Source organism: Agromyces sp. NPDC055520, from assembly GCF_053619715.1.
On the sequence record NZ_JBSHJY010000019.1, the window covers coordinates 1 to 57,026 of the forward strand.

52 protein-coding genes, 1 tRNA gene, 1 other RNA gene and 1 pseudogene (1 of these 55 running past the window's edge) are annotated in these 57,026 nt (G+C 68.9%); 32 read left to right on the plus strand and 23 right to left on the minus strand.

Going from position 1 to position 57,026, the window contains the following annotated elements; translation table 11 throughout:
• Positions 1-1,031, plus strand: a 1,031-nt coding sequence (sucB, locus tag ACWGST_RS09655; protein WP_452046444.1) for a 2-oxoglutarate dehydrogenase, E2 component, dihydrolipoamide succinyltransferase, incomplete at its 5' end; no start/stop codon positions are given.
• Here sucB and ACWGST_RS09660 read toward each other — a convergent pair.
• A complete protein-coding gene (locus ACWGST_RS09660; protein ID WP_452046445.1) occupies positions 1,028-2,596 on the minus strand; it encodes a hypothetical protein in 1,569 nt (522 codons plus the stop codon). The two genes, sucB and ACWGST_RS09660, sit on opposite strands and share 4 nt — an antisense overlap.
• A gap of 154 nt (positions 2,597-2,750) precedes the next feature.
• Between ACWGST_RS09660 and lipB the strand changes: the two genes are divergently transcribed.
• The 3 genes from lipB to ACWGST_RS09675 all read left to right on the plus strand — a co-directional run bounded on the left by lipB (position 2,751) and on the right by ACWGST_RS09675 (position 5,158).
• Positions 2,751-3,386, plus strand: a complete 636-nt coding sequence (lipB, locus tag ACWGST_RS09665) for a lipoyl(octanoyl) transferase LipB (protein WP_452046446.1) — start codon at positions 2,751-2,753, stop codon at positions 3,384-3,386.
• A complete protein-coding gene (gene lipA, locus ACWGST_RS09670; RefSeq protein ID WP_452046447.1) occupies positions 3,383-4,372 on the plus strand; it encodes a lipoyl synthase in 990 nt (329 codons plus the stop codon). Before lipB ends, lipA begins: the two co-directional genes overlap by 4 nt.
• Before the next feature lie 72 nt (positions 4,373-4,444).
• Entirely contained in the window at positions 4,445-5,158 is a 714-nt protein-coding gene (locus ACWGST_RS09675) for a DUF4191 domain-containing protein (protein ID WP_452046448.1), read from the plus strand.
• Positions 5,159-5,186: 28 nt separating this feature from the next.
• On the opposite strand, the gene ACWGST_RS09680 is transcribed toward ACWGST_RS09675, so the two are convergent.
• Positions 5,187-5,621 carry an RDD family protein gene (locus tag ACWGST_RS09680; RefSeq protein ID WP_452046449.1) on the minus strand — a complete coding sequence of 145 codons (435 nt, stop codon included), beginning with the start codon at positions 5,619-5,621 and terminating at the stop codon, positions 5,187-5,189.
• 139 nt (positions 5,622-5,760) lie between these two features.
• Here ACWGST_RS09680 and glnA point away from each other — a divergent pair, with 139 nt between their 5' ends.
• The gene (glnA, locus tag ACWGST_RS09685; protein ID WP_452046450.1) at positions 5,761-7,185 is read left to right on the plus strand and encodes a type I glutamate--ammonia ligase; all 1,425 of its coding nucleotides are present in this window, start codon (positions 5,761-5,763) and stop codon (positions 7,183-7,185) included.
• Positions 7,186-7,298: 113 nt separating this feature from the next.
• Here glnA and ACWGST_RS09690 read toward each other — a convergent pair whose 3' ends face one another.
• Together ACWGST_RS09690 and ACWGST_RS09695 are read right to left on the minus strand one after the other, a co-directional pair.
• Entirely contained in the window at positions 7,299-10,319 is a 3,021-nt protein-coding gene (locus ACWGST_RS09690; protein ID WP_452046451.1) for a bifunctional [glutamine synthetase] adenylyltransferase/[glutamine synthetase]-adenylyl-L-tyrosine phosphorylase, read from the minus strand.
• An 8-nt stretch (positions 10,320-10,327) separates the two neighbouring features.
• On the minus strand, positions 10,328-11,665 hold the full coding sequence (locus tag ACWGST_RS09695) for a glutamine synthetase family protein (RefSeq protein ID WP_452046452.1): 1,338 nt from the start codon (positions 11,663-11,665) through the stop codon (positions 10,328-10,330).
• Positions 11,666-11,753: 88 nt separating this feature from the next.
• On the opposite strand from ACWGST_RS09695, the gene panB reads away from it, so the two are divergent.
• Positions 11,754-12,638, plus strand: coding sequence for a 3-methyl-2-oxobutanoate hydroxymethyltransferase (gene panB, locus ACWGST_RS09700; protein WP_452046453.1), 885 nt, complete (start codon positions 11,754-11,756; stop codon positions 12,636-12,638).
• A gap of 18 nt (positions 12,639-12,656) precedes the next feature.
• Here panB and ACWGST_RS09705 read toward each other — a convergent pair whose 3' ends face one another.
• Positions 12,657-12,842 (minus strand): SPOR domain-containing protein, encoded by a 186-nt coding sequence (locus ACWGST_RS09705; protein WP_452046454.1) that lies wholly within the window; start codon positions 12,840-12,842, stop codon positions 12,657-12,659.
• A gap of 11 nt (positions 12,843-12,853) precedes the next feature.
• Here ACWGST_RS09705 and map point away from each other — a divergent pair, with 11 nt between their 5' ends.
• Together map and ppgK are read left to right on the plus strand one after the other, a co-directional pair.
• Entirely contained in the window at positions 12,854-13,720 is an 867-nt protein-coding gene (gene map, locus ACWGST_RS09710; protein ID WP_452046455.1) for a type I methionyl aminopeptidase, read from the plus strand.
• Between the two features lie 35 nt (positions 13,721-13,755).
• Positions 13,756-14,508: a polyphosphate--glucose phosphotransferase gene (gene ppgK, locus ACWGST_RS09715; RefSeq protein WP_452046456.1), complete on the plus strand. Its 753-nt coding sequence runs from the start codon at positions 13,756-13,758 to the stop codon at positions 14,506-14,508.
• On the opposite strand, the gene ACWGST_RS09720 is transcribed toward ppgK, so the two are convergent.
• The 7 genes and pseudogenes from ACWGST_RS09720 to ACWGST_RS09750 all read right to left on the minus strand — a co-directional run bounded on the left by ACWGST_RS09720 (position 14,505) and on the right by ACWGST_RS09750 (position 20,431).
• Positions 14,505-15,224, minus strand: coding sequence for a VOC family protein (locus tag ACWGST_RS09720; RefSeq protein ID WP_452046457.1), 720 nt, complete (start codon positions 15,222-15,224; stop codon positions 14,505-14,507). The genes ppgK and ACWGST_RS09720 overlap by 4 nt on opposite strands.
• Positions 15,225-15,286: 62 nt before the next feature.
• Positions 15,287-15,664, minus strand: an RNA gene (rnpB, locus tag ACWGST_RS09725) — RNase P RNA component class A.
• A 28-nt stretch (positions 15,665-15,692) separates the two neighbouring features.
• Positions 15,693-16,430: a zinc ribbon domain-containing protein gene (locus tag ACWGST_RS09730; protein WP_452046458.1), complete on the minus strand. Its 738-nt coding sequence runs from the start codon at positions 16,428-16,430 to the stop codon at positions 15,693-15,695.
• A gap of 71 nt (positions 16,431-16,501) precedes the next feature.
• Positions 16,502-17,356, minus strand: a complete 855-nt coding sequence (locus ACWGST_RS09735) for a Nif3-like dinuclear metal center hexameric protein (RefSeq protein WP_452046459.1) — start codon at positions 17,354-17,356, stop codon at positions 16,502-16,504.
• A gap of 31 nt (positions 17,357-17,387) precedes the next feature.
• Positions 17,388-17,975 (minus strand): annotated as a pseudogene (ribA, locus tag ACWGST_RS09740) (GTP cyclohydrolase II); the annotation flags it as partial.
• A 54-nt stretch (positions 17,976-18,029) separates the two neighbouring features.
• On the minus strand, positions 18,030-19,196 hold the full coding sequence (gene tal / locus ACWGST_RS09745; RefSeq protein ID WP_452046460.1) for a transaldolase: 1,167 nt from the start codon (positions 19,194-19,196) through the stop codon (positions 18,030-18,032).
• A complete protein-coding gene (locus ACWGST_RS09750; protein ID WP_452046461.1) occupies positions 19,193-20,431 on the minus strand; it encodes an NAD(P)/FAD-dependent oxidoreductase in 1,239 nt (412 codons plus the stop codon). Before ACWGST_RS09750 ends, tal begins: the two co-directional genes overlap by 4 nt.
• A 130-nt stretch (positions 20,432-20,561) precedes the next feature.
• Here ACWGST_RS09750 and ACWGST_RS09755 point away from each other — a divergent pair, with 130 nt between their 5' ends.
• Positions 20,562-21,239 (plus strand): helix-turn-helix transcriptional regulator, encoded by a 678-nt coding sequence (locus ACWGST_RS09755; RefSeq protein ID WP_452046462.1) that lies wholly within the window; start codon positions 20,562-20,564, stop codon positions 21,237-21,239.
• 12 nt (positions 21,240-21,251) lie between these two features.
• Here the strand turns inward: ACWGST_RS09755 and ACWGST_RS09760 are convergent.
• Positions 21,252-21,324 (minus strand) — tRNA-Val (locus tag ACWGST_RS09760).
• 54 nt (positions 21,325-21,378) lie between these two features.
• Here ACWGST_RS09760 and ACWGST_RS09765 point away from each other — a divergent pair.
• Positions 21,379-22,080: a hypothetical protein gene (locus tag ACWGST_RS09765; RefSeq protein ID WP_452046463.1), complete on the plus strand. Its 702-nt coding sequence runs from the start codon at positions 21,379-21,381 to the stop codon at positions 22,078-22,080.
• Positions 22,081-22,087: 7 nt separating this feature from the next.
• Here the strand turns inward: ACWGST_RS09765 and ACWGST_RS09770 are convergent, their stop codons facing one another.
• Positions 22,088-22,561 carry a peroxiredoxin gene (locus ACWGST_RS09770; RefSeq protein WP_452046464.1) on the minus strand — a complete coding sequence of 158 codons (474 nt, stop codon included), beginning with the start codon at positions 22,559-22,561 and terminating at the stop codon, positions 22,088-22,090.
• A gap of 155 nt (positions 22,562-22,716) precedes the next feature.
• On the opposite strand from ACWGST_RS09770, the gene aceE reads away from it, so the two are divergent.
• From aceE to ACWGST_RS09800, 6 genes are all read left to right on the plus strand, one after another.
• Complete coding sequence (gene aceE / locus ACWGST_RS09775) at positions 22,717-25,443, plus strand: pyruvate dehydrogenase (acetyl-transferring), homodimeric type (RefSeq protein ID WP_452046465.1); 2,727 nt, start codon at positions 22,717-22,719, stop codon at positions 25,441-25,443.
• Positions 25,444-25,453: 10 nt separating this feature from the next.
• Positions 25,454-26,668, plus strand: coding sequence for a PucR family transcriptional regulator (locus ACWGST_RS09780; protein ID WP_452046466.1), 1,215 nt, complete (start codon positions 25,454-25,456; stop codon positions 26,666-26,668).
• A 91-nt stretch (positions 26,669-26,759) separates the two neighbouring features.
• On the plus strand, positions 26,760-27,680 hold the full coding sequence (locus ACWGST_RS09785) for an ACP S-malonyltransferase (RefSeq protein ID WP_452046467.1): 921 nt from the start codon (positions 26,760-26,762) through the stop codon (positions 27,678-27,680).
• A 39-nt stretch (positions 27,681-27,719) separates the two neighbouring features.
• A complete protein-coding gene (locus ACWGST_RS09790) occupies positions 27,720-28,724 on the plus strand; it encodes a beta-ketoacyl-ACP synthase III (protein WP_452046468.1) in 1,005 nt (334 codons plus the stop codon).
• 65 nt (positions 28,725-28,789) lie between these two features.
• The gene (locus ACWGST_RS09795; RefSeq protein ID WP_056008597.1) at positions 28,790-29,038 is read left to right on the plus strand and encodes an acyl carrier protein; all 249 of its coding nucleotides are present in this window, start codon (positions 28,790-28,792) and stop codon (positions 29,036-29,038) included.
• Between the two features lie 80 nt (positions 29,039-29,118).
• On the plus strand, positions 29,119-30,354 hold the full coding sequence (locus tag ACWGST_RS09800; RefSeq protein ID WP_452046469.1) for a beta-ketoacyl-[acyl-carrier-protein] synthase family protein: 1,236 nt from the start codon (positions 29,119-29,121) through the stop codon (positions 30,352-30,354).
• A 152-nt stretch (positions 30,355-30,506) separates the two neighbouring features.
• On the opposite strand, the gene ACWGST_RS09805 is transcribed toward ACWGST_RS09800, so the two are convergent.
• Positions 30,507-31,028, minus strand: a complete 522-nt coding sequence (locus tag ACWGST_RS09805; RefSeq protein ID WP_452046470.1) for a DUF3145 domain-containing protein — start codon at positions 31,026-31,028, stop codon at positions 30,507-30,509.
• 168 nt (positions 31,029-31,196) lie between these two features.
• Here ACWGST_RS09805 and ACWGST_RS09810 point away from each other — a divergent pair, with 168 nt between their 5' ends.
• Positions 31,197-31,889, plus strand: a complete 693-nt coding sequence (locus ACWGST_RS09810; protein WP_452046471.1) for a PadR family transcriptional regulator — start codon at positions 31,197-31,199, stop codon at positions 31,887-31,889.
• Here the strand turns inward: ACWGST_RS09810 and ACWGST_RS09815 are convergent.
• Positions 31,868-33,685, minus strand: a complete 1,818-nt coding sequence (locus tag ACWGST_RS09815) for a bifunctional 3'-5' exonuclease/DNA polymerase (protein WP_452046472.1) — start codon at positions 33,683-33,685, stop codon at positions 31,868-31,870. The two genes, ACWGST_RS09810 and ACWGST_RS09815, sit on opposite strands and share 22 nt — an antisense overlap.
• 215 nt (positions 33,686-33,900) lie before the next feature.
• Here ACWGST_RS09815 and ACWGST_RS09820 point away from each other — a divergent pair, with 215 nt between their 5' ends.
• The 7 genes from ACWGST_RS09820 (at position 33,901) to ACWGST_RS09850 (ending at position 40,589) form a co-directional block, all read left to right on the plus strand.
• Positions 33,901-34,581, plus strand: coding sequence for a hypothetical protein (locus tag ACWGST_RS09820; RefSeq protein WP_452046473.1), 681 nt, complete (start codon positions 33,901-33,903; stop codon positions 34,579-34,581).
• Positions 34,582-34,636: 55 nt separating this feature from the next.
• On the plus strand, positions 34,637-35,107 hold the full coding sequence (locus ACWGST_RS09825; RefSeq protein WP_452046474.1) for an NfeD family protein: 471 nt from the start codon (positions 34,637-34,639) through the stop codon (positions 35,105-35,107).
• Positions 35,108-35,221: 114 nt separating this feature from the next.
• Complete coding sequence (locus tag ACWGST_RS09830) at positions 35,222-36,679, plus strand: flotillin family protein (RefSeq protein ID WP_452046475.1); 1,458 nt, start codon at positions 35,222-35,224, stop codon at positions 36,677-36,679.
• A gap of 55 nt (positions 36,680-36,734) precedes the next feature.
• On the plus strand, positions 36,735-38,099 hold the full coding sequence (locus tag ACWGST_RS09835) for an MFS transporter (protein WP_452046476.1): 1,365 nt from the start codon (positions 36,735-36,737) through the stop codon (positions 38,097-38,099).
• A complete protein-coding gene (locus ACWGST_RS09840) occupies positions 38,096-39,943 on the plus strand; it encodes a glycoside hydrolase family 2 protein (protein WP_452046477.1) in 1,848 nt (615 codons plus the stop codon). The genes ACWGST_RS09835 and ACWGST_RS09840 overlap by 4 nt, the downstream gene beginning before the upstream one ends.
• 95 nt (positions 39,944-40,038) lie before the next feature.
• Positions 40,039-40,356: an ArsR/SmtB family transcription factor gene (locus tag ACWGST_RS09845; protein WP_452046478.1), complete on the plus strand. Its 318-nt coding sequence runs from the start codon at positions 40,039-40,041 to the stop codon at positions 40,354-40,356.
• A gap of 2 nt (positions 40,357-40,358) precedes the next feature.
• The gene (locus ACWGST_RS09850) at positions 40,359-40,589 is read left to right on the plus strand and encodes a hypothetical protein (protein WP_452046479.1); all 231 of its coding nucleotides are present in this window, start codon (positions 40,359-40,361) and stop codon (positions 40,587-40,589) included.
• Between the two features lie 43 nt (positions 40,590-40,632).
• Here the strand turns inward: ACWGST_RS09850 and ACWGST_RS09855 are convergent, their stop codons facing one another.
• A complete protein-coding gene (locus tag ACWGST_RS09855) occupies positions 40,633-41,484 on the minus strand; it encodes an alpha/beta hydrolase (RefSeq protein WP_452046480.1) in 852 nt (283 codons plus the stop codon).
• A 378-nt stretch (positions 41,485-41,862) separates the two neighbouring features.
• Between ACWGST_RS09855 and ACWGST_RS09860 the strand changes: the two genes are divergently transcribed.
• A complete protein-coding gene (locus ACWGST_RS09860; RefSeq protein WP_452046481.1) occupies positions 41,863-42,258 on the plus strand; it encodes a hypothetical protein in 396 nt (131 codons plus the stop codon).
• Positions 42,259-42,357: 99 nt separating this feature from the next.
• Positions 42,358-42,894: a flavodoxin domain-containing protein gene (locus ACWGST_RS09865; RefSeq protein WP_452046482.1), complete on the plus strand. Its 537-nt coding sequence runs from the start codon at positions 42,358-42,360 to the stop codon at positions 42,892-42,894.
• 5 nt (positions 42,895-42,899) lie between these two features.
• Here ACWGST_RS09865 and ACWGST_RS09870 read toward each other — a convergent pair whose 3' ends face one another.
• Positions 42,900-43,496, minus strand: a complete 597-nt coding sequence (locus ACWGST_RS09870) for a hypothetical protein (RefSeq protein ID WP_452046483.1) — start codon at positions 43,494-43,496, stop codon at positions 42,900-42,902.
• 113 nt (positions 43,497-43,609) lie between these two features.
• Positions 43,610-44,620 carry a zinc-dependent alcohol dehydrogenase gene (locus tag ACWGST_RS09875; protein ID WP_452046484.1) on the minus strand — a complete coding sequence of 337 codons (1,011 nt, stop codon included), beginning with the start codon at positions 44,618-44,620 and terminating at the stop codon, positions 43,610-43,612.
• Positions 44,621-44,957: 337 nt separating this feature from the next.
• Between ACWGST_RS09875 and ACWGST_RS09880 the strand changes: the two genes are divergently transcribed.
• The gene (locus ACWGST_RS09880) at positions 44,958-45,584 is read left to right on the plus strand and encodes a hypothetical protein (protein ID WP_452046485.1); all 627 of its coding nucleotides are present in this window, start codon (positions 44,958-44,960) and stop codon (positions 45,582-45,584) included.
• A gap of 78 nt (positions 45,585-45,662) precedes the next feature.
• Here the strand turns inward: ACWGST_RS09880 and ACWGST_RS09885 are convergent, their stop codons facing one another.
• Together ACWGST_RS09885 and ACWGST_RS09890 are read right to left on the minus strand one after the other, a co-directional pair.
• Positions 45,663-46,421: a DUF4386 family protein gene (locus ACWGST_RS09885; protein WP_452046486.1), complete on the minus strand. Its 759-nt coding sequence runs from the start codon at positions 46,419-46,421 to the stop codon at positions 45,663-45,665.
• Positions 46,412-47,245, minus strand: a complete 834-nt coding sequence (locus tag ACWGST_RS09890; protein WP_452046487.1) for a universal stress protein — start codon at positions 47,243-47,245, stop codon at positions 46,412-46,414. The genes ACWGST_RS09885 and ACWGST_RS09890 overlap by 10 nt, the downstream gene beginning before the upstream one ends.
• 152 nt (positions 47,246-47,397) lie before the next feature.
• On the opposite strand from ACWGST_RS09890, the gene ACWGST_RS09895 reads away from it, so the two are divergent.
• Together ACWGST_RS09895 and ACWGST_RS09900 are read left to right on the plus strand one after the other, a co-directional pair.
• Positions 47,398-49,119, plus strand: coding sequence for a sensor histidine kinase (locus ACWGST_RS09895; protein ID WP_452046488.1), 1,722 nt, complete (start codon positions 47,398-47,400; stop codon positions 49,117-49,119).
• Positions 49,116-49,769: a response regulator gene (locus tag ACWGST_RS09900; protein WP_452046489.1), complete on the plus strand. Its 654-nt coding sequence runs from the start codon at positions 49,116-49,118 to the stop codon at positions 49,767-49,769. The genes ACWGST_RS09895 and ACWGST_RS09900 overlap by 4 nt, the downstream gene beginning before the upstream one ends.
• A gap of 67 nt (positions 49,770-49,836) precedes the next feature.
• Here ACWGST_RS09900 and ppsA read toward each other — a convergent pair whose 3' ends face one another.
• Positions 49,837-52,257, minus strand: a complete 2,421-nt coding sequence (gene ppsA, locus ACWGST_RS09905) for a phosphoenolpyruvate synthase (protein WP_452046495.1) — start codon at positions 52,255-52,257, stop codon at positions 49,837-49,839.
• A gap of 125 nt (positions 52,258-52,382) precedes the next feature.
• Here ppsA and ACWGST_RS09910 point away from each other — a divergent pair, with 125 nt between their 5' ends.
• The 3 genes from ACWGST_RS09910 (at position 52,383) to ACWGST_RS09920 (ending at position 56,637) form a co-directional block, all read left to right on the plus strand.
• Positions 52,383-52,751: a hypothetical protein gene (locus ACWGST_RS09910; RefSeq protein ID WP_452046490.1), complete on the plus strand. Its 369-nt coding sequence runs from the start codon at positions 52,383-52,385 to the stop codon at positions 52,749-52,751.
• A gap of 240 nt (positions 52,752-52,991) precedes the next feature.
• Complete coding sequence (locus tag ACWGST_RS09915) at positions 52,992-55,109, plus strand: multicopper oxidase family protein (RefSeq protein ID WP_452046491.1); 2,118 nt, start codon at positions 52,992-52,994, stop codon at positions 55,107-55,109.
• A 196-nt stretch (positions 55,110-55,305) separates the two neighbouring features.
• Positions 55,306-56,637 carry a phosphoribosyltransferase family protein gene (locus tag ACWGST_RS09920; protein ID WP_452046492.1) on the plus strand — a complete coding sequence of 444 codons (1,332 nt, stop codon included), beginning with the start codon at positions 55,306-55,308 and terminating at the stop codon, positions 56,635-56,637.
• Positions 56,638-56,685: 48 nt separating this feature from the next.
• Here the strand turns inward: ACWGST_RS09920 and ACWGST_RS09925 are convergent, their stop codons facing one another.
• A protein-coding gene (locus ACWGST_RS09925) for a universal stress protein (RefSeq protein WP_452046496.1) crosses the window boundary here: on the minus strand, positions 56,686-57,026 show its 3' end. The gene runs 688 nt beyond the window's last position; 341 of the gene's 1,029 nt are visible here — the last part of the coding sequence; its start codon lies off the right edge, out of view — the gene reads right to left on this strand; its stop codon occupies positions 56,686-56,688.

Sequence of the window (57,026 nt, forward strand, 5' to 3'; positions counted from 1 at the left end):
CCGCACCTGTCGCTCCGGCTGCTCCCGTCGCTCCCGTGGCAGAGCCCGTCGCGCAGGCACCGGTCGCCCCGGCGGCCGTGGCTCCGGCCGCCGTCGCCCCCGCCGCCCCGACGGGCGGCTCGCACGCCGGCCCCGCCGGCTACGTCACGCCGATCGTGCGCAAGCTCGCGAACGAGCAGGGCGTCGACCTCGCGAGTGTCACGGGCACCGGGGTCGGCGGTCGCATCCGCAAGCAAGACGTCATCTCGGCGAACGTCCCGCCCGCGGCATCCGCTGCCGTCGCCGCACCCGTGCGCCAGGCGCTCGAGATCTCGCCGCTACGCGGCACGACCGTGCCGATGACGCGCCTGCGCAAGGTCGTCGCCGAGCGCGCCGTCGTCTCGATGACGTCGACCGCACAGCTCACGACCGTCGTCGAGGTCGACGTGACCCGCGTGGCGCGCCTGCGCGACAAGGTCAAGGGCGAGTTCCTCGCAAAGACCGGCAACAAGCTCTCGTTCCTGCCGTTCTTCGCGATGGCGGCCGCCGAGGCGCTTCGTGCGTACCCGATCATCAACTCGACGGTCGACGGCGACAGCATCGTCTACCCGGCGCAAGAGAACATGAGCATCGCGGTCGACACGGAGCGGGGCCTCCTCACTCCTGTGATCCGCGATTCGGCCGACCTCGACCTGGCCGGTCTCGCCGCTCAGATCGCCGATCTCGCCGAGCGCACGCGCAACAACCAGCTGAAGCCCGACGAGCTCTCGGGGGGCACCTTCACCCTGACGAACACGGGTTCGCGGGGCGCGCTCTTCGACACGCCCGTCGTGTTCCTGCCCCAGTCGGCGATCCTCGGCACCGGCACGGTGGTGAAGCGCCCGGTGGTCGTCTCCACCGACGGCGCCGATGCGATCGCCGTGCGCTCGATGGTCTACCTGGCCCTCTCGTACGACCACCGCATCATCGACGGCGCCGACGCGGCCCGCTTCCTGACCGCGGTCAAGCAGCGCCTCGAAGAGGGCGCGTTCGAGACAGACCTCGGCATCTAGTCGAAGATCTCTCGCAGTCGCCAACCGGCCTCGCTTCTCATCACGAGCAGCGAGGCCGGTTCGCGTTCCGCCGCCACCCCCGCATAGGGTGCGGTCAGGAGCACCGCCGACCCCATCTCGGTGACGATGGAGACTCCGGTCGCGTCGAGTTCGGCGGGCACCTTCCCGCCGTCGCGGGCCGCGGCCATCGCCGCAGCGTCGGCCGACTCGAGCGCCGAACCCGGCTGCACCACCTCTGACAGGCACGTCAGGTCGAGCGCGTCGAAGCACTCCTGGCGCCGCTCGAGCAGCCGCTGCACCGCGGAGACGACGTCGTCATCGGCCGCGGGCCCACCGGGTGCTGCTGCCGCGTCCCCCGCTTCGGCGCCGCCTGCGGCGACGTCACCTGCCACGGCATCGCCTGCCGTGGCCTCGGGATCGGCAGCGGCGCCGCCCCGCCCGCCCGGCGAGCTCTCCCCCGACCCGGCTCCCGCCGGCCCGTCGACTCCGTCACCGCCAGCGGCGGCGGGCGGCACCATCGTCAACAGGAGCGTCAGCACTCCCCCACCGGCGAGGCCCGCGACGAGCAGGGACGAACGCCGCCGACGCACCGCGAGCCGAACACGCGCAGCGAGGCCCGTGCCGGCCGCACGATCGTGTTCACGCCGGTCTCCGCCGGCGAGGAAGGCGGGCCACTGCGCGAGTTCGAGCAGCGTGCGCCGGCCCTGGGCCCCCTGATCGTCGCGGGCGGCCCCCTGATCGTCGCGGGGACGGCCCGTCGGCGCGTCAGTCGGGTCCGGTCCGGCCGACATCACGGGGTGGAGCGGTGCGGTCATCCGGGCCGGCAGCCCGGGTCGACGCGCCGTAACGACGACACCGCCGACGGGCATCGGCGCGGCCACTGCGAACAACGCCCGCTCGAGTTCACCTTCGCACGGCGTGAACGGCCGTGCCGCGACCCGGTCGTGCAGGAGCTCGGCGACGGGCATGAGCTGCTCTGGCCGGTCGGTGCAGGCGACCACGTCGTCGATCAGCTCGGCGAGGGCGACGTGCCCGGCACGCAGCAGCGGCGTGCGCTCGTGCGGGGCCACCGGCAGGCGCGCAAGGGAGCCAAGCCCGATGAGCCGTGGGCGCCCCTCGCCGTCGAGCTGCACGTCGCCGGCCGTGAGCCTCGTGTGCACGAAGCCGAGTCGGGCGAGCTCGCCCATGGCGACCACGATCGGCGCGAGGATCGTGACCGCCTCGCCGGCTGCCAGCCGGCGTTCGGCGAGCAGGCGTGCCAGCGACGGCCCGCTGAGCCGCTCGACCGCCAGCGCGCAACGCCCGTCGTCGAGGGTCGCGACGTCGAAGAGTTCGGGCAGCGACCCCGAGGCATCCGTCGACATCGCCTCGATCTCGACCGCGAGCGCCGCACCGGAAGCTGCCGCGTCGTAGACCCGCACGACCACGAGCGGCGAGGGCTCGTCGGGTGCGGTCTCGTACCGTTCGTCGACGGTCGCGAGAAAGACGTCGGCACGCTCGCCCGAGGCGATGCGCCGCAGCAGCCGATAGCCGGCGAGCGTCGCCTCCGTCGGGGTCGACCGCACGGGAGCCGGTTCGGCGTCTGGGACTCGTCTGCCATGTCGCACCATTCGGCCAGCGTGCTGCGCCGGAGCGGCCGACGAGAGCGGTCGCCCGCCGATTGTGGACGATCGCGCACGTCGGCCGACTGTGGAGGACGAGTGACCTAGGCTGGATCCCATGCTCGACATCGTCGTCACGGGGCTAAGCGCCAACTCCGTGCCGTACATCGAAGGTCTCGACCTTCAGCGCGCCGTCCATCGCGCGGTCGTCGCGGGCGAACGCCCCGACACCGTCCTCCTGCTGGAGCACCCCTCGGTCTACACCGCCGGAAAGCGCACTGCGCCCGACGAGCGGCCGACCGACGGAACCCCCGTCATCGACGTCGACCGCGGTGGCAAGATCACCTGGCACGGCCCCGGCCAACTCGTCGGGTACCCGATCCTGCGTCTGCCCGAACCCATCGACGTCGTCGGCTACGTGCGACGACTCGAGGGCATCCTCATCGACGTGCTCGCCGGCCTCCGGCTCGAGTCCCGTCGTGTCGACGGCAGATCGGGTGTCTGGGTCGGCGCGCCCGGCCGGGAGAACAAGATCGCCGCCATCGGCATCAGGGTCGAGAGCGGCGTCACGATGCACGGCTTCGCCCTCAACGCGAGCAACGAGCTCGACGCCTACGACCGCATCGTCGCGTGCGGCATCCGCGACGCGGGAGTCACCACGATCAGCCGCGAACTGGGTCGCACCGTGACCCCGGCAGATCTCGTCGAAGCCGTGTCAGCGCGGTTCCGCGCCGAGGCGGCGATCGCCGCGTGAGCACGATTCCCGAGGGGCGCAGGATGCTGCGCCTCGAAGTCCGCAACGCCCAGACGCCGATCGAACGCAAGCCCGAGTGGATCAAGACGCGTGCGAAGATGGGCCCCGAATACCGGGCGCTCCAGTCGCTCGTGAAGAGCGAAGAGCTGCACACCGTCTGCCAGGAGGCCGGCTGCCCGAACATCTACGAGTGCTGGGAGGACCGCGAGGCGACCTTCCTCATCGGCGGCGCGCAGTGCACGCGCCGCTGCGACTTCTGCCAGATCGACACCGGCAAGCCGGCCGACTACGACGCCGACGAGCCTCGCCGCGTCGGCGAATCGGTCGTGAAGATGCAACTGCGCTATTCGACCGTCACGGGTGTCGCCCGCGACGATCTGCCCGACGGCGGCGCGTGGCTCTACGCCGAGACGATCCGCCAGATCCACGCCCAGTCGCCCGGCACCGGCGTCGAGATCCTGGTTCCCGACTTCAACGGCGAACCCGAGCTGCTGCAGCAGGTCTTCGGCGCGAGACCCGAGGTCTTCGCGCACAACGTCGAGACGGTGCCGCGCATCTTCAAGCGCATCCGCCCCGCATTCCGCTACGAGCGCTCGCTCGACGTGATCACGCAGGGCCGCGACGCCGGGCTCATCACGAAGTCGAACCTCATCCTCGGCATGGGCGAGGAGCGGGCCGAGATCTCGCAGGCCCTGCACGACCTGCACGACGCCGGCACCGACATCATCACGGTCACGCAGTACCTGCGGCCGAGCCCGCGTCATCTGCCGGTCGCGCGCTGGGTGCGGCCCGAGGAGTTCGTCGACATCAAAGAGGAGGCTGAGTCGATCGGCTTCCTCGGCGTGCTCGCCGGTCCGCTCGTGCGCTCGTCGTACCGTGCGGGCCGGCTCTGGGCGCAGTCGATGCACGCGAAGGGGCGGCAGCTGCCCGTTGAGCTCGCCCACCTCGCCGACACTTCGCTCGGCTTCGCGCAGGCCGTCGGCTGACGGGCTCGCGTCGTCTCGGGCCGCGAGCGCACGCGGTCCGAGACGACGCTCCGCGCCGGTATCCTTGAGACCATGGCACGCACCAAGGACGCATCGAAGGCTCCGAAAGAGCCCGGCCGCTTGAAGCAGATGTGGCAGGTCTTCCAGATGACCCGCCGCTACGACTCCACCGCGCAGTGGTTGATGCTCCTCGGGTTCCTCGCCCCGGTGCTGGTGGGCCTCGGTCTGGCGCTCTGGCTCGGCGAGGGCAACGGCTTCACGATCGCGCTCTGGGTCGTCGCGGGTGTGCTCGCGGGTCTGCTCATCGCCCTCGTGATCCTCGGTCGTCGTGCCGAGCGGGCCGCGTACTCCCAGATCGAGGGCCAACCAGGTGCCGTCGGCGCCGTGCTCCGCAGTGGTCTGCGCGGCGGCTGGGTGGGCAATGAGATGCCCGTCGCCGTGAACGGCAAGACGCAGGACGCCGTCTACCGTGCCGTCGGCCGCGGCGGCGTCGCCCTCATCAGCGAGGGCCCCGTTTCGCGCACGAAGCGCATGCTCGACGACGAGCAGCGCAAGGTCACACGCATTCTGCCGAACGTTCCCATCACGCTCATCTCGGTGGGAGACGACGAGGGCTCGATCGCACTGCACAAGCTGCCGTCGGCGCTGCGCAAGACGACGAAGGCGCTCACGAAGCCCGAGGTGCTCGCCGTCTCGAACCGTCTCAACTCGCTGCAGAACTCCCTGCCGATCCCCAAGGGCATCGACCCGATGAAGGCTCGGCCCCAGCGCGGCAAGATGCGCTGACCCGAACCAGGATCAGTGGCGGACGAGATCAGTAGCGGATCAGCACCGTGCCGGCGATCTTGTCGTGGAAGCCGCGCTGGTCGGAGTCCCAGACGAGTGCGGGCACGACGATCAACAGCAGAGCGGTGCGCACAACGGGCCGCCAGGCGCCCACCCATCCGCCGTCGAGCGGAATGACCCGCATGCCGAGCAGGCGGTGCCCGATGCTGCCCCCGATGGTCGGGATGAACACGATCTGCAGCAGACCGAACACGAGCGGCGTGACCCACGTGTACGCGACGGACTCGTAGGGCGTGAAGAGCAGCGAGATGAGCATCGCGCTCGCCCAGTCGACCGCGAGTGCGGCGAGACGCCGACCGGCCCGGGCGACCGAACCCCGCCCCTCGCGCGGCAGCCCGAGGCGCTCACCGGGCCACCGGCTCGGTTCGAGGTCTCCGAAGGTCTGGGGTTTCGCGTCTGGCACCACACGAGTCTACCGAGCCGTGTTGGGCGTAACATGGCCGAAACATTCCGGTCACGGCAGGGAAACGGCGCCGGGTTAGCCTCACTCACGGCCGTGAAAAGCCCGTCCGGCCCTAGATCCTCTTGGAGACTGCGCAAACATGTTCCGCGATTCGTCCGAAGTTCTCAAGTTCATCACCGACACGGATGTCAAGTTCCTCGACATCCGCTTCACCGATCTTCCGGGCGTGCAGCAGCACTTCAACATCCCGGCCTCCACCGTCGATGAAGAGTTCTTCACCGTCGGCCAGCTGTTCGACGGCTCCTCGATCCGCGGCTTCGCGAACATCCACGAGTCCGACATGCAGCTCATCCCCGATGTGACGACCGCGTACATCGACCAGTTCCGTGCCGAGCGCACCCTCGTCATGGTCTTCGACATCTACAACCCGCGCAACGGCGAGATCTACTCGAAGGACCCCCGCCAGGTCGCGAAGAAGGCCGAGAAGTACCTCGCCTCGACCGGCATCGCCGACACCGCGTACTTCGCCCCCGAGGCCGAGTTCTACATCTTCGACGACGTGCGCTACGAGGTCAACCAGCACTCGAGCTTCTACTCGGTCGACTCCGAAGAGGGCGCCTGGAACAGCGGCCGCAAGGAGGAGGGCGGCAACCTCGCCAACAAGACGCCCTTCAAGGGCGGCTACTTCCCCGTCAGCCCGGTCGACAAGACGGCCGACCTGCGCGACGACATCTCGCTCAAGCTCATCGAGGCGGGTTTCCAGCTCGAGCGTTCGCACCACGAAGTGGGCACCGGCGGACAGCAGGAGATCAACTACCGCTTCGACACGATGGTCGCCGCAGCCGACGACATCCTGAAGTTCAAGTACATCGTGAAGAACACCGCCGATCAGTGGGGCAAGACGGCGACCTTCATGCCGAAGCCGCTCTTCGGCGACAACGGCTCGGGCATGCACACCCACCAGTCGCTCTGGAGCGACGGCAAGCCGCTGTTCTACGACGAGGCCGGCTACGGCGGGCTCTCCGATCTCGCCCGCTGGTACATCGGCGGCCTGCTGAAGCACGCCCCGGCCGTGCTCGCGTTCACCAACCCGAGCGTCAACTCCTTCCGCCGGCTCGTTCCCGGCTTCGAGGCTCCCGTCAATCTCGTGTACTCGGCCGGCAACCGCTCGGCGTGCATCCGAATCCCGATCACAGGCACCAACCCGAAGGCCAAGCGCATCGAGTTCCGCGTGCCCGACGGCGCGAGCAACCCATACCTCGCCTTCGCGGCACAGCTCATGGCAGGCCTCGACGGAATCAAGAACCGCATCGAGCCCCACGAGCCCGTCGACAAAGACCTCTACGAGCTTCCGCCCGAGGAGGCCAAAGCCATCCCGCAGCTGCCGGGTTCGCTCGACGCGGCGCTCGACGCGCTCGAGGCCGACCACGACTTCCTCCTCGAGGGCGGCGTGTTCACCAAGGAGCTCATCGAGACCTGGATCGACTACAAGCGCGAGAAGGAGCTGAAGCCCCTCGCTCAGCGCCCACACCCGTTCGAGTTCGAGCTCTACTACGGCGTCTGACCCTGCAGCCCCCTCTGCAGCCGCCAAGATCCGGGCCTGCATCCCCCGTGCAGTCGTGAGATCCCGGCCCTGATGGGCCCGCACCGCTTCGGCGGGGCGGGCCCATCTCGCGTTCAGCCCGAGGTCGGCTCGCGTCGGGGCTCGACGCCGTAGAAGCCACGGTCGAAGACGGCGCGTGCCCGGCGCGTGACGTGCAGGTAGTCCTGCTCGAGTTGTGTGGCCGAGCCGGGCGGGTAGCCCATGATGCGGGCGACGCCCTCGAGCTGCGAGCGTTCGACGGGCAGCACGTCGGTCGTGCGGTCGAGCCAGAGCGTCAGTGCCGACCGGGCCCGCGACGCGAAGACCCACGCCGCCCGCAGCGTCTCGGCATCGGATGCCTCGACGAGACCGTGCTCGACGGCCGCCGCGAGGGCGTCGAGGGTCGAGGTCGTGCGCAGCGCCGGCACTGCGGCGGCGTGCTGCAGCTGGATGAGCTGCACGAACCACTCCACGTCCGAGAGCGAACCCCTCCCGAGCTTCAGGTGCCGGGTCGGGTCGGCGCCCTGCGGCAGCCGCTCGTTCTCGACGCGGGCCTTGATGCGCTTGACCTCGCGCACGTCGCGCTCGCTGATCGCCTCGGGGTAGCGCACGGTGTCGGCGAGCCGGGTGAAATCGTCGACGAGCGCCCGGTCGCCGGCGACGCCGCGGGCGCGCAGCAGCGCCTGTGCCTCCCACGTCAGCGACCATCTCGCATAGTAGGCGCGGTAGGCGTCGAGCGACCGGGCGACCACGCCGTTGCGCCCCTCGGGCCGCAGGTCGGCGTCGAGGTCGAACGGCAGGCGCGCGTCTTCGCTGAGTCGCACCAGTTCGGCCACGATGCGCAGAGCCCGCGAATGGGCGGCGTCGGCCGCGGCATCCGCGACCCGGTAGACGTAGATGATGTCAGCGTCGGAACCGATGCCGAGTTCGCGACCACCGAAGCGGCCCATGCCGATCACCGCGAACTCGATACCGTCGGGTTCGCCGCCGCGGATGGCGGCGACGAGGGCGGCGATGTGGTTCTCGGTGACGTCGCTCAAGGCGTGGCCGAGTTCTTCGACCGTGCAGACGTCGAGGATGCCGGACAGCGCGAGCCGCAGCACCTCGCGGCGACGGATGGCGCGGAAGATCTTGGCAGCGACGTCGGGCTGCTCATGGCGGGCGAGCACCGCACGGGTCTCGTCTTCGAGGGCGGCGAGACTGCGCGGGCGCAGTTCGTCGAGGTCTTCGAGCCACGCCACCGACTCGGGGCTGCGTTCGAGCAGTTCGGCGGCGAAACGCGAGCCCGAGAGCACCCGGGTGAGCCGCAGTGCCGCATCGGAGGAGTCGCGGAGCAACCGCAGGTACCAGTGCGTGGTGCCGAGCGTGTCGCTGAGCCGCCGGAACGAGAGCAGCCCGAAGTCGGGATCGGTGCCGTCGGCGAACCATGAGATGAGCACGGGCATGAGGGTGCGCTGGATCTGCGCACGGCGTGAGACGCCGGCCGTCAGCGCCGCGATGTGGGCGAGGGCGCCGCGCGGGTCGCGGAACCCGATCGCCGCGAGGCGCGCTCCGGCCTGCTCGGTCGTGAGGCCGAGCCCCGACGCCGGCAGTGCCGCGACCGCCGACAGCAGCGGCCGGTAGAAGAGCCGCTCGTGCAGACCGCGCACCCGTTGCCGCGTGCCCTGCCAGACGGCCGTGAGTTCGTTCGCCGTACGGCCGAGACCCGAGGCGCGTGCCAGCACGCGCAGCCGGTGCTCGTCGCGCGGCATGAGGTGCGTGCGGCGCAACCTCTCGAGCTGCACCCGATGCTCGAGCACGCGCAGTACCCGGTAGTCGCGCGCGAACTCGGCCGCCTCCTCGCGGCCGACGTAGCCGAGTTCGGCGAGGGCGGCGAGTGCCGGCAGCGTGCCGCGCTGGTGGATGCCGTCGTCGGAGGCTCCGTGCACGAGTTGCAGCAGCTGCACGGTGAATTCGATGTCGCGGATGCCTCCTGGCCCGAGCTTGATCTGCACGTCGATCTCGTCGGCGGGAATGTGATCGGTGACGCGTTCGCGCATCGCCTGCACGGATTCGACGAAGCCCTCGCGGCTCGAACTCGACCACACCTTGGGCGCGACGCCGTCGCAGTATCGGCCGCCGAGCTCGAGGTCGCCGGCGAGCTGGCGCGCCTTCAGCAGCGCCTGGAACTCCCAGCTCTTGGCCCACCGGTCGTAATACTGCAGATGCGACTCGAGGGTGCGCACGAGTGCGCCGTCCTTGCCCTCGGGGCGGAGGTTCGGGTCCACCTCCCAGAGGGGCGGCTCGATGCCGGGCTCGCCGATGATGCGCATCGTCAGCATCGCGAGCCGGGTCGCGATCTCGAGTGCGCGAGGTGTGGCGACGACCTCTTCGTCGGCCGATTCGGCGACGAAGATGACGTCGACGTCGCTCACGTAGTTGAGCTCGCGAGCACCGGCCTTGCCCATGCCGATGATCGCGAGCCGGGTCGCCTCGACCTCGGCCGCCGGATAACGGCCGGGTGCGGCGGGCTCCCCGGGCAGGCGCCCGGCGACGCGGCGAGCTGCCGCGAGGGCGGCATCGAGCGTGGCACCGGCGAGATCGGCGAGCCCGGCGGCGACGACGTCGACCACGTCGACGGCGTCCGCTCGGGTGAGGTCGTACACCGCGACATCCGCCAGCAATCGTCGGTAGCGGATGCGAATCGCGCGCGCGGCCGCCTCGGCGAGCTCGGCGGGAGCGGTCGCTGCGACGTCGTCGAGTGCGGCGAGCATCGATGCACGCGCCTCGGCGACGGTGGGCGGCGCCTCCGGCACCTGCGCGAACATCGAGAGCTCAGAGGGATGCCGCAGCAGGAAGTCAGCGAACCCACGGGACGCCCCGACGAGTCGCACCAGACGCGCCGCGGCCTGCTCATGTTCGAGCACACCCGTGATCTCGGCCGGCGCCTGTTCGTGCAGACGCGTGACGAACGCGAGCGCGTCGTCGGGGTCGGCGGCCTGGGCGAACACCTCGAGCAGCACCTCGACGTCGATGCCGGTGTCGGCGGACAACGACTCGAGCGACGCCCCGGCGACCCCGAGATCGGCGAAGCCCGCACGAGCGACTCTTCCGAGGGTGGGGGCCCGACGAGACATCCGCTGCGTCAGAGGATCTCGAGGTTGCGCTGCAGTTCGAACGGCGTGACCTGCGAGCGGTAGTCGCGCCACTCGGCGCGCTTGTTCGCGAGCACGTAGGTGAAGACCTGCTCGCCGAGCGTCTCGGCGACGAGCTCGGACTCCTCCATGAACTGGATCGCGTGGTCGAGGCTCGCCGGCAGCGGGTCGTAGCCGAGCGCACGTCGCTCACGGTCGGTCAGTGCCCACACGTCGTCTTCGGCCTCGGGCGGCAGTTCGTACCCCTCTTCGATGCCCTTCATGCCGGCCGCGAGCAGCAGCGAGAAGGCGAGGTAGGGGTTGGCCGCCGAGTCGATCGCGCGGTACTCGACGCGGGCACTCTGACCCTTGTTGGGCTTGTAGAGCGGCACTCGCACGAGGGCCGACCGGTTGTTGTGGCCCCAGCAGACGAAACTGGGTGCCTCGTCGCCGCCCCAGAGGCGCTTGTACGAGTTCACGAACTGGTTCGTCACCGCCGAGATCTCGGCCGAGTGGTGCAGGAGGCCGGCGATGAACTGACGCCCGATCTTCGACAACTGGTACTGCGCGCCCGGCTCGTAGAACGCGTTGGCGTCGCCCTCGAACAGCGAGAGGTGCGTGTGCATGCCCGAACCCGGGTACTGCGAGAAGGGCTTCGGCATGAAGGTGGCGTAGACGCCCTGCTCGATCGCGACCTCTTTGATGACGGTGCGGAACGTCATGATGTTGTCGGCCGTGGTGAGCGCGTCGGCGTAGCGAAGGTCGATCTCGTTCTGGCCGGGGCCCGCCTCGTGGTGGCTGAACTCGACCGAGATGCCGAGGTCTTCGAGCATGCGCACCGAACGACGACGGAAGTCGTGGGCGGTGCCGCCCGGCACATTGTCGAAGTACCCAGCCGAGTCGACGGGCTGCGGACCCTCGGGGCCGTACTTCGACGACTTCAGCAGGTAGAACTCGATCTCGGGGTGCGTGTAGAACGTGAATCCGCGATCGGCCGCGCGCGCGAGCGTGCGCTTCAGCACGTTGCGCGGGTCGGAGACCGCCGGCTCGCCGTCGGGCGTCGTGATGTCGCAGAACATGCGTGCGGTCGGGTCGATGTCGCCGCGCCACGGCAACGTCTGGAACGTGGTCGGGTCGGGGTAGGCGAGCAGATCGGACTCGAAGGTGCGGCTCAGCCCCTCGATCGCCGAGCCGTCGAAGCCGATGCCCTCGGTGAACGCGCCCTCGACCTCGGCGGGCGCGATCGCCACCGATTTCAAGGTGCCGACCACGTCGGTGAACCAGAGTCTGACGAACTTGACCCCTCGCTCCTCGATCGTGCGAAGAACGAAGTCGCGCTGCTTATCCATCCACACCCTCTCTCGCACCTCTCAGCGTACTGGCTCAGGGCGCGCCGACGCGGCCGGTGACGCATGCCTCGTGTGCCAGACTTGGCGCATGTCAGGCGAGCCCCAGAACGCAGCATCCGACACGTCGACCGGCACCGAGCTGAACCCCTACGGGGGCGCCGCCGCGACCGGGGGGCCGAAGCGCGTGCGAACCCGGCACTTCCAGAACGCCAAGCGCGACGGCATCAAGATCACCGGCCTCACGAGCTACGACCAGTTGACGGCGCGCATCTTCGACGAGGCGGGCATCGACTTCCTGCTCGTCGGCGACTCGGCCGGTAACAACGTGTTCGGCTACGAGACCACGCTCGCGGTGACGGTCGACGAGCTGATCCCCCTCACGCGTGCGGTCGCCGGCGCAGTCAAACGCGCCTTCGTCATCGCCGACATGCCGTTCGGTTCCTACGAGAACGGCCCCGAAGACGCCCTGCACACCGCGGTTCGCTTCATGAAAGAGACGGGGGCGCACGCCGTCAAGCTCGAGGGCGGAGAGCGCAGCCACAAGCAGATCCGGCGCATCGTCGGCGCCGGCATCCCCGTGATGGCCCACATCGGCTACACGCCGCAGAGCGAGCACGGCCTCGGCGGCCACGTGATCCAGGGGCGCGGCGAGGGCGTCAAGCGGTTGCTCGCCGACGCGAAGGCGGTGCAGGATGCGGGCGCGTTCGCCGTCGTGCTCGAGATGGTGCCGGCGGATGCCGCGCGGCAGGTCACCGAACTCCTCGACATCCCGACCATCAGCGTCGGAGCCGGGCCGCACACCGACGGTCAACTGCTCGTCTGGACGGACTGGGCCGGCCTCACGGTCGGCCGGGTGCCGAAGTTCGTAAAGCAGTACGCCGACCTCGCCGGCACGCTGAGCGCCGCCGCGAAAGAGTGGCGCACCGACGTCGAAGCCGGTGTGTACCCCAACTCCGAGCACTCGTACGAGTAGCTCAGTCGTCGGAGCAGCTCAGTCGTCGGCCGCGTCTTCTTCGGCCCATTTCGCGCTGTTCTCGCGCAGGATCTCGAGCGCCCGCTCGGCCTCGGCGCGGGTCTCGAAGGGCCCGACCCGGTCGACCGACGGCGACACGAATCCCTGCTCCACCTCACCGGTGTTCAGGTTGTACCAGAACATGTGCTCGACATCCTCGGCCATAGGCTGATCCTATGCCAAAGGACGCCTCAGGCCACCTGATCCCCGGCCGTCTCTCGCCGCTTCGAGCGGTGCCGGCCGACATTCCGCGACCCGAATACGTCGGCAAGCGGGCGCCCGCGCCGTACGACGGCGGCGACTCGTACACGCCCGACGAGATCGAGCGGATCCGAGCGGCCGGGCGTGTCGCCGCCGGTGCGATCGACGCGGCGGCCGCCGCGATCCGGCCGGGCGTCACGACCGACGAGCTCGATCGCATCGCGCACGAGTTCGTCGTCTCCCACGGCGCGTACCCGTCGACGCTCGGTTACCGAGGATTTCCGAAGTCGTCGTGCACCTCGGTGAACGAGGTCATCTGCCACGGCATCCCCGACGACACCGTGCTCGCCGACGGCGACCTCGTCAACATCGACGTCACCGCGTATCTCGACGGCTACCACGGCGACCTGAACCACACCTTCGTCGTCGGTGAGGCGAGCGAGGCGGCCACGCAACTCGTCGAGCGCACGCGGGAGGCGCTGCGCCGCGGCATCCGCGCCGTCGCCCCCGGCCGTCGAGTCAACGTGATCGGCCGCGCGATCGAGGCCTACGCGAAGCGCTTCGGCTACGGCGTCGTGCGCGACTACACGGGCCACGGCGTCGGGCGCGCATTCCACTCCGGGCTCATCATCCCCCACTACGACGCGCCCGAGTTCGACACCGTCATGGAGCCCGGCATGGTGTTCACGATCGAGCCCATGCTCACGCTCGGCGGCGGCATCGAGTGGGATGTCTGGGCCGACGACTGGACCGTCGTGACGCGTGATCGCTCACTGACCGCCCAGTTCGAGCACACACTCGTCGTCACCGGGCACGGCGCCGAGATCCTGACACTTCCCTGAACGCCGCCCGAACGGGCCGCGATAGTCTGGCGCCCATGGCGACACAGCACGCGATCGGCATCGACATCGGCGGCACGGGCATCAAGGGCGCGGTCGTCGACCTCGACACGGGCGATCTCGTCTCCGAACGGCGCAAGGTGGCGACGCCCGAGGGCGGCCGCCCGTCCGACATCCTGGCCGCGACGAGAGAACTGCTCGCCGGCCTCTCCGACGAGTTCGGCGATGCGCTTCCCCTCGGCGTCTGCTTCCCGGCGGTCGTCAAACACGGGCGCACGCTGTCGGCCGCCAACATCTCGAAGGAGTGGATCGGCCTGCCTGCCGAACAGCTCTTCGAAGACGCCTTCGGTCGCGAGATCCACTTCATCAACGATGCGGATGCCGCCGGCTACGCCGAGTCGCGGTACGGCGCCGCGGTCGGCGCCGAGGGCCTCGTCATCCTGACGACGCTCGGCACCGGCATCGGCTCGGCGTTCCTCTACGACGGCGTGCTCGTGCCCAACACCGAGCTCGGGCACATGGAGGTCGACGGCACGGCCGCCGAGAAGCGGGCGGCGTACTCGGCGATGGAACGCGAATCGCTCGACTGGGCGACGTGGGCCGCGCGATTGCAGCGGTTCTACACCGAGCTCGAGTTCTTGTTCTCTCCCGACCTGTTCGTCGTCGGCGGCGGCGTGTCGAAGCTCCACACCGAATTCCTGCCGCTGCTCGAGCTGAAGACGCCGATCGTGCCCGCGGTGCACCGCAACAACGCCGGGATCCTCGGAGCTGCGTCGCTCGCGGTGCACTAACTCGGGTTCGACGGCTTGGTCGCAGCGGCCAGGTCGACGCAGACGACTCCCTCATTGCCGTCCTGGTCGGCGATCACCGTGAGCGAGGGCGCGTTGCTGTCATCGACGACGGTCCCGCCCGCCGCAACGGCCGCAGCGATCCGTTGTTCGGCCACCTCTGGTGCCACGTAGACCTCGAGGTGGAACCGCTGACGCGGGGTCCCGCTCTCGTCTGCGTCGCCGAACCACAGGTTCGGGACCCGCCCCGTGGCGTCCCTGACCTCGTCGCTCGGGGAACCTCGCCCCTGCGACTCGGCGCTGCCGGTCAGAAGGGCGGCCCACACCGGGGCGATGGTCGCGGAGCGGGCCGTGTCGAGACCGAGCTCGGTCTCGCTGACCGACGCCGGGTCGGCGGCGAGCCCGTGTTCGGCGGCGATCTCGGTGATCCGTCGGGCGAGATCGACGTCTCGCTGCGTCACCCATTCGACGACGTACTCGGTGCCGTCGTCGTCGCGGTAGACGGCGTCGTCGCTGACCGACTCGAGATCGACGAACCCGTTGCCGATCGACACTCGCGGGTGGTGGCCGAGCTCGTCGCCCGCCGCGCCCACCGAGAGGACGAACCGCGCCCCGGTGCCGAAGTCATCGACCAGGTATCGGGCGTGAAGCCCCTGGGCGAGCTTGCGCCAGTCGGTCAGATCCGCCTCGGCGATCTGCTCGCCCTTCAGCATGTCCATGGACGCGGAGTCTAATCCTTGTCGGGCGCGGCGGCATCACAGATGCAAAGTGCCGAAGGGTGCGAATGGGCCGGCTGATACGCCGGGTTCTGTTCACCGGGCGCTTGCGCGACACCGGCTGGACGGCCATCTCTCTCGGAGCTGCGTTGCCGCAGCCCTCCAGCGGTCTACCCGGGAACGGGACGGGCAGCCCCATCGTTCCCTGTCTGACCTTGCTCCGGACGAGGTTTACCGAGCCGACCGCGTCACCGCGGCCGCTGGTGGGCTCTTACCCCACCGTTTCACCCTTACCCGATGCTTGCACACCGGGCGGTCTGCTTTCTGTGGCACTGTCTCGCGGGTTGCCCCGGGTGGGAGTTACCCACCGTCCTGCCCTGTGGAGCCCGGACGTTCCTCGGCGCACGATCGGAACCGTGCGACGCGACCGTCTTGCCGACCCACTCGCAATGAGAGTCTACCGTTCGCGGGTCAGAGGCCCGACTCGTCGGTGCGCACCAAGATGCGATCGCACTCGGGGCACAGCACGACCTCATCGGGCGCCGAGCGGCGCACAGCCTCGAGGTCGGAACCCGTCAACGTGATGCCGCAACCGCCGCAGGTGCGAGCGCGCAGCAACGCTGCCCCGACTCCCCCGCCGCGCACGCGCCGCTGCTCGTAGAAGGCGAGCAACGGCTCGGCGACGCCCTCGGCGACGACGGCCCGATCGCGTTCGGTCTGCTCGCGTTCGACGCCGAGACCGCCCGCCGCCTCGTCGCGCTCGGCCTCGAGCGCGGCGACCTCGGTGACGATCGCGTCGCGCTGCAGGTCGATGCTCGAGACGGCGACATCGGCTTCCTCGACGCGCTCCATGACCACGAGTTCCTGCTCTTCGAGGTCGTTCAGCCGGCGACGCAGCGAGCCGAGTTCGGCCTCGAGTGCCGCGACATCCTTGACCGATGAAGTGTGCTGCAGACGTTCGCCGTCGCGGGCGATGCGCGCCTCGACGACCGCGACGTCGGACTCGAGCCGCTTGAGCTCGAGTCGTGCGTCTTCGAGCGTGCCGAGGGCTTCGGCGCGCGTGCCGCGCACCGCCTGGTCGCGCGCGGCGAGTTCGGCGAGCGGCGCGGCCTGCGGTAGCGAGCCGAGTCGGTGCGCGAGCTGGGTGAGGCGGGTGTCGAGTGACTGCAGACGCAGCAGCTGTTCTTGTTCGGCGGGGCTGGCCTTCACGTGGTGCTCCTCGTGGGTTCGGGTCGTCGGTGCGGGGCGGATGGAGTGCTGCGAAACGGCGGGGATGCCGTTCACTGCACGATCTGGAAGTCCCAGGGGTCGGTGCGGAGTTCGGAGACGAGCACGGTCAGCTCTGGATGGGCGGCGCGCAACTGCGCCGCCGCGACGTCGAGCCAGAGCCACTCACTGGCCCAGTGCGAGACGTCGATGAGCGCGGGGCCGCCCGTGAGCCTCGCCTGTTCGCGGGCTTCGGACGCCGGATGGTGGCGCAGGTCGGCGGTGATGTACACGTCGGCGGCACGCACGGCCGGGTCGGCCAGCAGCGAGTCGCCCGCACCGCCGCACACCGCGACCGTCTCGACGGGGTCGTCGAACCCGCCGGCCACGCGAACGCCGGTCGCCGTCGGCGGCAGGATGTCTGCGACCGTTCGGGCGAGGCGGCCGACCGTCGTCGGCGCGGGGAGCCGCCCGACCCGGCCGAGACCGAGCGCGCCATCGGGAAAGCGCTCGGTGGACGACGTCTGCGAGGGCGTCGGCGACGGCTGGATGGGCCTCGTCGCAACGAGCCCGAGCCGATCGGCGAGCACCGCCGACGTGCCCGCGGCGACGATGTCGGCGTTGGTGTGCGCCGTGACGAGCGCGCAATCCGCGCGGATCAGGCGGGCGATGAGCGCACCCTTGTACCGGTCTTCGGCGACCGAGGTGACGCCGCGCAGCAGCAGCGGGTGGTGCGCGATGACGAGGTCGGCCCGCTCGGCGAGCGCCTCGTCGATCGTCTCGGCGACGGCGTCGACGGTGAACAGCACCCGGTGCACGTCGGCGGCGGGGTCACCGGCGACCAGGCCGGAGGAGTCCCACGACTCGGCGCCCGCGATCGGCCAGAGACGTTCGATCGTCGTCAGCAGGTCGGCGAGGGTGGCGGTCACCCGCCCAGCCTACCTTCGGAGCCGACGCCGATCAGGTGTCGGCCGGGAACAGGTGCCCCATGCGGTCGCGCTTCGCGCGCAGGTACCCGAGGTTCGACGGGCCGGCGCCCGTCACGAGCGGCACGCGCTCGACGACGTCGATGCCGTGCGCGGTCAGCTGCGCGATCTTGTCGGGGTTGTTCGTGAGCAGGCGCACCGAGTGCAGGCCGAGGTCGTCGAGGATCGCCGCGGCCGCCGTGTACTCGCGATCGTCGCCGGGAAGTCCGAGGGCGAGGTTCGCGTCGAGCGTGTCGAGCCCCGACTGCTGCAGGCGGTACGCCTTGAGCTTGGCGATGAGACCGATGCCGCGGCCCTCGTGGCCGCGCAGATAGACGACGACTCCCCCGTTCGCGATGCGCTCGAGGGCGATGTCGAGCTGCGGACCGCACTCGCACTTCTCAGACGAGAACGCCTCACCGGTGAGGCATTCCGAGTGCACCCGCACGAGCGCGCCCTCGGTCAGCTCGGCCATCGAGACGATCGCGAGGTGCTCGGCGCCCGTGACGAGGTCGCGGTAGGCACGGAAGCGGAAGCGTCCGTGGGCGGTCGGTATCTCGGTCTCCACCTCGAAGGCGACGCGATCCGCGATCGCGTGCGCGACCTCACGAGTGTGCTCGGGCTGCAGCAGCATCCGTCATCGCCTTTCGAATCGTGCGGTCTCGAGCGCCGACGCGACGGTCGCGACGAGTTGTTCGCCGGATGCGCGGAACTTGGCGACGCCCTCGCGTTCGAGCGTCGCGGTGACGTCGTCGTACGAGACGCCGAGGTCGGCGAGGCCCGCGAGCACGGCGCGCGACTCGTCGGCGGTGCCCGTCACCGTGTCGCCGTGGATGTCGCCGTGATCGAAGACGGCCTCGAGCGTCTTCTCGGGCATCGTGTTGACGACGTCGCGCGCGACGAGTTCTTCGACGTACCTCGTGTCGGGCAGCGCGGGGTCTTTCACGCCGGTCGACGCCCAGAGCGGCCGCTGCACGTTCGCGCCGAGTGCGACGAGTCGCTGCGCTCGATCGCTCGCGAACGCGCGCGTGAAGATGTCGTAGGCGAGCCGCGCGTTCGCGATGCCGGCGCGGCTTCGCAGCGCGTGCGCCGCCGGTGAACCGATCTCGTCGAGCCGGCGATCGACCTCGGTGTCGACCCGGGAGACGAAGAACGACGCGACCGATCGGATGCCGCGGAGGTCGATGTCGGCGTCGTGCGCGCGCTCGAGGCCCGTGAGGTAGGCGTCGATCACCGCCTCGTAGCGTTCCAGGCTGAAGATCAGGGTGACGTTGACGCTGATGCCGAGTGCGATCGACGCCGTGATGGCCGTGACCCCCTCGGCGGTCGCTGGGATCTTCACGAACACGTTCGGGCGGGCGATGTGCTCGGCGAGGGCTCGCGCCTCGACGAGCGTCGCGAGCGTGTCGTGCGCGGCATCGGCGCCGACCTCGATCGAGACCCAGCCGTCGACGCCGCCGCTCGCATCGTGCACCGTCCGCAGGATGTCGGCCGCCTTCGACACGTCGTCGGTCGTGAGTTCGAAGACGACCTCCGCCACCGACTGGTTGCCTTCGGCGAGGGACGCGATCTGCTCGTCGTAGGCGTCGCTGCCGCTCACCGCGGCGGCGAAGATCGTGGGGTTCGTCGTGACCCCGACGACATCGCGCTCGGCGATGAGGCGTTGCAGGTCGCCGCTCAGGATGCGGTCGCGCGACAGGTCGTCGAGCCAGATGCTGACGCCGGCGGCGGAGAGCGCCGCCGTCGGCGAGACCGCAGCCGGAGAATTCGTCGAAGACGTCGTCTGGGATGTCGCGGGGTTCACAGCTCCTCCAAGGGCACACTCGTATCGGCCAGTCGCAGCGGATCGACCTGGTTGCCGCGCCGGATGACGCCCTGCACGGCCTCGTTGACGTCCCACACGTTGACGTTCATGCCCGCGACGACCCGGCCCTCGGCCACCCAGAACGAGACGAACTCGCGTGCCGCTCGATCGCCGCGATAGACGATCTCGGCGCCGCGGGTGAGCGGGCCGAAGCCCGAGTACTCCATGCCGAGGTCGTACTGGTCGGTGTAGAAGTAGGGGATGTCGTCGTAGGAGACGCTCTGGCCCAGCATCGATCGAGCGGCGGCCGCACCGCCGTGCAGCGCGTTGGCCCAGTGCTCGCTGCGCAGCCGCATGCCGGCCAGCGGGTGGTAGGCCTCGGCGATGTCGCCGGCGGCGTAGACGTTCGACACGTCGGTGCGGAGCGCGGCATCGGTCAGCACTCCGGAGCCGATCGCGGCGCCGGCGCTGCGAGCGAGGTCGAGGTTCGGAATCGCGCCCACTCCGATCAGCACGAGGTCGGCGGCGAAGAGTTCACCGCTGTCGAGCCGCACGCCGGAGACCCGGCCGGCCGCCCCCGTGATCTCGGAGACGACGACCGACGGCCGCAGGTCGACACCGTGCTCGACGTGCATCTCGGCGAACACGGCGCCGAGCTCGTCGCCGAGCGCGTTCGCGAGCGGAATGGGGTCTCGTTCGAGCACGGTCACCTCGTTGCCGAGGGTTCGGGCGGTTGCGGCGACCTCCATGCCGATCCAGCCGGAGCCGATCAGCACGAGGCGCTTGCCCCCCTGCGCGAGTTCGGCGTGCAGCGCCTCGGAGTCGTCGATGGTGCGGAGCGTCTGCACGCCCTGCAGTTCGGCGCCGGGAATCGTCAGTCGGCGCGCGGTCGACCCCGTCGCGAGCAGCAGCGCGTCGTAGGCGATCGAGTCGCCGGCATCGGTCTGCACGCGCTGGGTGCCCGGGTCGAGCGCAACGACGGTCGTGTCGAGACGAAGGTCGATCTCGTGGCGTCGGTACCACTCGGGCGTCTCGACGAACACCGTGTCGCGCTCGACGGTGCCCGCGAGGTAGTCCTTCGAGAGCGGCGGTCTGATGTACGGATGGTGCGCCTCGGCGCCGATCAGGCGGATGGCGCCGTCGAAGCCCTCTTCACGAAGGGTCTTGGCCGCCGTGGCGCCCGTGAGGCCGGCCCCGACGATGACGAACTCCGATGCACTGCCCACGACGACCATCCATCTCCGGTGCTCGGCTACGCACCTCTCGACTCCGACTGTACGAGCGGAACATTCTTAAGTCAATGAATCTTGTTTTAGATCGACATCTTTCATCAAGAAATCTCTTTTTAGAGATAGGATGTCGCGCATGGACGCCTCAGCACGCCACGACGACCTCGTGGCCGTCGCCTCGATCGCGGACCCGCAACGGCGGGCTCTGCTCGAGTTCGTTGCGCAGCATCCAGACCCCGTCGGGCGCGACGAGGCCGCCGCCGCACTCGGCATGGCGCGCGGCACCGCGGCGTTCCACCTCGACCGCCTCGTCGAAGCGGGGCTCCTCGTGACCGAGTTCCAGCGCCGCAACGGGCGCTCGGGTCCCGGCGCCGGGCGCCCAGCGAAGCTCTACAGCCCCGCGGCCGGCGAGATCTCGGTGTCGGTGCCCGAGCGGCGCTACGACGTCGCCGCCGAGCTGCTGAGCCGCGCCGTCGAGGAGTCGGATCGCACCGGAGAACCCATCCGCCCGACGCTCGAACGCGTCGCGACCGACCTCGGCCGCGCGCTCGGTTCGGCCTCCGACTCGATGCGCGACGTGCTGCAACGGCTCGGCTACGAACCGGTCGACGACGGTGCCGGCGGCATGCTGCTCACGAACTGCCCGTTCCACCGGGTGGCGCAGAACCACACCTCGACGATCTGCGGTGCGAACGCGGCGCTGCTGCAGGGCGCGGTCGAGGGCGTCGACGAGCACGAGCGAAGCGCCGTGCTCGAGCCTCGCGCGGGGTACTGCTGCGTGCACCTCGCGGCGAACCGGCTGCCTGCCGAATGAGAGAACGAACGGTGGGCCCTGCCGGGCTCGAACCGACGACATCCACGGTGTAAACGTGGCGCTCTACCAACTGAGCTAAAGGCCCGCGACCGCGCGCGGCGCACCGCAATGCTATCGCGGGCTGCCTAGACTCACGGCCATGGAGCCGATGCAGCAGCATCCGAGTCGCAGCACCCCGACCGAACATCGATGGCCGTCCGTCATCGCCCTCGCCGTCGCACTCACCCTGTATGCGGCGCTGCCGAACGAGTTCCTCGGGCCCGAGCGGTTCATCGTCGTCATCTTCGGGGTGGCACTGCTCGTGCCCCTCGTGATCACGAACCCGCACCGACTCACCCATCGATCGACCTTCACGAAGTGGGTCTCGATCGTGCTCGCCGGCGGGCTGGTGCTCGCCAACCAGGCCACGATCGTGCTGCTCGTGATCGCGCTCGCCCTCGACGGCGTGAACGATGCGCACGGACTGCTCCTCGCCGCCGTGCAGGTCTGGGTCGTGAACGTCATCGGGTTCACGCTGCTCTACTGGGAACTCGACCGGGGCGGCCCCGTCACCCGTGCGATGGCGGCACGCGACGAGCTGCCGCCCGCCGACTTCCGTTTTCCGCAGGACGAAGACGACGACGCGGTCGCCGAGGTCGCCGCGCGGTCATCGGCGGTTCGCGACTGGATGCCTCGGTTCGTCGACTACTTCTACACCGCGCTCTCGAACTCGATGGCCTTCAGTGCGACCGATGCGATGCCGCTGTCGCCGCGGTTCAAACTGCTCATGGCATTGCAGGCGTTCGGCGGGTTCGTCATCCTCGCGCTCGTGATCGCCCGTTCGGTCAACATCCTCGCCTGACCTCGGCTCAGAGTGCGGCGAGCGCCTCACGGTACTGGTCGAGCGACCGCGGCTCGCCGCGCGGGGTCGCGAAGCTCGCGGCGACGACGCCCTCGGCGTCGATCACGAAGGTCGCGCGCTCGGCGAGGCCGGTGGTCTCGTCGAAGGCGCCGAACGACGCGGCGACCGCCCCGTGCGGCCAGAAGTCCGAGAGCAAGGGGAATTCGTAGCCCTCGCGCTCCGCCCAGGCGCGCAGGGTGTGCTTGGAGTCGACGGAGATCGCCAGCAACGCGACATCCGGCCCGTCGAAGATGGCGAAGTTGTCACGCAACTCGCAGAGTTCGCCGTGACAGATGCCCGAGAAGGCCAACGGGAAGAAGACGAGGGCGACCGCTCGACCGCGGAAATCCGAGAGCTTCACGGGTTGGCCGAACTGGTTCACGAGTTCGAAGTCGGGCGCTGCGCTGCCGGGAGCGAGAATCACAGGAGGGCTTCCTTCCATCGAAGATCGGTCGAACCGAGGCCCCAGCCTAACCCCCGCCCGACAGGCATAGACTCGTTAGGATGGCGTGGTGCCACCCGGCCGCGAACCGGCCCGTCAGGCGTGCGCACATCCCACACCCCGCAGGCACGATCTGCTGAAGAGAGAGGTCGAGTGTGACTGTCAACGACCAGGATCCCTACTCGGTCGAGGCGATGGACGCCGATCCGGAAGAGACTTCCGAATGGGCCGAATCCCTTGATGCGCTCGTCGCAGAGAAGGGACACCAGCGTGCGCGAGAGATCATGCTGAGCCTTCTCAAGCGTTCGAAGGAGCTGCACCTCGGCGTGCCGATGGTTCCGACGACCGATTACCTCAACACGATCGCCCCCGAGAACGAGCCGGCCTTCCCCGGCGACGAAGACATCGAGCGTCGATACCGCGCCTGGCTGCGTTGGAACGCCGCGGTGCTCGTGCACCGCGCGCAGCGACCCGATATCGCCGTCGGCGGTCACATCTCCACCTATGCGGGCGCCGCGTCGCTCTACGAGGTCGGGCTCAACCACTTCTTCCGCGGTCAAGACCACCCCGGCGGCGGCGATCAGATCTTCTTCCAGGGCCACGCCTCCCCCGGCATGTACGCTCGCGCCTTCCTCGAGGGGCGTCTGAGCACCGACCAGCTCGACGGCTTCCGCCAAGAGAAGTCGCACTTCCCCAACGGGCTCTCCAGCTACCCGCACCCGCGCCTCATGCCCGAGTTCTGGCAGTTCCCCACCGTCTCGATGGGCCTCGGGCCGATCAACGCGATCTACCAGGCGCAGGCGAACCGGTACCTGACCAATCGCGGCATCAAGGATGCGAGCGATCAGCGGGTCTGGGCGTTCCTCGGCGACGGCGAGATGGACGAGGTCGAGAGCCGCGGCCAGCTGCAGGTCGCCGCGAACGAGGGCCTCGACAACCTCACCTTCGTGATCAACTGCAACCTGCAGCGCCTCGACGGCCCCGTGCGCGGCAACGGCAAGATCATCCAGGAGCTGGAGAGCTTCTTCCGCGGCGCCGGGTGGAACGTCATCAAGGTCGTCTGGGGCCGCGAGTGGGACGACCTGCTCGCCCGCGACCACGACGGCGCACTCCGCAACCTCATGAACGTCACGCCCGACGGCGACTACCAGACCTACAAGGCCGAGTCGGGCGCCTACGTGCGCGAGAACTTCTTCGGCCGCGACCCGCGCGCTCTCGAGCTCGTCTCGCACCTCAGCGACGACGAGGTCTGGGGCCTCAAACGCGGTGGGCACGACTACCGCAAGATCTACGCCGCGTTCAAGGCTGCGACCGAGCACAAGGGTCAGCCGACCGTCATCCTCGCGAAGACCATCAAGGGCTACGGCCTCGGCAAGTCCTTCGAGGGGCGCAACGCGACCCACCAGATGAAGAAACTGACGCTCGACAACCTCAAGGGCTTCCGAGACGAGATGCGCATCCCGATCTCCGACGCGCAGCTCGAGGAGAACCCGTACCTGCCGCCGTACTACCACCCCGGGCAGGACGACGAGGCGATCCAGTACCTGCACGAACGCCGTCGAGAGCTCGGCGGGTACGTGCCCGAGCGCCGCACGAAGCACACGGCCGTGTCGCTGCCCGACGACTCGGCGTACGCGATCGCGAAGAAGGGTTCCGGCACGCAGGAGATCGCCACGACCATGGCGTTCGTGCGACTGCTGAAAGACCTCATCCGCTCGAAGGACTTCGGCCACCGCATCGTGCCGATCATCCCCGACGAGGCGCGCACCTTCGGCATCGACGCGTTCTTCCCGACCGCGAAGATCTACAACCCGAACGGTCAGCACTACACCTCGGTCGACCGTGAGCTGCTGCTCGCCTACAAAGAGAGCCCGCAGGGCCAGATCCTGCACGTCGGCATCAACGAAGCCGGCGCCATGGCCGCGTTCACGAACGTGGGCACCTCGTACTCGACGCAGGGCGAACCGCTCATCCCGGTCTACGTCTTCTACTCGATGTTCGGCTTCCAGCGCACGGGTGACGCCATGTGGGCGGCCGGCGACCAGATGGCCCGCGGGTTCATCATCGGTGCGACGGCCGGGCGCACCACCCTCACGGGGGAAGGCCTCCAGCACGCCGACGGGCACTCGCCGCTGCTCGCGTCGACGAACCCGGCCGTCGTCTCGTACGACCCCGCGTACGGTTACGAGATCGGGCACATCGTGCGTTCGGGTCTCGAGCGCATGTACGGCGGCAACCACCCCGACCCGAACGTCATGTACTACATCACGGTCTACAACGAGCCGAACGTGCAGCCGGTCGAGCCCGAGGGGGTCGACGTCGACGGCATCGTCCGCGGCATCCACCGTCTGCACGAGTCGACCACCCCGGGCCCCAAGGCTCAGCTGCTCGCCTCCGGTGTCGGGGTGCCGTGGATCCTCGAGGCGCAGCAGCTCCTCGCCGAGGACTGGGGCGTCTCGGCCGACGTGTGGTCGGTCACGAGCTGGGAGGAACTGCGCCGCGACGGCCTCGCCGCCGACGAGCACAACTTCCTGAACCCCGACGCCGAGCGCCAGGTGCCGTACCTCACGCAGAAGCTGGCGGGGGCGAACGGCCCGTTCGTCGCGGTCTCCGACTTCATGCACGCGGTGCCCGACCAGATCCGCGCCTACGTGCCCGGCGACTACGCCACGCTCGGTGCCGACGGCTTCGGGTTCTCCGACACGCGGCCCGCTGCGCGTCGCTTCTTCAAGATCGACGGCCCGTCGGTCGTCGTCCGCACGCTCGAGCTCCTCGCGGACCGCGGTGAGGTCGACCGTTCACTGGCCGGCCAGGCGATCGAGAAGTACCGCCTGTACGACGTGAACGCCGGCACCACCGGATCGGCCGGCGGCGAGAGCTGACGGCGACGACGTGGCGACGAGGCCCAAGACGAAGGCGGAGACGCTCGCATGGTTGCGCACCATCGCGGGTGAACTCGCGACGGCGACGCTCAAGCGTCTCGAAGACACGTTGCCGTGGTACGGCGACATGCCGCCGAGCCGCCGCTCCGCCGTGGGTCTCGTCGCCCAGGCCGGCATCTCGTCGTTCGTCGCCTGGTTCGACGACCCGCGGTCGACGCCGTGGATCGCGGCGGACGTCTTCGGCGCAGCCCCGCGCGAGCTGCTCCGCTCGGTGAGCCTGCAGCAGACACTGCAGCTCATCAGGGTGACGGTCGAGGTCGTCGAAGACCGGGTGAAAGACGGCGGCGAGCCGCTCCGTGAGGCGATCCTGCTCTACTCGCGCGAGATCGCCTTCGCCGCCGCCGACGTCTACGCCCGCGCCGCCGAGGCGCGTGGCCTGTGGGACGCGCGCCTCGAGGCGCTCGTCGTCGACTCGATCCTCTCGGGCGAGGCCGACGACGAACTGCCGAGCCGCATCGCGGCGCTCGGCTGGCACGGCCACGGCGAGGTGTCGGTGCTCGTCGGCACCGCACCGAAGCAGCTCGACGTCGACCATGTGCGCCGGGCCGCCCGCCACATGCACGCCGATGTCCTGATCGGCGTGCAGGGCAACCGTCTGGTGCTCGTGATCGGCCGTGCCGATCCGCTCGCCCGCGAGGCCGACGAGTCGATCGGCACGGCTCCGGCGCTCACCTTCATGGAGATCGCCTCGCAGCTCGAGTCGCATTTCGGCCCGGGGCATCTCGTGCTCGGGCACGCGGTGCCGAACCTCGTCGACGCGTCGAAGAGCGCGAAGGCGGCTCTCGCGGGCTTCGCCGTCGCCCGGTCGTGGCGGCACGCGCCACGACCGGTGCACGCCGACGACCTGCTGCCCGAGCGCGCGCTCGCGGGCGACCCGCTCGCCCGTGCGACGCTCGTGCACCGCATCTACCGCCCCCTGCAGGCGCACTCGACCGAGCTGCTCACGACGCTCTGGAGCTACCTCGACAACGGCCGGTCGCTCGAGGCGACGGCGCGCGAGCTCTTCGTGCACCCGAACACCGTGCGTTACCGGCTGAAGCGCGTCTCCGACGTGATCGGCTGGGATGCGACGGGCGCCCGCGAGGCGCTCATCCTGCAATCGGCGCTCATCATCGGCTCGATGAGCGATCACGACGTGACCCCCCGCCGCCGCCCGACCAACTGACCTCGGTTCTGTACCGTTCGTACAAGGCTTTCATCGAGAGCTTGTCGCGTGTGCACACCTGACTCCGACTCGTCATTGGCAGACTGGGGTGGTGATCGTCGTCGTCTGCCCTGGACAGGGCTCTCAGACCCCCGGATTCCTCGCCCCCTGGCTCGCCGAGTCGGCCTACACCGAACAGCTGTCGGTGCTGTCGGATGCCGCGGGGCTCGATCTCGCGCACTTCGGCACCGAGGCTGATGCCGACACGATCCGCGACACCGCGATCGCCCAGCCGCTCATCGTCGCGGCCGGCATCCTGACCCTCGGGTCCCTCCTCGCCGACGGCCGTGCGGCCCGCATCGGTGGCATCGCGGGCCACTCGGTCGGTGAGATCACCGCAGCGGCGGGCACCGGCGTGCTGAACGAGACCGACGCGATGCGCTTCGTCGCCGAGCGCGGCCGAGCCATGGCGGATGCCGCTGCACTCGTGCCGAGCGGCATGAGCGCCGTCATCGGCGCCGACGAAGCGGCGCTGCTCCCCCGACTCGACGAACTCGGTCTCGAACCCGCCAACTTCAACGGCGGCGGCCAGATCGTCGTCGCCGGCGCGCTCGACGCCCTCGAGGCGCTGAAGGCCGAGCCCCCTGCAGGGGCGCGGGTCATCCCGCTCCAGGTCGCCGGCGCCTTCCACACCCGATACATGCGCCCGGCGGTCGACCGACTCGCCGAGGTCGCGGCGGGCCTCGCCCCGACCGATCCGACCCTCCCGCTCTGGACGAACCGCGACGGCAGCCCCGTGACATCCGGTGCCGCATTCCTCGACCTGCTCGTCGGCCAGGTCTCATCGCCCGTACGCTGGGATCGCTGCATGGAGTCCTTCCAGGCGGCAGGAGTCACCGGCATCATCGAACTCGCTCCCGCCGGCGCCCTCGTCGGCCTGGCGAAGCGCGCGCTGAAGGGCGTGCCGACGGTCGCCGTGAAGACTCCCGAAGACCTGTCGGCGGCGATCGAGCTCATCGAGCAGCACGCCTGAGCCGCCGACGAAGACGAAGACGAGTTGAGAAAGCCGAGCATGACGAATCCCACCCTCCAGCAGTCGCACGGGCCCGCCTTCACCCGCATCTACGCCGTCGGCGCCGCTCGCGGCGAGAACGCTGTGCCCAACGCCGACCTGATCGGCCCGATCGATTCGTCCGACGAGTGGATCCAGCAGCGCACCGGCATCGTGACCCGCATGCGCGCGGGCGCCGACGTCTCGGCCACCGACCTCGCCACCGACGCCGCACGTGAGGCCATCGAACGGTCGGGGCTCGACCCCGCGCTCATCGACCTCGTCATCATCGCGACGATCTCGAACGTGCAGCAGACGCCGTCGATGGCGGCCGTCGTCGCCGATCGGGTGGGTGCCAACCCTGCCGCGGCATACGACATGAACGCGGCGTGCGCCGGCTACGCCTATGCGGTCGCGCAGGCCGACGCGCTCATCCGTTCGGGGGCCGCGACGTACGCTCTCGTCGTCGGCGCCGAGAAGCTCTCCGATGTCGTCGACCCGACCGACCGCTCGATCTCGTTCCTGCTCGGCGACGGCGCCGGCGCCGTCGTCGTCGGCCCGAGCGACACGCCCGGCATCGCGCGCACCATCTGGGGTTCCGACGGCTCGAAGGCCGGCGCGGTGGGCATGAACGGCACGCTCACCGAATTCCGCGACGGCACTGCCGAGTGGCCGACCCTGCGTCAAGAGGGCCAGACGGTCTTCCGCTGGGCCGTGTGGGACATGGCGAAGGTCGCGAAGCAGGCACTGGATGCCGCGGGCGTGACTGCTGCCGACCTCGCCGCGTTCATCCCTCACCAGGCGAACATGCGCATCATCGACGAGTTCGCCAAACAGTTGAAGTTGCCCGAGACGGTCGTCATCGCCCGCGACATCGCGACGACGGGCAACACCTCGGCCGCTTCGATCCCGCTCGCGACGCACCGTCTGCTCGAAGAGCACCCTGAACTTTCCGGAGGCCTCGCCCTCCAGATCGGCTTCGGCGCCGGACTCGTGTTCGGCGCCCAAGTGGTGGTTCTGCCCTGAACCACCTCCCCCTGTCCATCTAGACTGTCTCTCGGTCAAACGAGACACCCTCAAGGAGAAGAACCATGGCATTGTCCACCGAAGAAGTGCTTGCCGGCCTGGCCGAGCTCATCAACGACGAGACCGGCATTGCGACCGACACGGTTGAGCTGGACAAGTCGTTCACCGACGACCTCGACATCGACTCCATCTCGATGATGACGATCGTCGTCAACGCCGAAGAGAAGTTCGACGTGAAGATCCCCGACGAAGAGGTCAAGAACCTGAAGACCGTCGGCGACGCCGTCACCTTCATCGTCAAGGCCCAGGCCTAGCAGCTGCGTGGAGCGGGCCGGCGCCAACGCCCGGCCCGCTCGATCAGTGCGACCAATCCCTCCATCGGAGTGTTTCTCGAATGACCAAGAAGATCGTCATCACCGGCATCGGTGCGACCTCGCCGCTCGGCGGCACCGCACCTGAGAGCTGGAACGCCCTGCTCGCCGGCGAGTCCGGCACGCACACGCTCGAGCACGACTGGGTCGCCGAGTACGAGCTGCCCGTCACCTTCGCCGCCGAGGCGAAGGTGCGGCCCGAAGCGGTGCTCGAGCGGCCTGTCGCGAAGCGACTCGACCCGTCGAGCCAGTTCGCCCTGATCTCGGCGAAAGAGGCGTGGGCCGACGCCGGTGCCCCCGAGGTCGCTCCCGAACGCCTCGGCGTCGACTACGCGACCGGCATCGGCGGCATCTGGACCCTGCTCGACGCCTGGGACACGCTGCGCGAGCGCGGCCCGCGTCGGGTGCTGCCGATGACCGTGCCGATGCTCATGCCGAACGCAGCCTCCGCGGCGATCTCGATGCACTTCGAGGCGCGCGCGTTCGCACGCACGGTCGCGTCGGCCTGCGCATCGAGCACCGAGTCGCTCGCCAACGGCTACGAGCACCTGCAGCAGGGTCTGGCCGACGTCGTCATCGCCGGCGGCTCCGAGTCGGCGATCCACCCGATCACGCTCGCGTCGTTCTCGTCGATGCAGGCGCTCTCGCGCCGCAACGACGACCCCGAGCACGCCTCGCGCCCGTACAGCGTCGACCGCGACGGCTTCGTCATGGGCGAGGGTGCGGCGAGCCTCGTACTCGAGACCGAGGAGCACGCGCTCGCACGCGGTGCCCGCATCTACGCCGAACTCGCAGGCGGCGCCGTGAGCGCCGACTCGTACCACATCACGGCCAACGACCCCGAGGGCCGCGGCGCGAGCCGGGCCGTGCTCGACGCACTCGCCCACGCGGGTGCCGCGGTCGACGACGTGACGCACATCAACGCGCACGCGACGAGCACGCCCGTCGGCGACATCGCCGAGTACACGGCGCTGCGAAGCGTGTTCGGCGACCGCGTGCACGAGATCCCCGTCTCGGCGACCAAGGCATCGACCGGACACCTGCTCGGCGGCACGGGCGCGCTCGAAGCGGTGTTCACGATCCTCGCGCTCCAGCACCGCCTGGCACCGCCGACGATCAACCTCAGCACGCAGGATCCCGAGATCCCGCTGCTCGTCTCGGGCGAGCCGCAGCCGCTCGGCGACGGGCCTCAGCTCGCGATCAGCAACTCCTTCGGCTTCGGCGGCCACAACGCCGTCGTCGCGATCCGCACGCCGTAGGCGGGGCCAGGCCGCTCCCGGCCCGCATGAGAAGACCCCGGTCGCAGTCCCTGCGCCGGGGTCTTCTCGTGCACGGTCCGAGGGTTTCGCTCATGCGCCGCCGGGAAGTGTCATCCGACTTCGCGTCACGCCGCCGGCGGACCGAGGTTCGCTCAGCCCACCTGGTGCAACCAGACGACCGGGGCGAAGTCGCTCGCGTGACGGAACGGTTCGAGTTCGTCGTCCCACGCCTGCCCGAGGGCGAGGCGCAGTTCGCGGTGCAGCTCGATGGGGTCGGTGCCGCCGACGGCCATCGCGTATCGGATGCGGTCTTCGGGCACGACGGTGTTGCCGGCGGTATCGGTCTGGGCGAAGAAGACCCCGAGTTCGGGCGTGTGCATCCACCTGGCGCCGTCGGAGCCGGGCGTCGGGTCTTCGCTGACCTCGAAGCGCAACTGCTCCCAGCCGCGCAGCGCCGAGGCGAGCTTCGCGCCGCTGCCGGCTTCACCCTCCCAGTAGAATTCCGCGCGCATGGCACCGCGAAGCACCGGCTGCTCGCTCCAGTCGAAGTTCACGGCTGCGCCGAGCGCACCGCCGGCCGCCCACTCGACATGCGGGCACAGCGCCTTCGGCGAGGAGTGCACGAACAGCACGCCTCGCGCGGCGCGCACTGCCCGCGTGGCATTCTTCGTCATCTCTTACTCCGTTCTCGAGGTGCGTCTTCCCCAACGACCTCACGGAATGATGACGGTATTCGGTTGTCGACGAGCGAGCCGTCATCGCCGATTATGCCCCGCATCAGGCGCATTGACAAGGTTTGAAACCATATACTCAGTGAAACGTTGACCTCGATCGGAGTACGAATGGCCGTCCGCGACGCACTGCTCGCCCTGCTCTCGGCCGGACCGGGCTACGGGTTCCAATTGCACGGCGACCTCGCTGAGCGCACGGGAGGTCGGCGCACCGTCAACGTCGGCCAGAGCTACGCCACGCTCGAGCGGCTCGGCAAGCACGGGCTCGTCGAGTCGGCGGGCGCGACCGACGATGGTCTGCCCCTCTACCGTGAGACGACGGCTGGTTCCGCTGCGACGTCGGCCTGGTTCGCGGGCATGGATGCCTCGGGCAGCGACCCATGGGACGAAACCGTCGATCGGGTGCTCGTGGCAGCGTCGTTGCCCGGCATCGACGCGGGCTCGGTCGTCGCGGCCGAACGCCTGCGCTGGCGGGAGCGGGAGCGCGAGGCATCCGCTCGCTCGCTCGACGAACCCGGGCCGGCGACGCAGACGCGAGGTGCAGCACGGGATGCCGCGGGGGCCGCGGCGCGGCTCGCCGCGCTCGCGGCCGCGGCGGAGTCGGCACGTGCGGGCGCCGCACTGCGCTGGCTCGACGAGGTGCAGCGCCAGCTGGCCGCGCACGAACTCGCCTTCGCACCGCGCCCGGATCGCCCGCGGCGCGGGCGACGCCCGTCAGCCGCGATCGCCGCTACGACCACGTCACCTGTCACGATCACCGATGCGCGTGCGGCGGAAGCCGTTCAGGCTCCCGCCGACGCGTAGCTGTCGACGACCGCGAGGTCGAGCGGAAACTCCACGGGAAACTCGCCGAAGAGCAGTCGGCCGGCCTCGTGCGCCGCGTCGGCGACAGCGGCGGCGACCGGCTCGGCGAGTTCGGCCGGCGTGTGCACGATGATCTCGTCGTGCAGGTAGTAGACGAGGTGCGGCACCCGCTCGAACGCCCGGCCCGAACGATGTGCCGCCTCGGCGGGCTCTGGTGATGCTGCGGCGATCACGACGAGCTTCGCGCGCAGGCCCGCCATCCAGCAGAGCGCCCACTCGGCGGCCGTACCCTGCACGACGAAGTTGCGGGTGAACCGCCCCCAGTCGCGGGCGCGCGATCGGGCGCGGCGCTCGTCTGCCGCGGTGGCCTCGGGCTGGGTGGCGAGCGATTGCGCCGCGCGCCAGTCGCCGCCCGGCAGCGGCGACGACCGCCCGAGCAGGGTGGTCACGCTCGCCCCGCGCTCGCCCTCGGTGGCCGCCCGATCGACGAGCGCCATCGCGCGCGGGTAGGCGCGCGCGAGTCGCGGCACGAGCCGGCCGCTCTCACCGGTGGTCGCGCCGTACATCGCACCGAGGATGGCGACCTTCGCCTGATCTCGGGTCTCGACGACGCCGGCGCCCACGATGCCGCTGTAGAAGTCGCGCCCGCGACCGGCCTCGGCCATCGCCCGATCGTGCGCGAGGCCCGCGAGCACGCGAGGTTCGAGTTGGGCGGCGTCGGCGACGACGAGCGACCAGCCGGGGTCGGCGACGACGGCGCTGCGCACGTTCTTGGGCAGTTGCAGGGCACCGCCGCCCGACGTCGCCCAGCGGCCGGTGGCCGTGCCGCCCGGCACGTAGTCGGGCCGGAACCTGCCGTCGACGATCCACTCGTCGAGCCACGACCACGCGTTCGCACTGAGCAGTCGGGCGAGCTTCTTGTAGGCGATCAGGGGTTCGATCGCGGGGTGCTCGTGTTCGCGCAGCTGCCACCTGCTCGTGGACTCGACCTGGATGCCGGCGCGGCGCAGCGCCTTGAGCAGTTCGACCTGGGAATCGAGGTTCGCGGTCGGGGCGTCGAGCAGCGCACGCACCTGCACGGCGAGTTCCTCCATGCGCGCGGGCTTTCGGCCGGGCGCCGGCTTCGGGCCGAGCTCGGCCTCGAGCACGGCCTCGTGCACCCCGCGATGCCAGGGCAGCCCGGCGGCGTGCAGTTCGGCGCCGATCAGCGCGCCCGCCGATTCCGCCGCGAGCAGCAGCCGGAGCGCGCCGGGCCGCTCCGACGCCGCGACGAGGGCGAGCTGCCGCTCGTGCTCGGCGAGCACGGCGTCGACCGACACCCCGAGCACGTCGCGTGGGCCCTCGGCCACGACCGGCCCCGAGGCATCCGCTTCGCCGTCGAAGTCGTCGAAGTCGAACAGCGGCGAATGCGCATTGGATGCCGCGGGCACGGCGACGCCCGGCAGCCCGGCTTCGGCCGGCCCGGCGGAGAGCCACTCGGGTCGTGAACCCCCGCCCTCGCCATGCAGGCCATCGCGTGCCGCGGCGTCGCGGGCGGCCGCCGTGGCGGTCGAATGATCGAGGATCGCCGCGGCGAGCACGAGGTCGTGACATCGCTCGACGCGAACGCCCTCGGTGAGGAGGCGGGGGTACCAGCGCCGGGTGTCGGCCCAGACCCAACGGGGGCGCCGTGACTCGAGGGCGCGCACACGCTCGGGAAACTGCTGCATCGTGACGATCTCGAACGGTTCGGTCGAGATCGAGGGGTCGACGAGACCGACCCGGCCGGCCCCGGCCGCACCGACCACGATCCGCATGCATCCATTGTCGCGGGTGCCGCCGACATCGGACGTCGGCGATGTCGGCGGTGGTGCGATACCGGTCGGGGTGCGATGTCGGTGGCGGCGACGAGGATCGTCGACATGGACGAGATGAGGCGCAGCCCGTGGTCGCGGTGAGCTTTCGATGCGGTCACGGCGCCGAGGCCGGCGTGGCGGGTTCCGTGTCCCTTTCGCGGGTGTGTCCGCTCTGCATGCTGCTGCACGAGACGCAGCGCTCGCGGGCCGAACTGCTCGGCCGTGTGGCCCCGCCGCAACGCGCCGAGCTCGCCCGTGAGACCCGCATCGGCGCGAGCTACGAGTGGCGCTGCACACGCGGTCATGATCGTTACCCGGCGACGATCGGCGAGGTGCTCACCGGGCCGAGCTGTGCGAAGTGCCGGGCGAACGCCGCGGCGCCCGGTGCCCGTCGCGAGGCCGGCGTCGCGTTCATGAAGCCCGGACTGCGGGTCGGCACCTCGCAGACCGAGCAGCGGCTGCGCGTGTTGCTCGGCGAACGAATCCGGCTGCACCACCGCGTCAACGCCGTGCGCATCGGGCGCATGTTCTACGGCCGGCAGGAGGTGTGGCCCGACATCCTCGTGCCGCAGTTGCGCATCGCGGTCGAGTACGACGATCCGGGCCGCTCGCGGCGAGCCCACCGGGGCCTGAAGGCAGGGTCGGATCACGAGAAGGACGAGGCGCTGCGCGAGGTCGGTTGGCAGGTGATCCGCATCAGGGCCGGCGGCCTCGATGCCCTCGGCCCGCACAGCATCGTCTGCCGGGCGCTCACGGTCGCCGTCGTCGACGAGGTCGTCACCATGATGCGCGAGATCCGCGGCGACGATGCGGTCGATGCGCTGCTCGTGCAGCAGCCGCTCAGCCCGATAGGGTGAGTCCACCCGAGCACCCCTCCCCGCCCGGGTACTCGCGCGCGCAGAGAGGCAGTCGATGCTCCTTCCGTTCCTCATCGTCGGAGGCGTCGGCCTCGTGCTCCTCCTCATCTCCCTCGTGCTGGGCGACATCTTCGACCACTTCGAGATCGGCGACGGCGCTCTCTCGGGCACCGCGCTCTCGGTCGGCATGGTCGTCTTCGGCGCATCGGGGGCGCTCGTGGCGAGCATGGGTCTCGAGCTCGTCTGGGTCTACGTGCTGTCGATCGTGCTCGCCGCGGTCGCCTACGTGCTGTGCGTGCTCGTGATCCGCAATCTCACCCGAAGCTCCGACGGGGCGCCCGCCTCCGCCATCGGGCTCTCAGGGGTCGCACGATCGGATGTCACCGCCTCCGGCGGCGAGGTCAGCCTCGACGGCCCCGGCGAGATCGAGCGACGGCTCGCATACTCCGACGATCCGATCGCCGAGGGCGCTCGCGTGCGCGTCGTCGAGCACGCCGGCAGTCGGGTGAAGGTCGTCGCCGGCTGAACCGCCGGCAGCTCCGCTCCCCCGCACCGCCCGTTCCGCCCGCAGCCCTGCTCTCTCTCGCACCACTCCGTTCCGCCCCGCACCCGCCCCGCGATTCCTCCCGAAAGGAACCCGATGCTCTCCCCTCTGCTGATCCAGGTCCTCTCCGTACTCGCGATCGTCGTCGCGCTGCTCGCACTCCTCACGTTCATCGCCCGGCGCATCCGCCGTGTGCCGCCGAACGAGGCGCTCGTCATCGTCGGTCGCGGGGCCGGCCGCACCGCGCCCGAGCAGTCGTCGGGGCAGCGCGTCGTCATCGGCGGCCGCACCTTCGTCTGGCCGATCCTGCAGCAGGGTTTCGCGATCTCGCTCGAGCAGCGTCAGATCGGCATCACCGTCGAGGGCGTCGACAAGAATCGCATCAAGATCGCGATCAAGGCCTCGATCAACTTCAAGGTCAGCGGCACCGAAGACGGCGTGCGCCGGGCGGCGCAGCGATTCCTCTCTCAGCAGGAGCTGCTCACCGAGATCATCAAGGAGTCCCTCGAGGGCTCGCTGCGCTCCATCGTGGGCGACATGACGATCGAGCAGATCATCTCCGACCGCAAGAGCCTCTCCGACCGCGTCGTCTCCGAGACCAAGACCGACCTCGTCGAGCAGGGCCTGCAGGTCGACCTGCTGAACATCTCCGACATCTCGACGCCCGGCAGCGAGTACCTGGCGAACCTCGGCCGCGCCGAGGCCGCCCGCGCCCGCCAGGTCGCCGAGGTGAGCGAGGCCGAGGCCGCCAGGGTCAGCGAGTTCGCGCGAATCGAGGCCGCCGAGCAGGTCGCCGAGCGGCAGAAGGCGCTGAGCCTGAAGCAGGCCACCATCAAGGCCGAGACCGATCGGGCCAACGCCGAGGCCGAGGCATCCGGCCAGCTGGCGAAGGCCGAGCAAGACAAACTCGTCGCCGTGCAGGAGCGCGACGCGCTCTCGGAGCAGGCGCTCGTGACGCAGGAGCGTCTCGACATCGAGATCCGCAAGCCCGCCGAGGCAGAGGCCTACGCCGAGGTGCAGCGCGCCACGGCACTCCGCGACGCCGCGAACGCGAGCACCGAGGCCGAGGCCTACAAGCGCACCAAGATCGCCGAGGCCAACAAGGTCGCCGCGGTGCAAGACGCCGAGGCATCCGCCACATCGGTGCGCTTCGCCGGTGAGGCCGAGCGCGACCGCCAGGTGGCGCTCGCCGCCGGTATCCGTGCCGACGGTGACGCCCGCGCCTCGGCGATCCAGGCCGAGGGTCTCGCCGAGGCCGCCGCGACCGATGCCAAGGCTATGGCGCTGAAGAAGTACGGCGAGGCCGCGCTCGCGCAAGAGATCATCTCGCGTCTGCCCGAGATCGTGCGCGCTGCGGCGGAGCCCATCTCGAACATCAAGACCCTCACCGTCGTGTCGACCGACGGCGCGAGCGCGATCACGAAGACCGTCGGCCAGGTGCTCGGCGAGGGCACCGAGGTCGTGAAATCGCTGACCGGGCTCGATGTCGGCTCGATCCTCGCCGGACTCGCGGGCGGCCAGCTCGTGAAGGCGACCGACAACGCTGCGGAGTGACGCACCGACTCCCGTCAGACCGAAGCGCCGAGCTGTCGGCGGAGAGGAAGCACCCGTGACGACGACGTCCACGAATCCAAGCACGCCCCCGGCGGGCCGTGCAAGCCGGCTCGGCCCGCGGCGCTGGGCGGTGCTCGCGCTCGTCGGCCTCGTCGGCCAGATCGCGTGGACCGTCGAGAACATGTACCTCAACGTGTTCGTGTACGACACGATCACCGATGATCCGGCGGTGCTCGCGGTGATGGTGGCCGCGAGCGCCGCGTCGGCCACCATCGCCACGCTCCTCGTGGGCGCATGGAGCGACCGCGTGGGTCGTCGCCGCATCTTCGTCGCCGGCGGGTACGTGCTGTGGGGCCTGTCGACCGCGGCGTTCGGACTCGTCACGGTCGATGGGCTCGCCGGCGCGGCATCCGTCGCCGGTGCAGTCGCCCTCGCCGTGCTCACCGTCATCGTGCTCGACTGCCTCATGAGCGTGCTCGGCTCGGGCGCCAACGACGCCGCGTTCAACGCCTGGGTGACCGACGTGACCGACACCACGAACCGCGGCCGCGTCGAAGCGGTGCTCGCGGCGCTGCCGCTCATCTCGATGCTGCTCGTGTTCGGGGTGCTCGACGGCCTGACCAGGGCGGGCGAATGGCGCGCCTTCTTCTTCACGATCGGCGTTGCGATCGTGATCGTGGGCGTGATCTCCTGGTTCCTGATGCGCGATTCGACCGCACCGCAGCGGCAGGGCGACGGCGTCTGGCGCTCGATCGCGTTCGGCCTGCGGCCGTCGACGATCCGCGCGAACCCGACGCTCTACCTCACGTTCGGGGCCTGGGCGGTCTTCGGCATCTCGACGCAGGTCTTCCTGCCGTACCTGATCATCTACCTGCAGCGAACCCTGCGCATCGACGGGTATGCGCTCGTGCTGGGCGTCGTGCTCCTCGGCGCGTCGGTCGTGAGCATCGTCGGCGGGCGGTTCATCGATCGAGTGGGCAAGGTGCGGTCGATACTCCCCGCCCTCGCGATCTACCTCGTCGGCCTCCTGCTCATGGCGTTCGTGCGCGACATCACGTGGGTCATCATCGCGGGGCTCGCGATGATGAGCGGGTTCATGCTCGTCGTGGCGGCGGTCGGGGCTGCTTCCCGTGACGCCACCCCGCGCGACCGCGCGGGGTCGGTGCAGGGACTCCGCATGATCTTCGCGATCCTGATCCCGATGGTCATCGGCCCGTTCATCGGCGCGGCGATCATCAGCGGCGCCGGCGAGACGTACGCCGAGCTCGGCGTCGTGAAGCAGGTGCCGACGGCCGGCATCTTCATCGGCGCAGCGGTGGTCGCGGTGCTCGTCGTCGTGCCGACGATCGCGCTCCTGCGCCGTGAGCGGCGTGAGCGGTCGGCGCAGCACGAGCAACCCGCAGCGGCAGCGCAGGCATGAGCCGCACCGGCATCAGCCGCGCCGGCCGACCGTTGCCGTCGGCGCTCCTCACGGAGTGGGGCGAACAGCTCGATCGCGAGCACCCGCTTCCCGAATATCCCCGGCCGCAGCTCGCTCGCGAATCGTATCTGAACCTCAACGGCGTCTGGCGGTACGCGATCACGCCAGATGGCGAGGCGCCCGGCGCCGTCGACGGTTCCAAGGGGTACGACGGGTACGACGGCGAGATCGTCGTGCCGTTCTCCCCCGAGTCGGTGCTCTCCGGAGTCGGCAGGCAGCTGCAGCCCGACGAGACGCTGCACTACCGCCGCACCTTCCACCTCGACGAGGGATTCGCTCCCGTCGGCGGGCGCATCCTGCTGCACTTCGGTGCCGTCGATCAGCGCTGCACCGTCGAGGTGAACGGCATCGTCGTCGGCGGGCACGTCGGCGGCTACCTGCCGTTCACGATCGACATCACCGACGCCGTCGGCGAATCGGGGCCGGGCGCAGAGCATGAGCTGGTCGTTCGCGTCACCGATCCGAGCGACACCGCGGAGTACTCCCGCGGCAAGCAGAAGCTCGATCGCGGCGGGATCTGGTACACCGCGCAGTCGGGCATCTGGCAGACCGTCTGGATCGAGGCGGTGCCCGCCGCGTGGATTGCGCGTCTCGAGTACGCGGCAGACCCGGCGAGCGGCGAGCTGACCGTCACCGTGCACGCCGGTGGGGCGGCGATCGAGCAGCTCGCGACCGTACGAGTCTCCGCCGATGGCGTGCCCGTGGGCGAAGGGCGATCGGCACCGGGGCATCCGCTCGTGCTCATGGTCGCCGAACCGAAGCCGTGGTCGCCCGAGCACCCGTTCCTCTACGACGTCGTGGTCGAGTACGGCGACGACCGCGTCGTGAGCTATGCGGGGCTCCGGAGCTTCGGCGTCGGTCCCGATGCCGCCGGGTTCCCACGTCTGCTGCTGAACGGCGAGCCGTACTTCCACGCCGGCGTGCTCGATCAGGGCTACTGGAGCGACGGGCTGTACACACCGCCGTCGGATGCGGCGATGCTATACGACATCAGCTCGATGAAGGAGCTCGGCTTCACGATGCTGCGCAAGCACATCAAGGTCGAACCGCTGCGCTGGTATCACCATGCCGACCGGCTCGGCATGCTCGTGTGGCAGGACGCGGTGAACGGCGGCGGTCGCTACGACCCGGTCGTGATCACGGCTCCCGTGCTGACACCGCTGCGACTCGACGACCGCCGCTACCGGGCGTTCCGGCGAACGGACCCCTCGGCGCGGGCGCACTGGCGCCAGGAGCTGCGGGACATGGTCGAGCACCTGCACAGCGTCGTCAGCATCGCGGTCTGGGTGCCGTTCAATGAGGGCTGGGGGCAGTTCGACGCCGTCGAGGTCACGGCGGAGCTGCGGCTCCTCGACCCGAGTCGGAGCATCGACCACGCGAGCGGATGGCACGATCAGGGTGCCGGCGACCTGACGAGCCTGCACGTGTACTTCCGTCGGTTCAGGGTGCCGCGACGCCGACCGGCGACGGCCCATCGAGCGCTCGTCGTCTCGGAGTACGGCGGATACAGCCAGCGCCTGCCCGAGCACAGCGTGACGCCGCGCGAGTTCGGCTACCAGCGGTTCGCCGACCGCGACGGCCTCGCTGCCGCCTTCGTGCGACTGCACGAGGAGGAGATCATCCCGACGCTCCCCCGCGGCCTCGCCGCCGTCGTGTACACCCAGCTCAGTGACGTCGAGGACGAGAGCAACGGTCTGCTGAGCTACGACCGCCGCGTCGTGAAGATGCCCGTCGCCGTCGTTCGGTCGGTGACCGAACGGTTGAGATTCCGCACCGACGACTGAGCGCACTCGGCAGAGGTTCGCTGCGACATCCGCCCGACTTGATTCGTCAGTCTGTAACATGTGTAATAGAATTCTGACATGTGCAAGGTGTTGCAATGAATTCGGAGACGAACTCCGAGGCGCTGAGTGCGAGGCTGGCGGCGATCGCCAGCCCGCAGCGCTTGCGCATCATCGCCGTGCTGCACGCGCAGTCGCTCCACGTGAGCGAACTCGCGCGCCGCCTCGGCATGAGTCGGGCACTGCTGTACATGCACCTCACCAGACTCGAGGAGGCCGGCTTCGTCGCCGGCCATCTCGAGATGTCCGATGGCGGAAAGGCGCTCAAGCTCTTCGAGCTCGTGCCGTTCACCATCACGATCGATGCCACGGCGATCGCCGCGGCCGTAGCGAACGACCACGAGACGGAGCACTGAACATGGACACCCCCGCCTGGGCCTACATCCCCTGGTTCGCTTGGATCGCCATCGCCGGAGTCATCGTGTGGGGCATCACCGTGGTCGCCGGCCGATTCGGCAACAAGAACCCCGAGCTGACGAAGGCCATCGAGCAGAGCACGGCGATCAACGAGAAGCTGCTCGCCAAGCTCGACACCATCGACGAGCGCCTCGGAGCCGTCGAGAAGACGCTCAAAGACATTCCCGAGTGACGCGAGGCGGCCGAAGCGCGCTCGGTGTGCAGAGCGCCGGTGGTCAGGGTGCGTACCGCTGCACGAATGCGAGCGCCTCGTCGGCGACCTCTCGCCAGCCCGAGTCGATCGTGAGCGAATGGCCGCGCCCCGGGATCGTGACGAGCTCGGTGACGCCGGGATTCTTCGCCTGGATCTTGTAGCTCGCGTTCGTGATCGCCGGTGGCACCGTGTGATCGTTCTCGCCGCCGATGATGAGCAGCGGCCCTCGATCGGGGTTCTTCGTGTCGACCTGCGTCTCACCGCCGAACGGGTTGAAGTTCGCGAACGCCGCCTGGAACAGCGCGACCCCTGCGGCCGGGACATGCAGCGTCTCGTACAGTCGACGCCCCTCTTCTTCACTCAGGTTGTTGGCCCAGCCGTAGCGGTACTGCTCCCACGTCAGCAGCACTCCGCGGCCCGCGTTCGCAGGATTCGTCAACACCGGTGCCGCCGACTTCAGCGCCGACGCCGGCAGTGGCAGCACTCCCTTGAACGGGGCATTGTCGATCGACACCGTCGCCGAGGCCGCTCCGGTTCCGGCGATCTTCTGGGCGATCAACCCGCCGAACGAGTGCCCGATCACGACCGGAGCGTGATCGAGCGCCGAGATCGCCTCGAGATAGTGATCGGTGACCTGCTGCACCATCTTGCGGGCGAACGCCTCGGGGTGATCGCGCGCCTCCAGCACGGTCGCCGGGTCATCGGGCCATCCCGGCGCCAGGGTGACGTAGCCGTTCTCCTCGAAGAAATCCCGCCACGGCTGCCAACTGCTCGACAACAGCCAGAGCCCGTGCACGAACACCACGGGCGTCCTCCCGCTCTCGTTCGCACGCGCGACCTCGGCGCGCTCCCATTCCGTCAGTGTCTGCGGCATGATGCCTCCTGCTTCGATCGGGTGAACGGGTCGGTGGTGTTCGAAGCTTCCTCACTTACAGGCCTCAGCACAAGAGCGGCGCGACGATCGCCAGTCGGCCAGCCCAGTGGCGGCGACGGGCGCGACGAACGAATGCGACGGGCAGTCGCGATGCTGTCACCAGAGCCACGGGGCCACAGAAGGGAAACACCACGACCGGCACCCACGCGACGCCATCGGCCCCCTCGCCGATTCGACCAGGGGGTCGAAATCACATGATTCGTTGACGCGCCCATCGTGACGCGCGCAAGGGATGGCACGAAGGTCGTATCGACGCCCACGACGAGTGGCCCGTAGGTTTCCGGTGTCCCGACCGCAACCGACGAGAGACGAGACCACATGGAGCAGCAGCCCGACACCGATGACCGGCGAGCGGGAGTGCGAACGAGGGGTCGCCGAGTGCTCGGACCGTTGCTGACGATCGTACTGAGCTGCCTCGCCCTGCCGATCACCTTCATGACGATGTTCCTGCTCACGACGAGCCTCTACGACTACGACTCCACGGGGCAGGGTGGACCGTTTCGGAGCTGCACGCCGGATTCTGCTGAGTGCACCGGCGTGAACCCGCTCGGCGTCCTGCTCTACAGCGCGGTGCTCGTCGGCGTCACGTTGGGCATCGGTCTCGCAGGCCAGGCCGCCGCCGCATTCCCTTCGCGGGTGATCGGAAGAATCTGCATGACCGCGCTGAGCGCGGCCGTGACAGTGACCGGTGCAGCCATCCTCATTCGCGCATGACTCCGCCCTATCGGCAGGACCTTCGTCACTCGTCACGGCGCTTCGCCGGCGTAGCTTCGCGCTGTTGCTACCGGAGAACACAGGTGGAGGAGGTTCATCATGAAGGTACTCGTCGCCTACGCGAGCAAGTACGGCGCGACGGAGGGCATCGCACGACGAATCGGGGAACGGCTGCGTGGGCATGAACTGGACGTCGATGTCGTCAAATGCAAGGACATGCGTGAGGCATCCGGGTACGACGCCTACGTCATCGGCTCAGCCGTGTACGAGTTCAATTGGCGCAAGGACGCCAGGAAGTTCGTCGAGCACAACGCGGCCGTGCTCGCCGCGAATCCGACGTGGCTGTTCTCAAGCGGCCCCGTCGGCACGGAGAAGTTCGACAATGACGGAAAGGATGTACTCGAGGGCGCTGCGCCCAAGCAGTACTCCGACTACGCGGGCCGGTTGCACCCTCGCGGGACCCAGGTGTTTCGTGGTGCGTACGACCGCGACAAGGTTCGCGGCGGTGACCGGATCATCGCGTGGATGCCGGCGATCCGCGACATCCTGCCTGAGGGAGACTTCCGGGAGTGGGACGCGATCGACGCGTGGGCCGATGCGATCGCCGACGACCTCGGCGCGACGGCTCGCATCTAGCCGGCTCACGGACGGGACGTTCGCGGTCGACCAGCGTCCGTCCGTAGAAGTCTCACGGCCATCCAGAGAAACCACGCGAGCAGGAGTACGTAACCGACCGCGATTATGCCCGCGATCAGTGGCATCCGGGTCCCGAGCGTCGCGAAGTCGCCCGTGAGAAGGAGGAGATTCGCGGCAAGCCCGACAACGCCGACGGGGCGCCACTGTCGGCTCCCCAGCATGAGGAACGACAATACGACGCCGCCACCCATCAGACCGGAACGGCCCCACTCACCCGTGACGGCCAGCACTGCGATCCCTGCCAGCGGCAGAAGGATCGAAAGACACATCCACAACCTGTGAGGCCGGGCAGGACCGGGCCAGGTGCCGCTGAAGGCCAACCCCGCCAGCGCGAGCATCACCACGTCGACAGGGTTCACGAATCCCAGCGAAACGAGTTCAACGCCGCCGACCCCGCCGTTGATACCGAAGAGAACGGCGAGCCACGGCCGCACGCCGGGTACTCCAAAGGCGAGTCCGATGATGCCGACGAGCAGGAGCAGTGCGACGAGCGCTGCCGCGATCCCGCCCGCCTCCGACCGTGCACGGCCTGAGACGCCCATCGATCGCTTCGGGGGCGTGTTGCCGCCGCGACACCTCATGACTCGTCCAATAGCGACAGCACATCGGCGGAATGGCAGCGCAGGGCGGTTGCTCGCATGTGGCCGATGCCAGTTCAGTACGTGAGGACGAGGCGAGCGGGTACGTCGCCCGCGAGTACCTCCTCGACAGCCTCGTTGACGTCGGCGAGATCGCGGGCCAGTGCAACCACTCGCGTACGACCGGCAGCGTGCAACGCGAACACCTCGGCGAGATCCTGACGCGTTCCCACGATCGATCCGATGATCGAGATGCCCTTGAGCACCGTGTCGAAGACCGGCACAGTGAGCATGCCCCCGGCCGGCAGGGAGACGAGCACGAGCCTGCCGCCCCGGTTGAGCGACGCGAAGGCCTGTCCGAACACCTGGGGTGCGACCGCGAGCACGATCGCCACGTCCGCGCCGCCGGCGGCGGCGATAGCCTCGACCGGGTCCATCGCAGCTGCGTTGACGACGTGGTCGGCACCGAGCTCGCGCGCGAGATCCAGCTTCTCCTCGGTGATGTCGACGGCGATGACGATCGCACCGACCAGCCGCGCATACTGCACCGCGAGATGCCCGAGCCCGCCGACGCCGAAGACGGCGACCCGCTCGCCCGGCACCACTCGCGCCGACTTCACCGCCGCATAGGTGGTCACCCCTGCACAGGTCAGTGGGGCGGCATCGAGTGACGAGACACCGGGTGGAACCGGCGTCGCGAACCGGGCCTCGGCGACCAGGTACTCGGCGTAGCCGCCATCGATCGAGTATCCGGTGTTCACTTGGCGCTCGCACAGGTTCTCGCGTCCGTCGATGCAGAAACGGCATTCGCCGCATGCCCGGCCGAGCCACGGCATCGCCACACGGTCGCCGACGGACCGTGAGGTGACGCCATCGCCGACCTCCTCGATGATGCCGACGCCCTCGTGGCCCGGTACGAACGGAAGGCCGGGCCTCACGGGCCAGTCGCCGCGCATGGCGTGGATGTCCGTGTGGCAGAGGCCGCACGCCTCGAGCCGGACGAGAACCTGACCCCGCCCTGGCCGTGGCACCGGCCGATCCATCACGGTGATCGGCTGGTCGAACGCGGTCACGACCGCTGCACGCATGTTGTCCTCCTCGAATGGACGGGTTCTACGTCACTTGAGATCGAGTCTTGTTCGGTCGACTCGCACCGATCGGGTCCTTGGTCCCTTCGCATCTCCAGGACGGGACGCCGCGCAGGACCTTCGCCGCGCAGGACCTTCGCCCCGTCGCCGATGCCGCAGTTCACGGAGGCTGATTCGCGTGGAATATGCCGAGGCGTCACCGATGAATCGCCCCCTCTCACCGGACGAACGCCGGCAACGCGGGGTTCGAATCACCCCGACCGAGGTGCGTAATCGCACCTTCGCGCGCCGTCACCTCGAACGCCGAGCGGATGCATGAGGGAAGAAGCGCCCTGGAATGCCGCTCACCATCCCTTCGAAGCCGCCGCCGCCCGCACCGCGGAGCGCTCGTACTCCCCTCGTCCGTTGGATCGTCGCCGTCGCAGTCGGAGAGGCGACCGGCTTCGCAGTCGCCGTCGTCGTGGCGATCGGCGCACTGCCGCTGCCAGATCCTTGGCGATATCTCACCATCGTGGCAGGAGGCGCTGTCGAGGGAGCGACGCTGGGTGCCGCTCAACTCATCGGCATGGGCGCACGTCGCCCTGACATTTCGAGGTGGCTCGGCGCCACGACACTCGGCGCGGCGGTCGCATGGTCGATCGGCATGCTTCCGAGCACGCTCCCGTTCTCCCTCACGTCCGCCCTCGGCGTTCTGCTGCTCAGCGCGGGAGCCGTCGCGCTGCTGGCGAGCATCCCCCTCGCGCAATGGCTGACGATCCGTCGGCGCGTGCACACGATCAGCTGGATCCCCGTGAACATGGGTGCTTGGGCGGTCGCCATCCTCTGGACCTTCACCCCGTCACCCTTCGTCGACGAATCGACCTCGATCGGCACGCTGATCGCGATCTACGCCGTTGCCGGGTTGCTGATGGCGCTCACCGTGGCCGCACTCACTGCGACCACCGCACGCAGGCTGTTCGATTGAACATCTGGGCGCGTTGCAGGACGGCGCATCCCGACCCAGCACGGCCCAGCCCCCCGTGGGCCGCCGGCTCTACCCGCCTCACGTCTCCGGTTCGGTGGCCGTGGCAGGACCGCGGAGCGCCCCGGTGGGCGCTTCCCGAGCAACCCGGAGCAGGTGCGGGATGAGGAGAATCAGCCAGACGATGGTGGGAAGGAGGGACACCATGGCAATCGTCAGCCCGACCACGCCGGCGTTCGCAGGCACCAGCATGGTCGCACCCGTGAGGATGCCGACGAGACCGGGCAGCCTGCCGAAGATGTGATGCCGGAGCATCGCGGCCGAGAAGAGGAGGGTGCTGATCGCTCCGAGGATGTAGCTGATGCCGAACGTGCCACCGTTATAGAGGGTGAGCAGGGTCGTGCCCGAGGCCCGTATTGCGGCTTCGTCGGTTACGGAGGTCGCTGCCGCATACTGGTCGCTCAGCATCAGCATCGAGAAGGTGGCTTCCCGGGAGACGACGAAGAGCACCACGCTGAAGAGCCCGATGACCAGTGCCAGCAGCCCCCACGCGGGAGAAGTCCGGCGGATCACCACGTACAACGTCAGGTAGAAGGGGATCATGACGAGATAGTCGAACGTCAGGAGGAGATCGAGGTCGAGGAGCCCGAGCAGCGGGTTGTCCTGGAACAACGCGAAGAAGGCTTCGACGGTACGCGGTGGTGGCGTGAGGATGAAAACCGCTGCCTGGAGGGGAATCATCACGACCACGATCACTGCTGCCGCGGCACCCAACCTGACCAGACCTCGCCATCCCGCGGCGACCGATTCGTTCGTCGTCGTTTCAATGGTCAACTCCACGCCTCCCTCTCGATCGAGGCATCGATGTACTGCGGAACCAGGATCGCGGGTCCCGAGAGATTCAGGAGCAGGTCATGGTTCGCCCGGCCGAGCGGCTGGAGCGACCGGCTCTCGATCGGCGTCGGTCTGCCACTGATCGTCACCACCGAGCGCCGTGAGGCCGCGGCGAGGGCTTCACCGGGAAGAGACTCGACGCGCCGTACCTCGACGCGTACCTGGGGCTCGACCTGTTCGGCTACGCCCGCGGCCTCAACGATCCGCTGATCGGGTCCTTCGTCGCGTGCTCGCCGCAACATCACCAGCGTCTCCCCCAGTCGTGCTGCCTCGGCTGCGGCGAAGCGCACGACGTCAGCCCAGCCTGGCGCTTCGCCGACGCCGACCACCACGCCGGTGCGGGCACGCGCGGACTCCACAGGGATCACCGCCATCGGCACCGGGGTGAGGCCGGCCAGTTGCAGGCTTCGTGAGCCGAATGCTCGGCCGTGGAAGTACCCGGTCTTGTGCGTGCCGATCACGACCATCGCGAACTCGCTCGATTCGTCGGACAACGTGAGCATCGGGTTCCCGCTCGCGAGCCCGACTCGCACCTGGGTGCTCGCGGCGACCTCTCGCGCGAACTCGAACTCGCGTTCTGCGATCGCTTCGGCGGACTCGCGCAACTCGTCCAAGGCGCGACTACCGATCGTGCCCCATTCGTCATCAACGACCATGAGCAACGCGACATCGACGCCGAGTGACTTCGCTCGTGCGAGCGCCCAAGTAATTGCAGCACGGCTGGCGACCGTGCCGTCGATGCCTACGAGCAACGGCCCCGCCCACGTCATCGCCCACCATCCATTCCGACTCTCGCACCAGCGTCGTCGATCGCTACTGGCTCGCCCGGGTCTTTGGTCCCACGCCGCCGACGGCGCCGCAGCTTTCGTGTGGCGTCCCGATGAGAGTGGTAGCCTGCCGCCATCCCTGCTCGGGAGGTGTCGTGGCGAATTCGCCGTCGTTGTCGTTCCCCGATGAGCCGCGGTCCGAACTCGACCGCACGCTGAGAGAGCTGGTCGACCGCGCTGCGGAGGTCATGCAGACGCAGGAGAGACTGCGATCGCTTCTCACCGCAACGCGGGCGGTGGTCGAGCCGATCGAGCTGCCGGTCGTGCTGAAACGAATCGTCGAGGCGGCGATGACACTCGCTGACGCCGAGTACGGCGCCCTCGGGGTGATCAGTCCACACGGAGGGCTGGAGGAGTTCATCTACGTCGGGGTGGAACCCGAGGTTGCCAAGCACATCGGGCACCTGCCCGAAGGACGCGGCATGCTCGGCGCCTTGATCGAGGATCCGCGACCCATCCGCCTCCGACACATCAGTGACGATTCACGATCGGTCGGCTTCCCGGACGGGCACCCTCCCATGGAGTCGTTCCTCGGGGTTCCCGTCAGAGTGCGTGACCAGGTGTTCGGCAATCTCTATCTGACCAACCGACGTTCAGGCGACTTCTCTGCCGAGGACGAGGAACTGGTGATCTCGCTGGCCGCGACCGCCGGATTCGCGATCGAGAATGCGCGGTTGTTCGCCGAAACGCGTGCTCGCGAACTCTGGGCGGCCGCCGCGGCTCAGATCGCCAGCGCATTGATCACGAGCCCAACCGCTGACGCAGGGCGAATCTTGGCCGATGAGCTCATCGAGCAGCTCGTGGCCGACCGCGTCTGCGTCGTCATCGCTGGCCCCGACCCGCTCACGCTCCAGGTGATCGAAGCGCGAGGTGTCGACGCCGATCGACTGGCCGGAACGGTGATCCCGTCGACGGAGTCGCACGCGGGATTCGTATCCGAGAGCGGGGAATCGCGTGAGTGTTCCGGCGAGGGCGCGGTCGGAGAGACATCCGAGGCCCTCGCGATCGTCGAAGGAGATGCGATCGGACCCACCCTGTTCGTGCCGATCCGCCGAGGTGGGTCGGTTTGGGGAGTGCTCGCATTCGCCAGATTGCCCGGCGCTCGTCGATATGATGCGGTCGAGCTCGACATCGCCGACGACTTCTCGAAGCGCATCGCTGTCGCGATGGAACTCGCACGAGCGCGCGAAGACGAGCAACGAGTCGCCCTGTTCGAAGACCGCTCGAGAATTGCACGCGACTTGCACGACCATGTCATCCAAGAACTCTTCGCGACGGGCCTGGAACTTCAGTCACTGGCCGCGCTCAGCGAGCGACCCGACACCACCCACCGCTTGGAAACGGCCGTCGCCACCTTGGATGAGAGCATCGCCCACATTCGCACCATCATCTTCTCGTTGACTCCCCGCGAGGACTCAAGCGCCTCGGCCCGACACCGGATCCTCCAACTCGCGGACGAGATGTCCAATGGCTTGCCTCAGCCCGTCGCCGTGAACTTCAGCGGGCCTGTCGATCTCGTCGTGACCGGAGGCCTATCCGAAGACCTCATCGCCGCGACGCGCGAGATGCTCACGAACACCGTCAAGCACGCGTCGGCGACCAGCGTACGCGTCGACGTATCCGTGCACGATGCAGCCGTGTACGCCGTGGTAGCCGACGACGGCGTGGGCATCCCGATCGACGGTCGGCGCAGCGGTATCGCCAATCTGCTCGACCGCGCTGAGCGGCGCGGCGGCACACTCCGGATCGACACGTCGGACCGGGGCACCACGCTCGAATGGCAGATCCCCGTGCTCATGCCGGACGGTACCCGATGATTCGCATCTTCCTCGTCGATGATCACGAAATCGTGCGGCGCGGCGTGGCAGAGCTGCTGCAGAGAGAACCCGACCTCGGTGTCGTCGGCGAGGCGGGAAGTGTCGCGCACGCGTTGGGGCGCATCGAATCGACGAGGCCGGACGTCGCAGTCCTCGACATGCGCTTGCCCGACGGCGACGGGATCGAACTCTGCCGGGAACTACGATCGCGGCATCCCAAGCTGCGGTGTCTGATCCTCACCGCCTACGACGACGAACAGGCGGCCACCGCGGCGGTGCTCGCGGGGGCGTCGGGGTATGTGCTGAAGAACATCAGAGGCTCGACACTCGTCGACGACATCCGTGCGGTGGCATCCGGGCGCAGGCTCAACAACGCATCTCTCACGCAGCGCGTCGCGACCAGGGCGTCCAACCCCGACCACGACGACCCCCGATTCGGATCCCTTGGACTGCGCGAACGCCAGGTGCTCTCTCTCATAGCCGATGGCCTGACGAATCGGCAGATCGGTGACCGACTCGGTCTCGCCGAGAAGACCGTGAAGAACTATGTGTCGGGACTGCTGAGCAAGCTCGGATTCGAGCGCCGCACCCAGGCGGCTGCATACCAGTCCGAGCGGCGCGCTCGGCAGCACGACGGCACTTCACCCTGAGCCGCGCGAGGGCTGCCGAGGGTATGGCCGGGCCGGCGTCACCAGACTGAAGACAGCGAGGCCGGCATCACCGGTCGCTACCCGCGGAGACGCGGGCAATCGGCGACGCGAGTGCCCGCTCGACCTCGGCGACGCGTGCCGCGGTACGCAGGAAGCTGTCAGGGTTCAGCGAGATCGAATCGATGCCCTCACGAACGAGGAACTCGGCGAAGTCAGGATAGTTGCTCGGCGCCTGACCGCAGATTCCCACCGGTATTCCGGCGGAATGGGCTGCGCGGATCGCCATCGAAACCATGCGCTCCACGGCTGGGTCTCGTTCGTCGAACAGGTCCGCGAGATCACCCGAGTCACGGTCCACGCCAAGCGTCAACTGCGTGAGGTCGTTCGAGCCGATCGAGAAGCCGTCGAATCGAGTCGCGAATTGCTCCGCCAGGATCACGTTCGATGGGATCTCGCACATCATGTAGACCTTGAGCCCGTCCGCGCCGCGCCTCAGGCCGTTCTCGCCCATGACGGCAAGAACCTGATCGGCTTCCGCCACGGTGCGGCAGAAAGGGATCATGACCACGACATTGCGGAACCCGAGCTCATTTCGCACACGAGCGATCGCTCGGCACTCGAGCTCGAACCCCTCGCGGTATCGCGTGTCGTAGTAGCGCGACGCCCCTCGGAACCCGATCATCGGGTTCTCCTCCGGGTGCTCGAAGTCCCGTCCACCGAGGAGGTGGGCGTACTCGTTCGACTTGAAGTCGCTCATTCGCACGATCACGGAGTTCGGATGGTAGGGCGCCGCGAGCATCGCGATCCCGCGAGCCAGCGTGTCGACGAAGAACTCGGTCGGGTCATCCCAGTCCTGGGTGAGCTCGGCGATCCGCCGGCGCTCATCCGCGTCCGTCACGCGGTCGGGGTGGATCAGAGCCATCGGATGCACGGCGATCGAGTTGCCGATGATGAACTCCATACGCGCGAGCCCGACACCCGCGGCCGGCAAGCGCCACCATTGGAGGGCGGCGGCAGGACTCGCGATGTTGACCATGAGCCGCGTGCGCGTGGCGGGGATCTCGCTCACGTCGACCTCGTTCCGCTCGAACGGCAGAAGACCGCGATACACGTGACCTTCCTCACCCTCGGCGCAACTCAATGTCACCGGTGTGCGGTCGACCAGCACGGCTGTTCCGTCGCCGGTGCCGACCACGGCCGGGATGCCGAGCTCGCGGCTCACGATCGCCGCATGACTTGTCGAACCGCCATGGTCGGTGACGATCCCAGCGGCACGGGACATGATCGGAACCCAGTCGGGATCGGTCATCTCGGTGACGAGAATCGCTCCGTCGCGGAAGCGATCGATCTCACTCGCATCGCGGATGATGCAGACCTCCCCGGCCGCGATCCCGTCACCGATCGCGGCGCCGCTCGCGAGCAGCGGGCCCTCGCCCGTGAGGCGGTTGACGACGAACACCGTGACGGACTTCGTGGCCTGCACTGTCTCCGGGCGGGCCTGCACGAGGAACAACTCGTGCGTCACGCCATCTTTCGCCCACTCCATGTCCATGGGCCGGCCGTAGTGCTCCTCGACGGCCGTCGCCCAACGCGCAAGCTGAACGATGTCGTCGTCGGAGAGGACGACGGCTCGACGCTCACGTTCCGTGGTGTCGATCGTCCGCGTCCGAGCGCTGGCACCTCGGCCGTACACCATCTTGCGCTGCTTGGCACCAACCGACTTCTCTATGATCGGCACGAGCTGCGGATCGTCGAGCAACGGCTTGAAGACCATGTACTTGTCGGGGTCCACGATGCCCTGCACGACGAGTTCGCCGAGTCCCCACGCCGCGCTGATCACCGCGACACGAGGGAATCCGCTCTCCGTGTCGATTGAGAACATCACTCCCGAGGCCCCACGGTCGCTTCGCACCATGCGCTGCACGCCGATCGAGAGGGCGATTTCGAGATCGTCGAAGCCCTTGAGCTGCCGATAGGCGATCGCTCGATCGGTGAAGAGCGACGCGTAACAGCGGCGACACGCGTCCATCAGGTCGCGTTCCCCGACGACGTTGAGGAACGTCTCCTGCTGCCCGGCGAAGCTCGCGTCAGGCAGGTCCTCGGCGGTTGCGCTACTGCGTATTGCGACGCTGAGTCGATCGCTGCCGGCACGTCGGGTGAGCTCCCGGTAGGCGGCGCCGACGGCCCCGGCGAAGCTCGAGGGAAACTCGCTCGACAGGAACGCCTCACGGATCGCCTCGCCGGCGAACGCCAGGGTCACCCCACCGCTGCGATACTCGCCGAGCGCATTGCTGATCCGGGCCTCGAGCCCATTGTGGGCGATGAAGGCTCGGTACGCGTCGGCCGTCGTCGCAAAACCGTCGGGCACACGGACGCCCACCGCCGAAAGGGACCGGATCATCTCGCCGAGCGAGGCGTTCTTTCCGCCCACTTGCGCGACATCGGCGATACCCACCTCGTCGAACCAGACCACGTCATCGGTGTTCATGCCGGTTACGGTAGTCAGCGCGCGGGACACCGCTCGGGACCTTCGACCCTGCTTCTCTCCTCGAATGCGACGTATGCTCGCGGCGAGCCACGGGTGGAGAGCCCTGACGGATGGGAATCAGACTGATGATGCGGGAGACGACGCAGCAGCCGGTGGACGATTTCATGTCGCAGGCCGACGCACTCATGAAGGCCCTGACGGATTTGCCCAGTTCAAATGAGGCGTCGCCGCTGCTCGAGGCGCTGGCGTCCACACAGCGTGCGCTCGCCGACATCTACGATCGACTTGCCGTGGCGCACGAACGGTCTGCGATGGCCGATCTGCGAGCAGAAGTCGCCGATGATCGCATTCCCGACAACCCTTCGTGGCTCGCCGCTGACGTCGCACTCCGCATAGCGGGGCAACTCGCGCGGCTCGCGGCGCAACAACTCGACGAGGCACATCGCGACAACGAGGTCGCAGTATGGTTCGACGACATCGAACAGAACGTGTAGGTGGCGTGACGTCCGCGGACTTCCTCTGTACAGGATCAGTGCCACCAGGTACCGCTCGTCGGCTCGGGTCCGAAGTCCCGAGTGGATGCCGCGGGCTCGCGGCATCCGTATGCAGAGCCACGCAAAAGCGTGCTTGTGGCCACGCCGCATTCAAGCCAAACTGAGGATCTCTTATCTTTGAGGCGGCCGAGCGGCGCATCCGACTCGCAGGACGCCTGGAATGGGCGTGGGGTGAGATCGATGGAAGAAGATCGTCGCACTGGCGCGGGCAGGCCGCTGAGCCGCCGCGCGTTCATCACGACCGCCGGGGCCGTCGGCGCGGGATTCGTACTCTATGCCGTCCTGCCGGGCGGCACCAGGGTCGCCGTGGCGCAGATCCCCGGCGGCACACTCGAGCCGGCCGACGTGCCGAAGTTCAAGACGCCGCTGCTCATCCCGCCGGTCATGCCGCGGGCCGGTACGATCGCCGCACAGGCCGGGAAGAAGATCGACTACTACGAGATCTCGGTGCGGCAGTTCGCGCAGCAGATCCTGCCCGCAAGCCTGCCGGCCACCACCGTGTGGGGATACGGTGCCGTGGCATCTGCGAAGAAGAACGGGTTGCTGCTGCACAACGCGCCGTCGCTCACGATCGAGTCGAAGTGGAACCAGCCGGTCCGGGTGAAGTGGATCAACGAGCTCGTCGACGGGGACGGGAACTTCCTGCCGCACCTGCTGCCGGTCGACCCGACGTTGCATTGGGCGAACCCGCCCGGCGGCACCGTAGGGCGCGACTCCCGACCGACGTTCGACACGACGCCGGGTGCCTACGACGGCCCTGTGCCGATCGTCACGCACCTGCACGGTGCGGCGGGCGTCGGCGACGAGAGCGACGGATACGCCGAGGCCTGGTACCTGCCCGCCGCTGACGACATCCCCGCCGGCTTCGCCACGGAGGGCACCTGGTACGAGTTCTTCGCCGGCAAAGCGAGCACTCGGAACGGCACGGACTGGGGGTCCGGCTACGCCGTCTTCCAGTACCCGAACGATCAGCGCGAGTCGACCCTCTGGTACCACGACCACACGCTGGGGATGACCCGGCTCAACGTGTACGCGGGCCCGGCGGGGTTCTTCCTCGTGCGCGGCGGTCCAGAGGGTGCGGATGCGGTGCTCGACAGCCGTTCGGGCACGACGGCCGTGCTCCCCGGCCCCGCCCCGAAGGAGAACGACAAGTTCCCGCCGAACAAGACGTATTACGAGATCCCCATCGCCGTGCAGGACCGCTCGTTCAACGCCGACGGCTCGCTCTTCTATCCCGACACCAGGGCGCTCTTCGACGGCATCGTCCGCGACTACTTCCCCGTGGGCGAGTTCTCGCCGATCTGGAACCCGGAGTTCTTCGGGAACATGATCATGGCCAACGGGAACACCTGGCCATTCCAGGTCGTCGAGCAACGCCGTTACCGGCTGCGGTTCCTGAACGGATGCCAGTCGAGGTTCCTGATCCTCGACTTCTCGGCGATCCCCGGCGCCGAAGTCTGGCAGATCGGCAACGAGGGCGGGTACCTCGCCGCGCCGGTGAACCTGACCACCGACCACGGCGGCCGGCTGCTCATGGGGCTCTCGGAACGCGCTGATCTCATCGTCGACTTCACCGGTGTCCCGATCGGGTCGTACGTTCTCGGCAACGTCGGCCCGGACGAGCCGTTCGGGGGTGGGGTCCCCGGCGTGGACTTCGAGCCCTCGGATGCCGCCTCGACGGGACAGATCATGCAGTTCCGGGTCGTCCCGGCTGTCGCGCCGGACCCGACCACCCCGCCGCGATCCCTCGTCCTCCCGGCGCGGACGCCGCTGGCGGCCGAGACGTCCACCCGGCCGCTCGCCCTCATCGAGAGGGCCGCGATCGGATTCGACGCAGATGGTCAGCCCGTCGAGGGCCCGACCGAGGCGGTGCTCGGCATCGTCGACGACGGCGTGCCGGTCCCACTCGACTGGGACGATGAGGTCACCGAAAACCCGCAGGTCGGCGACACCGAGGTGTGGGAGTTCGTGAACACCACCGGCGACGCGCATCCGATCCACATCCACGAGGCGGCTTTCGAGGTGGTCGGGCGCGAAGGACTCGTCCTCGACGAGGAGGGCGAGGTCGCCGTGCCGATCCAACCCAACGGCGTCACCACACCGCCGGAGCCCTGGGAGACCGGGGTGAAGGACTCGGTGATCTCCTACCCGGGCGAGGTCACGCGTGTGCGGCTCGAGTTCGTGCGTCCGGGCCAGTTCGTCTGGCACTGCCACATCGTCGAGCACGAGGACAACGAGATGATGCGGCCCTACCGCATCGGGCCCGAACAGTCCGGGCAGCCGGGGGTCCAGGGCTGAGTCCGGCCGCATGAGCATCGCGACCCCGTCGCGCCCCGCTCACGCCTCGCGTCTGATCGGGCGCGGGACCCAGTCTCCGCAGCCGCTCCGGTAGGCGGCATCCATCTCTTGTCCATGCTTCGATCAGACAGTACGGTTGCAGGCGCGCGGGACCAATGACCCGTCGAGCGAGCCGGCAGGAGCCGAGACTGTTGCCGTGTTCCGTGATCGAATCGCCGGCGGCATCCAACTGCTGAGCCACCTGCACGAATACCGCAACGAAGACGCCGTGGTCCTCGGTCTCCCGCGTGGGGGTGTGCCGGTGGCCGCCGTCATCGCGGAGGGCCTTGACGCTCCGCTCGATGTGATCGTGGTCCGAAAGCTCGGGCTGCCGTTCCAGCCCGAGGTTGCCATGGGCGCCGTCGCCGAAGGTGACACCGAGGTGCTGCATTCCCAACTGATCACCCAGGCCGGCGTATCCTCGGCCCAGCTCACGGAAATCGAGCGTCGCGAGCGCAACACGCTCGACCGGCGTGTGGATCTCCTACGTCGCGGCAGTGCGCCGGAGTCCCTCGAGGGTCGCACCGCGATCGTCGTGGACGACGGACTCGCGACCGGGGCCACCGCCGAGGCTGCGTGTCGAGCGGCTCGCTCCCGCCGCGCCCGACGAGTCGTCGTCGCTGCCCCGGTGGGACCGAGGGATGCCGCACGCCGTGTGCCATCGGCCGATGAGGTCATCTGTGCGGAGGTGCCGGATCGATTTCACGCGGTGGGGCAGGCGTACGCCGAGTTCGAACCGACGAGCGACGAGGAGGTCGTTCTCCTGTTGGACGACGCCCGACGCCGAAAACGGGGCGAGTCCTGGCGACCGATGGCGACGATCACGTCGACAGAGGTGACGGTGACCACCGACGACGTGAGCCCACGGGCAACCCTCGGCTGGCCGTCCGATCCGACCGGCTTCGTGGTGTTCGCTCACGGAAGCGGAAGCAGTCGACGAAGTCCGCGCAACCGTGTGGTCGCCGACGCACTCAACCGGGCCGGGTTGGGGACGCTCCTCCTCGACCTGCTCTCGCCCGCTGAGGAGTCCGATCGCTCCAACGTCTTCGACATCCCACTGCTCGGCACACGACTCGTGGCTGCGGTGGAATGGCTCCGTGGGGAGTCGGTCGCTGCTGGGCTGCCGATCGGATACTTCGGGGCGAGCACCGGTGCCGGCGCCGCCCTCTGGGCGGCTGCGGATCCTCGGAGCGGAATCGTTGCGGTGGTCTCGCGGGGTGGGCGACCCGACCTGGCCGGCGACCGCCTCCGGCGAGTTGCGGCGCCGGTGATGCTCATCGTCGGCGGTGCTGACTCCACTGTCCTCGAACTCAACCGTCATGCTCAGGCTCAGCTGGGCGGACCGAGCCGGCTCATCGTCATCCCGGGAGCAACGCACCTGTTCGAGGAGTCAGGCGCCCTCGCAGAAGTGGCCATCGTCGCCCGGAGATGGTTTCTCGACCACTTCGTTCCTGCCGACGCCGACCCGCCAATCGGAGGCGCGCCGTGAATGGCGGCAATACCTGCGCAGCGACGTCCGCTGCGAACCAGAAGCGGGTCAGACCTTCGGCGCGACGATCAGCATGGGCGCCGGCGGCTCCACCAGCAGGTCGTGGCTGACCGATCCGAGGAGGAACCGTGCGAAACCTCCGGATCCGTGGCTCGCGACGACGAGCAGTGCCGCCGTCGTGGCGATCCTCCGGAGTACATCGACGGGGGCGCCGGTCTCGAGGCGGCCGGTCGGCTTCGCTCCCAGCTCCCATGCGTACCCGACAGCCTCGTCGAGGAGCTCCCGGTGGATCTCCTCGAGCGTGTCGACGTCGGACCCGTACTCCCTCAGCGCGGTGTCCCATTCAGCGGGTACCTGCCACACGTGGACGATCTCCAATGGTGCGCCGA

Coding starts and splice junctions, on each gene's coding strand:
- lipB (WP_452046446.1), top strand. CDS start 2,751: ATGCTCGACATCGTCGTCACGGGGCTAAGCGCCAACTCCGTGCCGTAC.
- ACWGST_RS09675 (WP_452046448.1), top strand. CDS start 4,445: ATGGCACGCACCAAGGACGCATCGAAGGCTCCGAAAGAGCCCGGCCGC.
- glnA (WP_452046450.1), top strand. CDS start 5,761: ATGTTCCGCGATTCGTCCGAAGTTCTCAAGTTCATCACCGACACGGAT.
- ACWGST_RS09690 (WP_452046451.1), bottom strand. CDS start 10,319: ATGTCTCGTCGGGCCCCCACCCTCGGAAGAGTCGCTCGTGCGGGCTTC.
- ACWGST_RS09695 (WP_452046452.1), bottom strand. CDS start 11,665: ATGGATAAGCAGCGCGACTTCGTTCTTCGCACGATCGAGGAGCGAGGG.
- panB (WP_452046453.1), top strand. CDS start 11,754: ATGTCAGGCGAGCCCCAGAACGCAGCATCCGACACGTCGACCGGCACC.
- ACWGST_RS09705 (WP_452046454.1), bottom strand. CDS start 12,842: ATGGCCGAGGATGTCGAGCACATGTTCTGGTACAACCTGAACACCGGT.
- map (WP_452046455.1), top strand. CDS start 12,854: ATGCCAAAGGACGCCTCAGGCCACCTGATCCCCGGCCGTCTCTCGCCG.
- ppgK (WP_452046456.1), top strand. CDS start 13,756: ATGGCGACACAGCACGCGATCGGCATCGACATCGGCGGCACGGGCATC.
- ACWGST_RS09720 (WP_452046457.1), bottom strand. CDS start 15,224: ATGGACATGCTGAAGGGCGAGCAGATCGCCGAGGCGGATCTGACCGAC.
- ACWGST_RS09750 (WP_452046461.1), bottom strand. CDS start 20,431: ATGGTCGTCGTGGGCAGTGCATCGGAGTTCGTCATCGTCGGGGCCGGC.
- ACWGST_RS09755 (WP_452046462.1), top strand. CDS start 20,562: ATGGACGCCTCAGCACGCCACGACGACCTCGTGGCCGTCGCCTCGATC.
- ACWGST_RS09765 (WP_452046463.1), top strand. CDS start 21,379: ATGGAGCCGATGCAGCAGCATCCGAGTCGCAGCACCCCGACCGAACAT.
- ACWGST_RS09770 (WP_452046464.1), bottom strand. CDS start 22,561: ATGGAAGGAAGCCCTCCTGTGATTCTCGCTCCCGGCAGCGCAGCGCCC.
- ACWGST_RS09790 (WP_452046468.1), top strand. CDS start 27,720: ATGACGAATCCCACCCTCCAGCAGTCGCACGGGCCCGCCTTCACCCGC.
- ACWGST_RS09795 (WP_056008597.1), top strand. CDS start 28,790: ATGGCATTGTCCACCGAAGAAGTGCTTGCCGGCCTGGCCGAGCTCATC.
- ACWGST_RS09800 (WP_452046469.1), top strand. CDS start 29,119: ATGACCAAGAAGATCGTCATCACCGGCATCGGTGCGACCTCGCCGCTC.
- ACWGST_RS09805 (WP_452046470.1), bottom strand. CDS start 31,028: ATGACGAAGAATGCCACGCGGGCAGTGCGCGCCGCGCGAGGCGTGCTG.
- ACWGST_RS09810 (WP_452046471.1), top strand. CDS start 31,197: ATGGCCGTCCGCGACGCACTGCTCGCCCTGCTCTCGGCCGGACCGGGC.
- ACWGST_RS09815 (WP_452046472.1), bottom strand. CDS start 33,685: ATGCGGATCGTGGTCGGTGCGGCCGGGGCCGGCCGGGTCGGTCTCGTC.
- ACWGST_RS09820 (WP_452046473.1), top strand. CDS start 33,901: ATGCTGCTGCACGAGACGCAGCGCTCGCGGGCCGAACTGCTCGGCCGT.
- ACWGST_RS09825 (WP_452046474.1), top strand. CDS start 34,637: ATGCTCCTTCCGTTCCTCATCGTCGGAGGCGTCGGCCTCGTGCTCCTC.
- ACWGST_RS09830 (WP_452046475.1), top strand. CDS start 35,222: ATGCTCTCCCCTCTGCTGATCCAGGTCCTCTCCGTACTCGCGATCGTC.
- ACWGST_RS09840 (WP_452046477.1), top strand. CDS start 38,096: ATGAGCCGCACCGGCATCAGCCGCGCCGGCCGACCGTTGCCGTCGGCG.
- ACWGST_RS09845 (WP_452046478.1), top strand. CDS start 40,039: ATGAATTCGGAGACGAACTCCGAGGCGCTGAGTGCGAGGCTGGCGGCG.
- ACWGST_RS09850 (WP_452046479.1), top strand. CDS start 40,359: ATGGACACCCCCGCCTGGGCCTACATCCCCTGGTTCGCTTGGATCGCC.
- ACWGST_RS09855 (WP_452046480.1), bottom strand. CDS start 41,484: ATGCCGCAGACACTGACGGAATGGGAGCGCGCCGAGGTCGCGCGTGCG.
- ACWGST_RS09860 (WP_452046481.1), top strand. CDS start 41,863: ATGGAGCAGCAGCCCGACACCGATGACCGGCGAGCGGGAGTGCGAACG.
- ACWGST_RS09865 (WP_452046482.1), top strand. CDS start 42,358: ATGAAGGTACTCGTCGCCTACGCGAGCAAGTACGGCGCGACGGAGGGC.
- ACWGST_RS09870 (WP_452046483.1), bottom strand. CDS start 43,496: ATGGGCGTCTCAGGCCGTGCACGGTCGGAGGCGGGCGGGATCGCGGCA.
- ACWGST_RS09875 (WP_452046484.1), bottom strand. CDS start 44,620: ATGCGTGCAGCGGTCGTGACCGCGTTCGACCAGCCGATCACCGTGATG.
- ACWGST_RS09880 (WP_452046485.1), top strand. CDS start 44,958: ATGCCGCTCACCATCCCTTCGAAGCCGCCGCCGCCCGCACCGCGGAGC.
- ACWGST_RS09890 (WP_452046487.1), bottom strand. CDS start 47,245: ATGACGTGGGCGGGGCCGTTGCTCGTAGGCATCGACGGCACGGTCGCC.
- ACWGST_RS09900 (WP_452046489.1), top strand. CDS start 49,116: ATGATTCGCATCTTCCTCGTCGATGATCACGAAATCGTGCGGCGCGGC.
- ppsA (WP_452046495.1), bottom strand. CDS start 52,257: ATGAACACCGATGACGTGGTCTGGTTCGACGAGGTGGGTATCGCCGAT.
- ACWGST_RS09910 (WP_452046490.1), top strand. CDS start 52,383: ATGATGCGGGAGACGACGCAGCAGCCGGTGGACGATTTCATGTCGCAG.
- ACWGST_RS09915 (WP_452046491.1), top strand. CDS start 52,992: ATGGAAGAAGATCGTCGCACTGGCGCGGGCAGGCCGCTGAGCCGCCGC.